Source organism: uncultured Methanobrevibacter sp., from assembly GCF_902764455.1.
In the GTDB taxonomy this organism is placed as follows: domain Archaea; phylum Methanobacteriota; class Methanobacteria; order Methanobacteriales; family Methanobacteriaceae; genus Methanocatella.
Genome location: NZ_CACWVY010000010.1, coordinates 2,239 through 59,909 on the forward strand (window position 1 = coordinate 2,239; position 57,671 = coordinate 59,909).

Below are 57,671 nucleotides of genomic sequence, written 5' to 3' on the forward strand. Positions count from 1 at the left end.
CGACATTATTGATTTTAATGCTTCTGAAGGCACCATATATAATGAAACTACTGGTGTTTGGACTATTGGAAACTTGAATAATGGCACAAATGTTACTTTAGTCATTAAATCCATTGCAATAAATGATGGTGATGACATACTTCATAATGTCTCAGTATCCTGTAATGAAACTGAATGGAATTTCACAAACAATAAGGCTGATATTACCGTTGATGTTGTTATTCTTCCGTATCCGGTAAAAACTGTAAACAATAACACTCCGTATTACAATGATATTATTGAGTATAATTTAACCATTGTTAATATCGGCACTACAGATTATGCTGGTGCTTTGAATGTCACTGACACTTTGCCTGATGGTTTGAAATTTGTTCGTTATGTAGTTAATGGTGCTACTGAGTATGCTCAGTTTGTGAATGTTAATAATCAGACTGTTACATGGTTTATTACAGATATTGCTCGTAAGTCTAATGCTACTATTACTGTTTGGGTTAAAGTAGTTGGACTTGGTGATAATATTATCAGGGACAGTACTTTCATTTCTAATAATGTGACTAGTAATCCTGCTGTTAAGTATGTTGGTAATTTAACCAATAATTTGACTGTTACTGGCCCTAATGGTACTGCTAAGACAGTTAACTGTACTGTTTATCCGGTTCCTATTGTAGATATTTCTGTTAATATTACAAGCGACAAGGATGAGTACTTTATAGATGATATTGCTGTCTGGACAATAACTGTTTCAAATGCTGGTAATGCTTCTAATCTACTGGTGTTTGGACTATTGGAAACTTGAATAATGGCACAAATGTTACTTTGGTGATTAATTCCGTTGCTAAACATGAAGGAGATGACATTCCTCATATTGTATCTGTGTCCTGTAATGAAACTGAATGGAATTTCACTAACAATAAAGCAAACAAACTTGTTGACGTTATTCCTTATCCGGTAAAAACTGTTAATAATGATACTCCTTATTATCATGAAGAGATTGAGTATAATTTGACTGTTGTTAATACTGGTGCGGATAATTATACTGATGTTTTAACTGTTATTGATAGTTTACCTGCTGGTTTAGAGTTTGTCAAAACAGTAAATGTTATTGGTGCTGTTAAAGTTAGTGAAGATAAAAATGGTCAAGTCATTATCTGGAAATTAACTAATATTTCTACTAATAACGCTACTATTGTTGTTAGGGTTAAAGTTAACAGTTTAGGTAATTTAACTAATAATTTGACTGTTGTTGGTCCTAAAGGCAGTAGCAGAACTGTAAACTGTACAATTAATCCTATGCCTATTGTAGATTTATCAGTTAACATTACCAGCGACAAAGTTGAATACTTTGTTGATGATGTTGCTGTTTGGACAATAACTGTTCACAATGCTGCTAACGGTACAAATGCTTCAAATATTAAGTTGAATGAATTGATTCCTGATGAGTTTGAATATATGTACTGTGACCTTCCGGATGGTACTGTATATAATGAAACTACTGGAGTTTGGAGCATTCCTGAATTGGCTAACGGTACTGATATTACTTTGAAAATATATTCCCACGCTAAGATTCCTGCAGATGACATTGAAGTTAATGTTAATGTCACCTGTGATGAAACAGAGTGGAATATCACTAACAACAAGGATAATATGATTGTTGAGATTGTAGCATTCCATAAACCTGTTAAAACTGTTTCCAACAGTACTCCTTATTATCATGAATATGTGAATTTTACAATGACTGTTGAGAATTTAGGTAATTATACATATACCAGTAATTTCACTGTTATTGACACTTTGCCTGCTGGTTTAGAGTTTATTAGGACTCTCAGCATTAATGGTGCTAAGAATATCAGTGAGGTACATGATGGTCAGAATGTTACTTGGATTTTAACAAATATTCCTGCTAAGTCCAATGCTACTATCGTTATTCTGGTTAAGGTTAATGCTGTTGGTGATTTGACTAATAATTTAACTGTTATTGGTCCTCGTGGTGCTACTGACATGGTTAACTGTACTATTGCTCCTATGCCTATTGTTGATATTTCTGTTAACATTACTAGTGATAAGGATGAGTACTTTGTTGACGATATAGCTGTTTGGACAGTCACAGTTCACAATGCCGAAAACGGTACCAATGCGACTAATGTTACTTTGAAGGATTTATTCCCATCTGATTATTTCGAATTCATTAATTGCACTTTACCGGACGGCACAGTATATAATGAAACAACCGGTGTTTGGACAATCGGAAACTTGGCAAACGGTACTAACGTTACTTTGGTAATCAATTCTCATGTTATACAAAGTGGAGATGATATTCCTCATAATGTTTCAGCAACATGTAATGAAACAGACTGGAATATGACAAACAATAAAGCTGGTATTACAGTTGATGTTTATGATCTCCCATATCCTGTAAAATCCGTTAATAATAATACTCCGTATTACAATGATGTAATTAAGTATAATTTGACTATTGTTAATGATGGTGCTATTGAATATACTGATGTCTTGAACGTCACTGACACTTTACCTGATGGTTTAAAATTTGTTGGTTATGTAGTTAAAGATGCTAATGAGGCTGCTAAATATGTAAATGTTAATAATCAGACTGTAACCTGGTTTATAACAAATATTGCAGGTAAATCTAAAGCTACAATTACTGTTTGGGTTAAAGTTGTTGGTCTTGGTGATAATATTATCAGCGACAGTACTTTCATTACTAATAATGTGACTAGAGATCCTGCAGTTAAGTATGTTGGCAATTTAACCAATAATGTGACTGTTACTGGTCCTAATGGAATTAACAATACTGACAATTGTACTGTATATCCTATTCCTATTGTTGATATTTCAGTTAATATTACTAGTGATAAGGATGAGTACTTTGTTGATGATGTTGCTGTTTGGACTATAACTGTTTCAAATGCTGCTAATGCTACTAATGCCACAAATATTAAATTGAATGAATTGATTCCTGATGAATTTGAGTTCATGTACTCTTCCGATGATGTTGCTTATAACAATGAAACAGGAGTTTGGACCATTCCTGAATTGGCAAATGGTACTGATGTTACTTTAGTGATTTATACTCATGCTAAAGTTCCTGCAAGTGATATTGAAAATAAAGTTAATGTTACCTGTGATGAAAAAGAGTGGAATTACACTAACAACAAGGATAATATAATTGTTGAGATTGTAGCGTTCCATAAACCTGTTAAAACTGTTTCCAACAGTACTCCGTATTATCATGAATATGTAAACTATACATTAACTGTTGAGAATTTAGGTAATAATATGTATGCCAGCAATTTCACTGTTATTGACAGTTTACCTGCTGGTTTAGAGTTTATTAGGACTCTCAGCATTTCAGGTGCTAAGAATATTAGTGAGGTTCATAATGGTCAGAATGTTACTTGGATTTTAACCAATATTCCTGCTAAGTCCAATGCTACTATCGTTATCTTGGTTAAAGTTAATGCTGTTGGTGATTTGACTAATAATTTAACTGTTGTTGGTCCTCGTAACTCTACAGAAGTAGTTAACTGTACTATTACTGCTGTGCCTATTGTTGATATTTCTGTTAACATTACCAGTGATAAGGATGAGTACTTTGTTGATGATGTTGCTGTCTGGACTATTACTGTAACTAATGCTGCTAACGGTACTAATGCTTCAAGTATCAACTTAAGCGAATTGCTTCCAGATGAGTTTGAGTATATGTACTGTGATGCTCCTGATGGTACTGTATATAATGAGACTACTGGTGTTTGGAGTATTCCTGACTTGGCTAATGGTACAAATGTTACTTTGGTGATTTACGCTCATGCTAAAAATCCTGCTAATGATATTACTAACAAAGTTAATGTGTCCTGTGATGAAAAAGAATGGGATTACGATAACAATGATGATAAAAAGACTGTTGATATTATTTCATTTCACAGGCCTGAGAAGACTGTTTCCAACAGTACTCCGTATTATCATGAATATGTGAATTATACATTGACACTTGAGAATTTAGGAAATAACATGTACACTAGCAATTTCACTGTTATTGACAGTTTACCTGATGGTTTAGAGTTTATTAAGACTCTCAGTATTAGTAATGCTAAGAATATCAGTGAAGTTCGTGAAGGTCAAGTAATTACTTGGATTTTAACTGATATTCCTGCTAAGTCTAATGCAACTATCGTTATCTTGGTTAAAGTTAATGCTGTTGGTGATTTGACTAACAATTTAACTGTCAAAGGTCCTCGTAACTCTACTGACATGGCCAACTGTACTATTGCTCCTATGCCTATTGTTGATATTTCTGTTAACATTACCAGTGATAAGGATGAGTACTTTGTTGATGATGTTGCTGTTTGGACTATTACTGTTTCAAATGCCGCTAACGGTACAAATGCAACTAATATTAACTTAAAAGATCTGTTCTCACCTGAAAACTTCAAATTGATTAACTGTACTGACAGTAACGGTAAATCTTATGATGTAACCGATGATGTATGGATTATTCCTGTAATCGCCAATGGTACAAATATTACATTTACAGTAGAAGCTCTTGCAGTTACTCCTGGAAATAATATTATTGGCACTGCTGAAGTTAATTGTACTGAAGATGAATGGAATTATGATAACAATAAAGCAATTAAACCAGTTAATATAGTTCCTCTTCCTAAACCTGTAAAAGATGTATCCAACGATACCCCATATTACCATGAAGAGATTGAATATAATTTAACTGTTGTTAATGTTGGTAGTGATAATTATATGGATAATTTAACTCTTATTGACAGTTTGCCTGATGGTTTAGAGTTTATCAAAACCGTTAATGTTATTGGTGCTGTTAAAGTCAGTGAAAATCAAAATGGTCAAGTAATTACCTGGATGTTAACTAATATTACTAAAGGTAGTGCTACTATTACTATTTTGGTTAAAGTTAATGCTGTTGGTGATTTAACTAATAATTTAACTGTTGTTGGACCTAAAGGCAATAGCACTACTGTAAACTGTACTATTACTGCTGTGCCTATTGTTGATATTTCTGTTAATATTACTAGTGATAAGGATGAGTACTTTGTTGATGATGTTGCTGTTTGGACTATTACTGTTTCAAATGCTGCTAACGCTACAAATGCTTCTGATGTTAAATTAAGCGAATTGATTCCAGATGAGTTTGAATATATGTACTGTGATCTTCCAGATGGTACTTCATATAATGAAACTACTGGTGTTTGGACAATCGGAAACTTGACTAATGGTACTGATGTTACTTTAGTGATTTATGCTCATGCTAAAGACCCAGCAAATGATATTGTTAATGAAGTAAATGCAACCTGTGCTGAAAAAGAATGGAATTACACTAACAACGATGATAAAAAGATTGTTGACATTGTTTCATTCCATAGGCCTGAGAAAACTGTTTCAAATAGTACTCCTTATTATCATGAGTTTGTTGAGTATACTTTGACTGTTGAGAATTTAGGTAATAATAAGTATATTAGTGAGTTTGATGTTATTGACTCCTTGCCTGTTGGTTTAGAGTTTAATGGAACTCTTAGTATTGTTGGTGCTGATTTGATTAAGGAAAGTGTTGATGGTCAAGTTGTTAAATGGGCTATTACTAATATTTCTGCTAAGTCTAATGCTACTATTGTTATTAGGGTTAAGGTTAATGCTGTTGGTGATTTGACTAATAATTTAACTGTTGTTGGTCCTCGTGGTGCTACTGATATGGTTAACTGTACTATTACTCCTGTTCCTTTAGTTGATATTTCTGTTAATATTACTAGTGATAAGGATGAGTATTTCGTTGATGATGTTGCTGTTTGGACCATTACTGTTTCAAATGCTGCTAACGGTACTAACGCTTCTAACATTAAGTTGAGTGAATTGCTTCCTGATGAGTTTGAATTTATCAACTGTACTGTTACTGGCGGTACTTATGATGATGAAACTGGTGTTTGGAGTATTCCTGAATTGGCTAATGGAACTAATGTGACTTTAGTCATTAATTCTCGTGCTAAGACTCCTGCTGATGATATTACTAACAAAGTTAATGCTTCATGTGATGAGAAAGAATGGGATTACTATAATAATGATGCAGTTAAATCTGTAGGTATTGTTCCTCTTCCACAGCCTGTTAAAACTGTTAATAATGATACTCCTTATTATCATGATGTGATTGAGTGTGAAAATCAAAATGGTCAAGTGATTACCTGGGTTTTAACTAATATTGCTAAAGGTAGTGCTGCTATCGTTGTTAAGGTTAAAGTTAATGCTGTTGGTGATTTGACTAATAATTTAACTGTTGTTGGTCCTAATGGTACTAGTAAGACTGTTAATGAGACTGTTTATCCTGTTCCTTTAGTGGATATTTCTGTTAATATTACTAGTGATAAGGATGAGTATTTCGTTGATGATGTTGCTGTTTGGACTGTAATTGTATCCAATGCAGGCAATGGTACTAACGCTTCAAATATCAAGTTGAGTGAATTGCTTCCTGATGAGTTTGAATTTATCAACTGTACTGTTACTGGTGGTACTTATGATGATGAAACTGGTGTTTGGAGTATTCCTGAATTGGCTAATGGAACTAATGTGACTTTAGTCATTAATTCCCGTGCTGTAACTCCTGCAAATAACATTGTAAATGAAGTTAATGCTTCATGTGATGAGAAAGAGTGGGAGTACAATAATAATGATGCAGTTAAATCTGTAGGTATTGTTCCTCTTCCACAGCCTGTTAAAACTGTTAATAATGATACTCCTTATTATCATGATGTGATTGAGTGGTCAAGTGATTACCTGGGTTTTAACTAATATTGCTAAAGGTAGTGCTACTATCGTTGTTAAAGTTAAAGTTAATGCTGTTGGTGATTTAACCAATAATTTAACTATTGTAGGTCCTCATGGCACTGATGCTACAGTCAACTGTACAATAAAACCAATTCCTATCGTTGATATTTCAGTAAACATTACTACTGATAAAGAGGAGTATTTCATCGATGACATTGCAGTTGTCAACATTACTGTATCCAACAGTCCTGACAGTAACAATGCAACCCAAGTTTCATTAAGCGATTTCATTCCTGATGAATTTGAATTCGTTGATTGTAATCTATCCAGCGGTACTTTTGATCCTGTCAGTAAGGTTTGGTTTATTGGTGACTTGGAAAACGGCACTCAAGTATCTTTAGTATTGTTCTTACGTGCTAAATCTGTTGGAATAGATATCGATAATGCTGTTGAAGTAAGATGTGGTGAAAAAGAGATAAACTACACTAACAATAGGGATCATAAGCCTGTTGTGATTGTTCCTCTTCCAGAAATTCAAAAGTCAGTAAACACTACAAGAACCTATAACCACAGGTTCGTAGAATATTACTTGACAGTCAACAATACAGGTAATAACAATTACACTAAAAACTTGACAGTTATTGATAATTTGCCTGTTGGTTTGATATTCAGCGGAACCATAAGCATTGAAGGTGCTGACTTGGTAGTGGAAAATGTAAACGGTCAAAACATTAGTTGGATAATAAATAATATTCCTGCAAAATCCATTGCAGTAATAACCTTGAAGGTCTTTGTAAATGGTACTGGTGATTTGGTTAACAATTTAACCATTATTGACATTAACGGCAAAAATGACACAGTTAACTGTACAATCACTTCAGATCCAGTAGCAGATTTAGAAATTATAAAATTCGTTTCATCTACAATCCCACATAAAAACGATAAAATCATTTGGACAATCATTGTTACTAATAAAGGGCCAAACACTGCTGTAAACACAAAAGTAACAGATAAATTGCCTTCTGGCTTAATTTATGTCTCAGATGATTCCCTAAATAATTATAATTCTAAATCAGGAATCTGGACTATTGGAGATCTTGCAAATGGAGAATCTGCAAAAATCAACATTGTCACTTTGGTTGCAACCACCAACAGGACAATCGTCAATCTTGCAGATGTAACTTCAGACACATATGACCCTAACGATACAAACAATCACTGCAACAGTTCAACTACTGTTCCTCCTGAAGCTGATTTGGTTATCACTGTTGAACCTGAAGTTGAAGAGGTCATTGTCGGTGATAAAGTTGTCATCAAAGTTATAGTCGTAAACAATGGTCCTGATACTGCAGAAAACACTCGTGCATCCATTAAGTTGCCTAAAGGATTGGAACTTTTAGGAGAAGAAGTATCTAAAGGTACTTATGATCCTGAAACTGGAATCTGGACAATCGGGGATTTAGCTCCTGGAGAAGAGGTTACTCTCATACTTAATACCAGAGCGTTGGTAAGCGGCAAAGTCATTGTTGAAGCAAGTGTCATCAGTGATACCTTTGACAGCGACCTTTCAAACAACAACGACTCTGCTGAAGTTGAAGTATTGCCTCCTCAAGAGCAAAATAAAGTTTCAGTAAGTGAAACTCCTAAAATGTATGCTACAGGCAATCCAATCGTAATGGTTCTATTGGCGTTACTTGCAATTGCAGGCGTAAGTCTAAGAAGAAAAGATTAAACACGAAATGGGAAAATTAATTTTCCCATACTTTTTATTTTTTTCATTAACATTCATTTAATGCAATTTTCATTCGATAATTTTGCATGTTGACATTAAAATCATTTATTTAAGCGGACTTCTTTTTCATAATTATCATCTTGTCATGTTATTTCCATAACTTTCACCACTTAATCTACATATCAACACTCAAATCCTAACTTTTCATATAATTCAAACATTTTAAAAGTTATGAATTAAATAAATATTTATGATTAAATTATATGTGTGATTAAATGAAAAGTGATAGTATTAAAAAAGGAATTCAAAGAGCTCCCCACAGATCTCTTTTAAGAGCATGCGGACTTGAAGATGATGACTTTAAAAAACCGTTTATTGGTATAGCAAACAGTTATACAGATATTGTACCTGGTCACATTCACCTTAAAGCCCTTGTTGAATTTGTAAAAGAAGGAATCATCGCTGCCGGCGGTATTCCATTTGAATTTGATACAATGGCAGTTTGTGACGGAATCAGTATGAACCATGAAGGTATGAAATATTCCCTGCCTTCAAGGGAAATCATCGCAGCAACAGTTGAAAGTATGACCAAAGGACATGCATTTGACGGACTGGTATTGATTCCAAGCTGTGATAAAGTAGTTCCTGGAATGATTATGGGTGCAGCAAGAGTTAATGTACCATCAATTGTCGTTACTGGAGGACCTATGGCATCAGGTTCTTATAAGGGCAAACCTGCAGATTTAATCACTGTATTTGAAGCAGTTGGAGCATATTCTGCTGGAAAAATGACTGAAGAAGAAGTAAATGAACTTGAAAAATGTGCATGTCCTGGTGCCGGAAGCTGTTCAGGATTATTTACAGCAAACACAATGGCATGTATTACCGAAACATTAGGATTATCACTTCCGACCTGTGCAACCACTCATGCTTTAACAGAAGAAAACAACCAGGTTGCATTCGAGTCAGGCAGACAGATTATCAAACTGGTTGAAGATGACATTAAACCGTCTGATATTATGACTCAGGAAGCTTTCAACAATGCAATAGCAGTTGATATGGCACTTGGAGGTTCATCCAATACAGCATTACATATTCCTGCTTTGGCAAGTGAAGTTGAAGGTGTTGATGTTGATTTGGAACTCTTTGATGAAATATCAAGAAAAGTACCTCATATCGCATTGATATCTCCTGCAGGTGAAGATTCAATGATGGATTTACATTTGGCCGGTGGTATTCAGGCAGTTCTTAAAACATTAGGAGACAAAATTGATACAAATCAGTTAACTGTTACCGGAAAGACTATTGCTGAAAATCTTGAAAATGTTGAAAACAAAAACACTGATGTTATTCGTACATTGGATAATCCTGTACATGAAGATGGTGGAATTGCAATTCTTAAAGGTAATCTTGCTCCAAACGGAAGTGTTGTTAAAAAAGGTGCAGTTGCAGATCATTTAATGCATCTTAAAGGTCCGGCTAAAGTATATAATTCAGAAGAGGATGTAACAAAAGCAATATTTGACCATGAAATCGATGAAGGAGACATTGTTGTAATCAGATATGAAGGACCTAAAGGTGGACCTGGTATGCGTGAAATGCTCAATCCAACCTCTGCTCTTGCAGGAATGAACATTAAGGATGTCGGATTAATCACTGACGGAAGGTTCTCCGGAGGAACACGTGGGCCTTGTATAGGACATGTATCTCCTGAAGCCAGAGAAGATGGTCCGATTGCCGCAATAAAAGATGGGGACATTATTGAGATTGACATTAACAACAGATTAATTAATGTTGAACTTTCAGATGAAGAAATCGAAGCAAGACTTAAAGATGTCAAACACCCTGAAAGTGATGTTGCAGGATGGTTGGCATTGTATCAGAAACTGGTTCACTCAGCAGATACTGGTGCTATATTAAGGTAGTGTTTAAATGGAAATACTTAATTATTCAGAGATTGATTTAACTGAAACTATCAAAAGATCAGAAGAAGATGTAAACAAGGTATTAGACATTGTTTCTGACATTTTAAACAATGTTAGAGTAAATAAAGATAATGCTATTAGAGAATATACTGAGAAGTTTGATGGTGTTACAATAGAAAATTTGAAAGTATCCAAAGATGAAATTGAAGAGGCTTATGAAACTTTGGATGATGAATTGCTTGTGGCTTTAAAGCAAGCGGCAGATAATATTGAAAAATTTCATAAAAGGCAAATTCCATCTGAGTGGGAAATGGAAGTAAATCCAGGTATTGTTGCAGGTCAAATTGTAAGGCCAATTAACTCTGCCGGATGTTATATCCCTGGAGGTCGTGCGGCTTACCCTTCATCAATATTGATGACAGTAATTCCAGCAAAAATTGCCGGTGTTAAAAAAGTCGTTTGTGTGACACCTCCACAAAAGGACGGAAAAATTTTAGATGCCATTTTGGTTGCAGCAGATATTGCAGGTGCAGATGAGATATATAAAGTCGGTGGAGCACAGGCAATTGCAGGTCTTGCATATGGTACCGAGTCAATACCTCGTGTAGAAAAAATTGTCGGTCCGGGTAATATATTCGTTACAGCTGCAAAAAAATTAGTATATGGTCAAGTAGATATTGAGTTTCCTGCAGGTCCTTCAGAAGTGCTTATATTGGCGGATTCTACTGCAAACCCTGAATTTTTAGCAACTGACATATTAGCACAGGCAGAACATGACCCTAATGCTTCATGTTTTTTAGTAACTGATGATGAGGACCTGGCTATTAAGACAGATGAATTTGTCAGGCAGTTAACCGAGACTGCACCAAGGCGTGAAATTATAGAAGAATCATTATCAAAAAGTGGAAAAATCATTGTCACTAACACTTTTGAGGAAGCAATTTATGTTACAAATGAATATGCTCCCGAACATTTAATCATATCCACAGCTGATGATGATGAAACATTATCACACATTAAAAATGCCGGTTCAATCTTTTTAGGTGCATACTCACCTGTTGCAGCAGGAGATTACGGATCCGGAACAAACCACGTTTTGCCTACAGGAGGCGGTGCTAAAATGTATTCCGGCCTTTCAACTGAAGCATTTATTAAAAAGCCTACAGTTCAAAGACTTACTAAAGAGGGTCTTAAGGAGCTTTCAAAAACTTCTGTACCGATTGCGGAATATGAAGGTTTTTTTGCACATGCAAATTCATTTAAAACAAGATTAAGAGATTAAATAAGGATTTGATTTTTAATCCTTACATTTTTTTTTTAAACGATTTTTTTTGATAAGTTTTACTAGAATTATTTCTTAATATTTGATTTTAAAAGACATTTTCAATATTTTAACATATATTTATTAAACATTAAAAATAAACTAAAATTATAATGAAAATTTATCATTATTATTAATTTTTACAAACCTAGAGGTGAATAATTTGCAAGGTTTATTAAACGATTGGAGAAGAACTAACTACGCTAACCAATGCAATTCCGAAATTGCAGGCAGTGATGTTACTGTAATGGGTTGGGTACATGAAATCCGTGATTTCGGTGGAATCATGTTCGTTATCCTCCGTGATGTGACCGGTAGAGTTCAAATAACTGCTCCAAGCAAAAAAGTTGACGAAAAAATTATGGAAGAATTAAGAGAATTAAGAAAAGAATCAGTTGTTGCAATTAAAGGTATGGCTCAGGAAGCTCCTAAAGCTCCAAATGGTGTTGAAATTTTACCAAAAGAAGTTAAAGTTCTAAACTTAGCTAACCAACCTTTACCAATGGATCCAACTGAAAAAGTTAAAGCTGGAATTGATACAAGATTAGATTCAAGATTCTTGGATATCAGAAAAGAAAATGTTTCAGCTATTTTCAAAATTAAAGGTCAAATGTTCCATACCATAAGAGATTTCTTCTATGATAATGGATTTTTTGAAATTAACACTCCTAAACTTGTAGCATCCGCTACTGAAGGAGGAACAGAATTATTCCCGATTATCTACTTTGAAAAAGAAGCATTTTTAGGCCAATCTCCACAATTGTACAAACAGATGATGATGGCTAGTGGAATGGATAAAGTATTTGAAATCGGTCAAATTTTCAGAGCAGAAGAGCATGATACCTTAAGACACTTAAATGAAGCTGTTTCCATCGATGCTGAAGCTTCATTCATGGATGATGAAGATGTAATGAACATCTTAAATGACATGCTCGTTAATGTAATTACCGATATCAACAATAACTGTGCCGATGAATTGGAAATCTTAGGTCATGAAATTGAAGTTCCGCAAAAAAGATTCCCACACGTAACTTACGATGAAGCTTTAGAAATCGTAAATGCCGGTGATGTTGAAATGGAATGGGGAGAAGACTTATCCCGTGAAGCTGAAAAAGTTTTAGGAGATGCTATGGGCGGATTTTATTTCTTAACTGAATGGCCATCTGAAATCAAACCGTTCTATGTAATGCCTAAGGAAGGAGACGAAAAATACTCTCACGCTTTCGATTTAATGTACAATAACCTTGAATTGTCTTCAGGTGCTACCCGTGTACACCAGCACGATTTACTTGTAAAACAAATCGAAGAAAGAGGATTAAACCCGGACGGATTTGGAAGCTATCTTAAAGCATTTGAATACGGTATGCCTCCTCATGCAGGTTGGGGTGTAGGTGCTGACAGGTTAACCATGGTACTTACCGGCGCTGAAAACATCCGTGAATGTGTACTCTTCCCAAGAGACAGACACAGACTAACCCCTTAATACTTTCTTTTTTGGATTATTATGGATGAATATGAGATAGCTGTTATTGGCGGAGGTCCTGCAGGAATCATGGCGGCTATTGCTGCCAGTCAAAATTCCTCAAATGTGATATTGCTTGAGAAAAACTCCTCTTTGGGACGAAAGCTTCTTATGAGCGGAGGTGGAAGATGCAATATTACAAACCAAAAACCAATTAAAAAGCTATTGAATGTTTATCCTCAAAAAAACTTTTTAAAACACTCTTTTTTTACATTTACAAATGAAATGTTACTCTCAATTTTTGAAGATAAGGGATTGAATTTCATTGAAGAAGATGATAACAGAATATTTCCCGAAAGTGAAAAATCCAAAGATGTCTTAAATATTTTAACTGATTATCTTGATAGTGTTGTTATAAGTTATAACTTAGAAGTTAAAAGTATCGAAAGGGGATTTATTATAAATGATAATATAAAGGCAGATAAGGTTATTGTCGCAACTGGAGGAATTACCTATCCTCAGACCGGCTGCAGTCCTGACAACTATTTTTTAACCTCACAGCCTGTAACCGATATAAAATATGGTCTTGCTCCATTAATCACTAAAAAAGATCTCTCATCCATTGCGGGAATTACTCTTTTTGATGTGGTTGTAAGTTATAAGAAACATAAAGTGAAAGGCAATGTTTTGTTTTCTCATGTTGGCCTGACCGGTCCGGCAATCATAAATTTAAGCAATGAAATTTCAGAAGTTTTAACTTATAACTTATTAGAAAACGAACCAAAACTAGACTTTGAAATAGCTATTGATTTGTGCCCGAATTTATCACGTGATGATTTGCACGAAAAGTTTAACAGCGATTTTCAGCTTAAGGGAAAAACAATGCTTAAAAATTATCTGAAGATGTTTCTGACAAACAGTTTCATTGAATTCTTTTTAAACGAGATAAATTTGGATGGTGAACTGCAGCTGTCAAGAGTCAACAAAAAAAGTAAAAATCGTCTGATTGAAAATTTAAAAAGGTTTACATTTGAAATAACAGATTTCAATAAGGATTTGGCAAAAGTTACAATTGGCGGTGTTGATTTGGATAATATTAATCCAAAAACAATGGAGTCAACATTAATCCCCAACCTATATTTTGCAGGGGAAGTTTTGGATTTGCACGGTCCTACCGGTGGCTATAACTTAAAAATCGCTTTTTCAACAGGTTATCTTGCGGGAATGTCTGCCAGTGAAAAATAATTTTTGAAGTTATCTATTAATTTTAACATTTACTTTCAAAATATCAAAATATTTAACATATATTTAATTCAAAAATTAAATCATGACAGACAAAATGTTCATGGGTGCATCAACTAAACAAGGTCTCGATATTGCCAACAAAAGTAGAGAGATTATCCGTGGCCTTATTGGTGATGATGTCAAAGATTTGAAACCTATAGAAAGAGACATCGTTGAAAGGATTGTTCATTCAACTGCAGATCCTGAATATGCAAAATTAGTGAAAATGAGTCCTGATTTTGTAGATGCAGCTATGGCGTCCCTTAAAAATAAAGAAACTATTTTAACTGATATTAACATGGTTAAATATGGTATTACAAGGTATGAGGGTGAAGTTGAATGTTATATCAAAAACGAAGAAGTTGTTAAAATAGCTAAAGAGCATCAGATTACAAGAGCTGCCGCTGCCATGAGATATGCTGCACAGAATGACTTTGAAGGTATTGTAGTTTCAGGTAATGCTCCGACTGCTGTTTTTGAAGCTATGGATTTATACCAGAAAGGTGAAATGAATCTTAAAGCTATTGTAGGAGTTCCTGTTGGTTTTGTAGGAGCCGCTGATTCTAAAGAGGCACTGCATAATTCAAATATTCCAAATATTATTGTTGAGGGACCAAAAGGCGGAACACCAATTGCTGTAGCTTGTGTAAATTCCTTAATTCAACATTTGTAGAGTGATAAAATGTATTCCGAAGAATTGTTTAATGAATCCAGAAAGTATTTCCCGGGAGGAGTAAATTCTCCAGTCCGTGCTTTTAAGCCTTATCCGTTTTTCGTTAAAAGTGCTGGAGGATCTAAACTCACTGATGTGGATGGAAAAACTTATATTGACCACTGTTTAGCTTATGGTCCTTTAATTTTAGGTCATGCAGACCCTAAAGTTGTAAGAGAAGTTTCCAATCAATTGACTATTGGAACTGCATACGGTACTCCTACTGAAAATGAAATAACTCTTGCAAAAGAGGTAGTTGACAGAATTCCTTCTGCTGAAATGGTAAGATTTGCAAATAGTGGAACTGAAGCTACCATGAGTGCAATCAGGCTTGCAAGAGGTTTTACAGGCAGGGATAAAATTGTCAAGTTTGAAGGAGCTTATCACGGAGCTCATGATTATGTGCTTGTGAAAGGCGGTTCCGGAGCAGCTACACTTCCTGACTCTCCCGGAATTCCTGAAGACACTACAAAAAATACTTTATCCGTTCCGTTCAATGATGAAGAAGCTTTAACAGAGTTAATTGAAAAAGAAGGTGAAAACATTGCTTGTATAATCATGGAGGTTGTAATGGGCAATGTTGGTTGTATTGAACCAAAACCTGGATTTTTAGATTTCATTAGAAAAATAACTGAAGAAAATGGAATTGTATTAATATTTGATGAAGTAATCACAGGTTTTAGAGCATCACGCGGTGGGGCTCAGGAGTATTATGGTGTCACTCCCGATTTAACAACTCTCGGTAAGATTGTTGGAGGAGGGCTTCCGATGGGTGCCTTTTGTGGTAAGGCGGAAATTATGGAACTGATTGCACCTCAAGGTCCGGTGTATCAGGCAGGTACATTTTCAGGTAATCCTGTATCTGTACAGGCAGGTATTTCCACATTAACACAACTCGATGATGCATTTTACAAAGAGCTTGAGCGAAAAGGTAATTACCTGAGAGGAAATATCAAATCCATAATCGAAGATGAAGAATACAACATTCAACCTGTCGGTCTTGCATCTATGTTTCAAATTTATTTCAATCCTGCACCTGTATATAATTATGCTGATGCTCAGGAATCAGACAGAAAGAAATTCCTGAGATACTTCAAGGCATTGTTAAAAGAAGGTGTATTCATTCCACCATCTCAATTTGAATGTAATTTTATTTCAAATGCTCATACAATGGAGGATTTACAGAAAACCTCAGATGCAATTGAAATTGCTTTAGAGATGGCATTTAAAAAATCAAGAAGGTAATACAATGGATATAGACTTTAAAGAAATAGCATCTTATGCAATTATTCTTATTATAGTGTTGATTGCCGCTCAGCACTTGAATGTAGTAGTTTCTGGCAGTATGGAACCTGCGTTTTACAGAGGAGATATTGTTCTAGTTCAAAAAGCGGATTTTCTAGGCCTTCATGAATTCGATCCTAAGGATGTTAAAGTAGGTGATGTGGTTGTTTATGATGCGGCATGGTATAACCAGCCTGTTATTCACAGGGTAATAAACATTACAAATATCAACGGAACTACGATGTATATGATTAAGGGGGACAATAACAATGCTCCCGATCCCTATTATGTAAAGGCAGATCAGATTAATGAGAAGGTAGTCACACTTGGAGATAATTTGATTGTCATTCCAAAAGTTGGTTATCTTTCCCTATGGTTAAGAGGTTTATGATTATTAAGGTGAGTTAATGTATTTTGAAATTGAAAAACAAGCTATTGACGCTATTAACAAGGCATTAGATAAATATGATGAAGAAATTGACAGGAATTTTAGATTAGATTTCCCACCAAACCCTGAATTGGGGGATTTGGCAAGTACCATAGCTTTTGCTTTAACTAAAAAATTAAAAACTTCTCCTCCGGAAGTTGCAAAGGATTTAGTTGACAAAATAGAAGTTCCTGAAATTTTCTCCAAAGTCCAGAACTTTGGTCCTTATGTAAATTTCTTCATTGACTATTCAAAATTCTCTAAATTGTTATTGGAAAAAGTTGATGAAAATTATGGTCAGCTTCCAGCTTATGATGAAAAAATTGTATTGGAACATACTTCAGCAAATCCTAATGGTCCTCTTCACATAGGACACATCAGGAACTCAATTTTTGGAGATTCACTTACAAGACTATTAAGATTAGCAGGAAGAGATGTCATAACTCAATATTATGTTAATGATATGGGAAGACAGATTGCTATTATCGTATGCGGTATAACTGAATGCGGCCTGAAAATTGAAGACTACGAAGGCGATAAGATTGACCATAAAATCGGAAAACTCTACTTCGATGCAAATAAGGCCGTTGAAGAAGATGAAACATTGAATGCTAAAGTGGATGAATTAATCCAAAAATATGAGGAAGGTTCTGATGAAGAATTAAATAAAGTCTTTGAAGACGTTGTGTCCAAATGTATTTCAGGAATGAAAGAATCACTTTTAAGAATGAATATTGTGCACGATGACTTTGTCTGGGAAGGTCAGTTTGTCAGAAACGGTGAAGTCGATGAACTTGTACATTTCATCCAAAGAGAAGGTTTCACCCGTGAAAATGATGTATTATACATTGATTTGACTGACTTTAACATTGAAAAAGAGTTTGTTTTACGCCGTTCCAATGGAACATCACTTTATTCCACTCGTGATTTGGCTTATCATAAATACAAAGCTACTTTAGGCGATACTGTTCTTGATATTTTAGGTTCAGACCATAAATTGGCTGCAAAACAAATCAAAATTATTTTTGAAGAAATCTTAAGACAGGAAGCTCCTGAAGTAATCTTTTATGAATTCATTACACTTCCTGAAGGTTCAATGTCAACCAGAAAAGGAAAATTTGTATCTGTTGATGAATTGATAGATGAAGCAGTTTTAAGGGCACATGATGAAATCAAATCAAGAAATCCTGATTTGTCTGAAGAAGAAATTGCACCAATGGCTGAAGAAATTGGTGTGGGTGCTATAAGATTCTTCATTGCAAAATTATCTCCTGAAAAACACTTGACATTCAAATGGGATGAAGCTTTAAGCTTTGAGAGAGGCTGTGCTTCAATTCAATATGCACATGCAAGAGCATGCAAATTACTTGAAAAATCAGGTAAAGACATTGCCAGTCTGAAAGTTGCTGATGACTGGATTCCTAATGATGCAGAACAGGATTTAATCAGACAAATAGCTAAATTCCCACAGGTAGTTGAGGATTGTGCCAACAAGAAAAGAGTTCACAATATCACACAGTACTGTCAAGATTTAGCCGGTTCATTCAACAAGTTCTACAAATCAGAACAAGTAATCGGATCTGAAATAGAAGATACAAGATTAATTTTAGTTGACAGGGCTAAAACTACTATAAAAAATGCTTTAGATATTTTAGGTGTCTCTGCACCTCAAAAAATGTAGATGAGTATAACTCATCTTTTTATTTCTTTTTTTAAATTCTAATTTTTCTGCAAATATATTAATATTCAACTGTATTAACACAAAAAATTAAAAAAAATAAAGATTTAATCCACATAGTGGATGTAGTCTTCTTTTCTTGGTAATGGTTCAGGTGCTTCCATATCCGGATATCCTAAAACAACGTGGCCGATTCCTTCATAACTTTCAGGAATTCCACATTCTTTCAGCAATCCTTTTCCTTTCTCGGATGCAAATTCCTCACGTGCTCTGTGAATCCAGCAGCTGCCAACACCGATTGCATGAGCTGCATTAACTAAAACAGTCAAAACGCTTGAGCCGTCTTCAACATATGTTGGAATTTCACTGTCTGCAAGAACAATCAGCAGTGTTTTTGCACCATAGAACGGATCCATATCTTCAGGCATTTCCATTGGGAAATAACTTCTGTTCCATTCTGAAAACTCCTTGATGGTTTCAGGATTTTGAATAACTACAATTTTAGGAGATTGAAGGCCTCTTGCAGTTGGGGCATATGTTCCTGTTTCTAGAATTATTTTTAACTCTTCGTCGGTTATCTGTTCGTCTTTAAATTTACGTATGCTTCTTCTTGTTTTTAAATCTTCTATTGTTTTGTTCATATTAAATCCTCGCAGATTTTTAATTATTGTCTTTTACGGTAAAGCTGAAAGCAGATGTTGGAATGAGCTATCAAACTTCATTTTTCTGATTTTTTATTAATTTATTGATGTAGAGTTCAATACATGCATAACATATTAGAGAACCGATTCCGCCGCCTAAAAGCATTCCGCAGTAAATTCCGAATTCGCCCATATTGAATGTAAATCCTAAAAGGTATGCAAAAATTAACACAAGTATGAATTCTCTGAATGCTGTTAGGAAAAATGATATTGTTCCTTTTCCAACACCCTGGAACACATTTCCCGCACTTGCTCCAAAAGGAACGTATAATATGAATAAGCACATTATCTGCAGGAAATTAGCAATTAATGGGGCCAGTTGTGAACTGGACTCGGAATATGAAAATGCAAGTGCAATCTGATTTGAAAAGACATATAATATTATGCAAACGATTATTGAAGCTATCAGAGCTACTTTAACTGCATATCTTGCTACTATTCTTAAGTTTTCGTATTTTTTTGCTCCGAATGCAACTCCTGAAACTGAAATTGCTGCAGTTCCAACCCCTATTGCCGGAACCATTCCAATGTTAATTATTCTCCAGCCGGCTGTATAGACGGCCACTGATACCGGTCCTGACACTATTGTAAGCATGTAGTTTACAAATATTGTTAAAACTGAAAGCACTAACTGTTCTAAGCTTGCCGGAATACCTACAACTAAAATATCCTTATACATTCCAAGGTCATTGTGGAAATCTTTACGGTTATAGGAAAGGTATGTGTCCTTTTTGACAAATATCCAGTAAAGCATTACAAGTAAACTTATAAGAGGTCCCAGTACTGTTGCCAATGCTGCTCCCTTTATTCCCATTCCTAAAAGATAGATGAATATTGGGTCTAGAATCATGTTGATTATTGCAGCCAGAGCTATTGGTATTGTTGCTCTTTTGATGTCTCCCTCTGCTCTGAATGCTCCTCCTACGATTGGGGGCATTAAAAGTCCAAATGTTCCAACAAATATGATAAATCCATAGTCCATTGCATAGTTAATTACACTGCTTGCACCCATCATAATGAGCATAGGCTTCATAAATGCCAGAAAGATTGCTGAGACGACTAATGAAAATATTAAGCTTAAAATGAGGTTGTGGATTGCGGCATTATTTGCTGAGGCCTTATCTTCTGCACCGATGTATCGTGAAATTAGGGAGTTGCCTCCTGCTCCTATTCCATTTCCAAATCCGACTAAAATCATAAAAAGTGGAGTAATGTATCCCAGAGCGGCCAAAGGGTCTGCACCTAGTCCTGCTACCCAAATACTGTCAATGATATTATTTACTAAAATTAAAAACATACTTCCAATGATTGGAAATGACAGTTTGTTGATGGCTTTTTTAGGATCTCCTGTTATCATTTCAATATTTTCAGTTTTTCCCATATTATGCCTCTCTTGTATAAATTCAAGTGTTAATATAATGTTTTTGAAAAATCAGTTAAAAAAATAAAAAATAGGATTAATTGAATATCAATTAATCATTCTAAATTGCCGTCAACTACATTTGGCTGGTTATTTTTAATGTAATCGTAACTCAAACCGTCATTTTGTCCGCCAACTATTACTCCATCCGAATCGTAATTGACATTTAATTCGCTGTCATAACTTAAACCTGAAGAAGATGAAGATGAGGATGCGGATGATGATGAATCACTTGCTGTATTGGAGCCTGAATTTTGATAACTGGCAGTATTATTAGCGTTTTGTGATGTGCCCTCAATAAGGTTAATTGTTTTGTCAGCTGAACAGCTGTTATATTTGTCGTCCCCGTTAAAACTTACAGTTATGTTGTATTGGCCTGCAGTTTCATTTTTCACAACCAAACTGCCTCTTCCTTGACTGTCTGTTTTAATTGTGTATTTTTCGGTTCCGTGAGGACTTTCAAATTTGATGCTGACATCTTTACCTGATAACGCTTTGCCTTGTGCATCTGTAAGTTCAAAATTCACTGAATCTCCACTTTTTATGGTATTATTTCCTAAAAACTTAATTTGAGTATCAGATTTGACATTATTATGGGAAAATACCATTAATCCGCCAAGTATAATTAAAACAATAATTATAAGTGCTATGAGAATATTCTTATTCATAAAATCACCAATGCTTTTTACTTTATACGAAATAGTATATAAATTTCTATACTTATACAAATTTCTATATAATTTTAAATATTTCTAGGTACATATTATTTAATAAGGTGAATTTATTATGAAGGTTTTAGTTGTTGGAACTGGTGCCCGTGAACATGCTATTGCTGATGGTTTAAAGGATGATGTTGAATTATACTGTTATATGAGTAAAATCAATCCGGGAATGTCTAAAATAGCTGATTTTAAGCAAGGTGATGAAGGGGAAGTTGAAAAAGTTGCAGAATATGCTGTTGAAAATGATATTGACATAGCATTTATTGGTCCTGAAGCTCCTCTTGGAAAAGGAATCGTAGATGAACTTCAAAAAAATGGAATAAAATGTGTTGGACCAACCCAAAGTGCAGCAAGAATTGAAACTGACAAATCCTTTATGAGAAAACTCTTTGAAGACTATGAAATTGAAGGGTCACTTGTTTATAAGGTATTTGATAACTCTGAAGATGTTTCTAAATTTTTAGATGAATTTGACAGGGATGTTGTAGTAAAACCTGTTGGATTGACAGGAGGAAAAGGAGTTAAAATCGTCGGTGACCATTTAAAAGATAATGAAGAAGCAAAAGAATACTCCTGTGAAGTAATTGATAATGAAATGGGAGGATTTGCTCAAGTTATCATCGAAGAAAGATTAATTGGTGAAGAATTTACCATCCAGGCATTTTGTGACGGTGAACACTTGGCACCTATGCCTGCAGCTCAAGACCATCCTCATGCTTTTGAAGGTGATGTTGGTGCAATTACTGGTGGAATGGGTTCTTACTCTGATGTTGGAGGATTATTACCATTTTTAAGCCAAGATGATTATGATAAAGCTGTAGAAATCATGCAAGAAACTATTAAAGCTATTGCCGAAGAAGCAGAACCATACAAAGGAATTTTATATGGTCAGTTCATGCTGACAGCTGACGGACCTAAACTCATTGAATACAATGCAAGATTCGGAGATCCTGAAGCAATGAATGTTTTACCTCTGCTTAAAACTCCGTTGGTTGATGTGTGCCAAGCTATTGTTGACGGTAACTTAGATAAAGTGGAATTTGAAGACAAAGCAAGCGTATGTAAATATATTGTACCAGACGGATATCCTGAAACAGAATATGCCGGAGAACTCATTGAAGTGGATGAAGAAGCTATTGAAGATATGGGTGCAAAAGTATTTTATGCTGCTGTAAGCAAAGAAGACGATGGAATTCACCTGTCCGGTTCAAGGGCATTAGGTATTGTAGCCAGCGGTGAATCTATCGAAGATGCTGAAAAAATAGCTGAAAAAGCATGTGAGTTTGTTAAAGGTAATGTTTACCACAGAAGAGATGTCGGTACAACTGAACTTGTTAACAAACGTGTAGAACATATGAAAGAAATTTTAAACTAACTTTCTTTTATTCTTTTTTTTATCCGGTGATTTAAATTAAAAAGCATGTTCTGAAGATATTGATGAATTAAAAAGAAATATTAATGAAAAAATTGAAAATATTAAAGAAAATACTGATGATGAAAAAACTCTTAAAGAGTTGGATGATATTACTTCTTTTCTTGATGACGATTCAAAAATTCGAAATGGGAAAAAAGCCGGAAAATATAATAAATTAAGCTTTTTTGACAGATTCAAAAGGAGTCTGGAAAGCGATATTGACATTGATCCTGGTCGGTTAATGGGTTTGACTGATGGTATTTTTGGAATGGTAATGACATTGCTTGTATTTGGTATCGGTCTTCCGGAATTTCTAATTACCGATTATTCTGATTTTATTTCTTATATCTTCTCATTAAGACCAACTATTGGCCTTACAATAGTAAGTTTTGTTTTAATCAGTTCATTTTGGATTTATCACCATGAATTTATAAAAATCAAAAAATTAAATATTCCATATCTGTGGATTAACATATTGTTTTTGATTAGTATTTCATTCATCCCCTTTACAACTTCATTAATTGGTAAGTATCATTATTTCTTCCTATCCGAAGTATTATTTGGTTTGAATATATTTTTAACAATTGTATTCTTTTTGTTAATGTATTATTATGCATATCAACGAGATTTTCTTAAAAACATGCCATCTCATGATGAAAGACATTATATTTATCATACCTTTTACATATTAATGGGTTTTACAGTCATGGTAAATCTCCTGGACTTTAATGTATCAGGTAATTTCGTATATTTGTTTTTACTGATGCCTGTGATTTCAACAATCAGAGATATAAGATATAAAATGAAATTATAGAAACATTTAATATATATCTTTTACAAATATGATTTTTTATACTGTTTAATGGGGATTATAATGGATAGTTTATTGTCAATTACAGACATCAAAGATGATGTAAAATACATTTTAGATTTGGCTAGCAAAATAAAAGCGGGGGAAATTGAAGACAAACCTCTAAAAGGTAAAACATTAGCAATGATATTCCAAAAGTCATCAACAAGAACCAGAGTTTCATTTGATGTTGGAATGTATCAGTTAGGCGGAAGAGCAATCTTTTTATCTTCCAATGATTTGCAGATGGGTAGGGGAGAACCAATTTCAGATACCGCAAAGGTTTTAAGCCGGTTCGTTGATGGAATAATGATTCGTGCAATAAAACATTCAGATGTTGAAGAGCTGGCTAAACATTCTGATGTTCCTGTTATTAATGGTTTGACTGATTATGAACATCCTTGTCAGGCACTGGCTGACGTGCTGACAATCAAAGAACATTTAGGTGATTGGGAAGGTAAAAAAATCTGTTTTGTCGGTGATGGAAATAATGTATCCAATTCCCTTTTATTAATAGCTCCATTACTTGGTATGGACATGTCTCTTGCATGTCCTAAAGGATATGAACCTTCAGAAAAAATAGTAAAAACAGCTAAAGAATATGCAGAAGAAAACAATACCGAAATTATCATTACTGATGATATAGGTGTTGCATTAGAGAATGTCGATGCAGTATTTACAGATGTTTGGGTAAGTATGGGTGATGAAAAAGAAACTGCCCAAAGAAAAACTGATTTTGCACCATTCCAGGTTAATCAAGACTTAATGAGCTTGGCAAATGACGGAGCTATATTTCTGCACTGTTTACCTGCTGTAAGGGGTCAGGAAGTTACAGCAGATGTAATTGACGGACCTCAATCTGTAGTTTATGATGAGGCCGAAAACAGAATGCACGCCCAAAAAGCTGTTTTATATTATTATATGAAAGATTAGAATCTGCTGAATAATGCAGATATGATAAATATTACAATTATACCTAAACAACAGCATATAATCCAGCTATTGCCATCACTTTTTGATGAAGTAGTGGTTGTTGTAGTCTGCTGTCTGTTCTGATAGTTATTCTGCTGGTAATTTGTTGGAGTTTCAATCACTTCTACTTTTTTTGCAACTTCTTCTTCTTTTAAGGGTGCTCCACAATTTCTACAAAATTTAGCTTCGTCCGGGTTGTCTTCACCACATTTGTAACAAAACATTTAAAATCCCTCTGATTATGATTCTTAAAAATATTATTAATCCAATTCCACCAATAAAACCTGTGATGAAACGCAGTGTATTTGTACTTTCTCTAGGTCCGAAATATTGTGTTAAACCATCAATTGCCACTGGAGTCATTAGAATCATTGATATTATCAATGTGTTAATGTCATAATTGTGAATATAAAACCGATTCCAAACTAAAAATACAATTAAACCAGTATAAAAGCCGGTACATCTCGCACAGACTGGAAACTGATGACCTTTAATAAAAAAACTTCTTTCAGGTATTCTGTGACAAATTAATTTTGGCAGTTCCATATTATCAACACAAGTTTTCTACATTAATTATTTTTCAATAATTATATATATTTTTGTATTCATATGTAATTGTATAATATATAAAAAGGTTTTAATATGAGAGGCGGAGAAGCGATAATTGAATCCCTTAAAAATATGGGAGTAAATACAATATTTGGTTATCCTGGTGGACAGACCATACCATTCTATGACATGTTATATGATATGGATATGGATCATATATTAGTTAGACACGAACAATGCGCAGCTCATGCAGCAGACGGTTATGCAAGAGCTTCAGGCAAAGTTGGTGTGTGTTTGGCTACTTCAGGTCCTGGTGCAACTAACCTTGTAACAGGTATTGCAACAGCTTATATGGATTCTTCTCCAATTATTGCTATTACTGGACAAGTTCCCACTCATTTAATTGGAAATGATGCTTTTCAGGAAGCAGATATAGTTGGAATTACAATGCCAATTGTTAAGCATAGTTATCAGCCAAAAAACCCAGATTTAATACCTTCCATGATTAAATCCAGTTTCGAAATAGCTGCAAGTGGAAGGCCAGGTCCGGTTTTGATTGATGTTCCAAAAGAAGTTCAGGAAGGAGAATTGTCAGAATTTGTAGATACATTAATAGATACACCTGGTTACAATCCGACCACTAAAGGAAATATCAGACAAATTAAAAAAGCACGTGATTTAATTAAAGAGTCAAAAAGGCCATTAATCCTTGCTGGTGCAGGTGTAATTATATCCAATGCATGCGATGAATTAACTCAACTTGCAAATACCATTAACGCTCCGGTAATGACTTCACTTTTAGGTAAGGGTGCATTTGATGAAACTGATGATTTGGCATTAGGAATGCTTGGTATGCATGGAAGAAAAGTATCCAATGATTCAATTAATGAGGCCGATTTATTAATAGCTATTGGTATAAGATTTTCAGATAGGACTACCGGTAGATTAGATAGTTTTGCTCCTGATACAAAAATTATTCACATTGATATTGATCCTGCCGAAATTGGCAAAAATGTTGAAGTTGATTTGCCGATTGTAGGTGATGCTAAAAATATTCTATCTTCATTAAATAAAGTTTTAAAAGAATATAAAGTGTCTGATGATGTTAACAAATGGACAGATATGATTAAACAAAGAAAACTGGATTTACTTCCAAGAGTTACATATGATGATGTTCCATTAAAGCCACAAACTGTTATAAAAGAAATTTCAGAAGTATTGACTCCTGAATCTATTTTAACAACTGATGTAGGTCAAAACCAGATGTGGGCGGCTCATTTCTATGACACCCAAAGACCTCGTAAATTCATTTCATCAGGAGGTCTTGGAACAATGGGATTCGGATTCCCGTCAGCTATTGGAGCAAAAGTGGCTTGTCCTGATGATCCGGTTGTATCCATCAACGGTGATGGAGGATTTTTAATGGTTTGCCAGGAACTGGCTACAGTCCGTGAATATGATATACCGGTTATTGCAGTTGTTTTAGAAAACAGAACTTTAGGAATGGTATATCAATGGCAAAGCTTATTGTATAATAAAAGACATTCACAGACTTTATTGGGCAATAGTCCGGACTTTGTTAAGTTAGCTGAAAGTTTTGGTGTTAATGGAGTTAGAATTACAAAACCTGGTGAAACTAAAGAAGCTTTAAGCAGTGCAATTAAGGATAATGAACCAATTTTATTGGATGTTGTAATCGATTCACAAGAAGCTCTACCTATGCTCCCTCCGGGAGCCGGAATAAACGAGATGATTGGTGAGTATAAACTTGAAAAGGATGTGATTTAAATGCCATTAGGGTATCATATTATTTCCACATTAGTTGAGGATAAACCAGGGGTTTTACAAAAAGTAGCTGGAATGTTTAATAGAAGAGGTTTCAACATTGACAGCATAACCGTTGGAAATTCTGAAGTAGAAGGATTATCTCGTATGGTAATTACAGTCCATGCGGATGAAAATGGATTGGAACAAGTTACAAAACAATTAAATAAATTAATTGATGTTATCAAGATTAAAGATATTACTAAAAATGCTGTTAAAAGGGAATTATGCCTTGTTAAAGTTTATGTCCCTGATGCTCAGGCAAAAGCAGAGATCATGCAATACTCAAATATTTTCAGAGCACATATATTGGACGTTTCAGAAGAAACACTAATGGTTGAGCTAACTGGGGATAAAGAGAAAGTTAATGCATTTATATCTTTAGTAGAACCTTTTGGAATTAAAAAAATTGCTCGTACTGGTCTTACAGCAATGTCAAGGGGAGTATAAAAAATGACTATATTAGAAAACGTATTAGAAGATAATAAAAAGTTTGTTGAAAATTTTGAAGGCAAAGAAATGTCTCACCACGCACAAAAGAAGTTAGCTATCCTAACCTGTATGGACTGCAGATTAATCGACTTTTTCGAACCTGCATTAGGTCTTGAAAGAGGGGATGCAAAAATCGTTAGAAACGCAGGTAACTCTATTGTCGGTGAAGATGCAATCAGATCTATAGGTGCAGCTCTTTACAATTTAGGTTGTGAAGAAGTATTAGTTGTAGGTCACACTGAATGTGGTATGGCTGGTGCAGATGCTGATGCTTTAAAAGAAAAAATGCTCGCTCGTGGCATTGCAGAAGAAGATATTGCAAAATATGATTTGGCTGAATGGATTGGTGGATTTGAAGACGAAGAAGAAAACGTCAAAGATGTTGTAGAAAAAATCAAAAACCACCCATTAATCCCAGATGTACCAGTACACGGTCTTATAATCGATATTGTAACTGGTGAGTTAAAAGTTTTAGTAGATGGTTACTAATCATCTATTTTCTTATTTTTTTTTACATTAACGATTTAAGTTAATGTAAACATTCAGTAGTTTACATTAACATTGCTATTTTTGGATTGTAATCATGCTTTTTGCTGAAATCAGATAATTGCTGTTTTTGGATGAAATTACAACATTATGTTTTCCTGTTTTTAATTTATTGGTGTTTATTTTAGCTATTCCTTTCTTGTTTGTTTTAACAGTATAGGTTTTATATTTTTTTCCACTATAAACTTTAATTTTAACTTTAACATTTGAAATAATCTTTTTGGTTGCTTTATTTTTCAAAGTGATTTTAAAGTATTGTGATTTTTTAAACTTGTTTGTTACTTTTGGGGCTTTAACGATTGTTTTTGCTTTTGCTATTTTTATGGTCAGTGTCTTTTTGATTTTGGTGTTTAACAGTCTAACTTCTATTTTATGTTTGCCTGCTGTAAGAGTATTCGGCAGTTTAAATGTAGTTTTTCCCTTAAAGTTGGTTTTTGAGTAATATGTTTTTGTTTTACCGTTTGTGTATATTTTATAAGCAAATTTAATGTCTTTTAAATTGGAACTGATTTTTGAAACAGTTTTTATTTCCAGACGGGCATTAATTTTTGAATATACATTTTTGTTGAAATTAACTTTGTTTATCTTAATATCGGATATTGTTGGTTTAACTGTCAGATTCAGTATTATTCCATAGTCAGTATTATGATATCCGATTGTTCGGGTCATATAATAGATTTTTAGACTAACATTGCCAAGCATGTTGAGATTATATTTAGCAATTCCGTTTTTGTCTGTTTTAACTGAAGGTACAGGGTACTGATATTCATCATTTAAATTCTCTATAAATATCTCTTGGCCTATAACAGGTTCTCCCATATAATTTTCAAGCTTAATTATCAATATATCATTGAAATAATAGATACTTGTTTTATTAATTATTATTTTATGAGTGGTGTCTTTATTAATATCTTCTGAGTTTATCAGATATTTTCCGGTGCTGTTTACAAAGTATAATTCATCACAGACATAATTGGTTTTTACCTGACATTCCACTTTCTTTGCTGTGCGGGTTCCGTCCTCATCAAATGTATGCTCTTCGTTGTAATTTCTGGTTTTTATGGTGTCCTCGATATTTCCGTCATTGGCAAATGTGGAATTTGTAATATTTGCATCTGCAAAGAAAAATTCGATTGAGGATTTATTGAAAAGTGAATTATTTATTGACACATCTGAATATTCTGTGTAAAGTGTGGAATTATTTACAATTGAATCTTTGATTTTTAAGCTTCCTTTTCTAGATCCGAAAGTTATTGAACCGTCCATTGTGCAATTGCTTAAAAGAACATTGTCCATTATTATTTTACATCCGTCGGAAAAATAACCTGCTGTGAAATAAAGTTGGGGATTGGTTAAATTTGAGTTGTAAAGTGATATTTTTGAGTAGCTTGCTTCGATTTTTTGATTGTTGAAGTTGCTTTTGGAAATGTTGTAAATGCTTGAACTGCTTAAAATATTTGAATCATTAAAGTTTGAATTATCTATAGTGATATTATAACGGTATAATGTGATATTTGATTTGCATAAATTTGAATTTTTTATATCTAAGCTATTTGTAATGCGGAACTGGTCTCCTCCAATAATTTCGATATAGTTTGGAGTATTTTCTCTTTTGAATGTGATTAGTGATTCATATAAGTTACAGCTAATAATTTTTGAATAATCTTTGTATATGTCACCATATCCATAAAAGAGTACTATTTCAATTTCAGATTTATTAAAAATGGAATTTTTAAATGTATTCTGATATTCATAACTTGTAAATGTCGAATTTATGAATTTGCAGTTCTCAAAAGTCATTTCATGCCAGGTGGTGATTTTCACATCTTTAAATGTAATATTTTTAAATGTAACATTTTTTCCCAGATATTTGAAGCTATATCCCTCACGTAAATAGCTTATTATAGGTTTGCCGTCATTAATTTTGCTTTTTGTCTGATTGACATCTAAAATTAATGATGTGCCCTTTCCATCAATGATTGTTTTATCCACAACGCCTTCAACAGTAACAGATTTGTTTAAGACAATACTGGTTTTATCTCCGCTGAGATAATATGTTTTTTCATCAAGAGTTACAATTCCATTGTCTTCACAATCATCTATCAAATCTTTAATATTCTGATTGTCTTCGCTATATATTGTATTATTTTCATGAGCAGAGACTATTCCGGCGCATAAAAATAAAATAAACAATAATATTGCTAATTTTAAAAATTTCTTTTTAATAATATCACCTTTAATTTATATATGGTGTATTGATTTAAACATTTTTTGTAAGTTACTTTTATTAATATTAAAAGTCAAATCTATTAAATGATATTTTATTAGATATCTTGATTTTTATCAAAATTTAAAAGAGATGATTTTAAATGAAAATGTATTACGACGATGATGTAAATACAGATGCTCTTGAAGGAAAAACCATTGCTGTAATCGGTTATGGTTCTCAAGGAAGAGCACAATCTAGAAATATGGCTGATAGTGGAGCTAACGTTATTGTTGGTTTAAGAGAAAATGGTAGCTCATGGAATTTAGCTAAAGAAGACGGTATGACTGTAAAAACTATTGAAGATGCATCAAAAGAAGCTGATATAATTCATATTTTACTGCCTGATGAAATTCAGGAAAAAGTATACAATAATCAGATTGCTGAATATGTTGAAGCCGGAAATACTATTTCATTCTCTCACGGTTATAACATCCACTTTGAACTAATCAAACCTGGTGAAGATGTAAACGTTGTAATGTTTGCACCTAAAGGACCTGGATCCATGGTAAGAAGAACTTACGAAGAAGGATTCGGTATTCCTGGTTTAGTAGCAGTTCAACAAGATGCAACCGGTGATGCTTTACAACTTGCATTAGGTATGGCAAAAGCATGTGGTTTAACCAAAGCTGGTGTTTTAGAAACTACTTTCAAAGAAGAAACTGAAACTGACTTGTTCGGTGAACAAACAGTTTTATGTGGAGGTATCACTGAATTAATCAATGCAGGATTTACTACTTTGGTTGAAGCAGGTTACCAACCTGAAATCGCTTACTTTGAAACCTGTCACGAAGTAAAACTTATTGTAGATTTAATCTATGAAAAAGGTTTCGCTGGAATGTGGCATGATGTAAGTAACACTGCAGAATATGGTGGATTAACCAGAGGAAAAAGAATCATCGGTGATGAAGCTAAAGATGCTATGAAAGCAACTTTAAAAGAAATCCAAGATGGAACCTTCAAAAAACAATGGGCTGAAGAAAACGCTACCGACGGAGCTAACTTAAAAGAAATGAGAGCAGCTGAAGAACAATTAGATATTGAAATTGTCGGTGAAAGACTTAGAAAAGCCTGTGGATTACAAAAAGACGATTAAACGTCTTTTCTTTTTTTCTTTTTTTGTGATAATAATGGTATTTATTGGAATGGACCATGGAACTACCGGAATCTCTTTTTGCATAATGTCTGACGAAGGAGATGTTGTCGATGTTTTCAAGATAGGAAGAGAGGAAAGTAAAAACGGTTTGGTTTCAGCAACTGACGAATTGGCTAAACGTGTCGATTTTGATTCTGTAAAATTAATGGCAATCACTTATGCAATGGGTGACGGCATTAATAAGATTTTACCGACTGATAAAGTTAAGGACAGAGGAATTTTATCCATTAACGGCGCCGGTAAAGTTACAGGAGGAGGAACTTCAGTATTTTCAGAACTTCAGGAATTAAATTTAAATTCAATAATGATTCCAGGTCTCCATAAAGATTCTACTTCTTTAAATGAATTATTCAGAGCGGCTTATTCCCATCAGGCAAGTCCCGAAAAGGTCAGCATATCATATAATGCTATTTTGGAAACCGGCTGGTCAAATTTTATCGTAGCTGACATTTCCTCAAACAGTGTGGATATACTTATTGAGGATGGTAAAATTAAGGGAGCAATGGATGCCTGTGTAGGCGCTATGGGTGTTGTTCACGGACCTATTGATTTAGAAATGATTAGAGATATTGATGAAAACGGTGCTTCTGCAAATGAATGCTTTTCACATGCAGGTGCTATAAAAATAGCCGGCATTGACGGTAAAGTAGCTAATATGAAAGATCAGCTTTTAAAAAATTACCAAGCTGGTGATGAAAAAGCTAAATTGGCTATTGATACATTAATAATGACTGTTGCTATGGAAATTGCCGGATTGGATCTTGTATGTGAAAATGATATAGAAGGTATTGTTTTAACAGGTTCTATTGGCAGTGCAACAGAACCGTTTAACTTTGAAAATGAAATCAATAAATATTTCAAAAATAAATATGACTTGAAGGTCATTTCTAAAGATTCTGGAGCTATTGGTGCAGCTCAAATAGCGATGGATGTTTATAATGGTAAAAAAGAGATTTTAGGAATTGAAGTGGAAATTTAAATTCCTATTTTTTATCTTCTTTTAAGCTGACGAATACTACATTTCCGCCTTTTATTGTTTCTAAACCTTTTTCATTTTCAAGGACGATATTTAAATAGTTATCAATTGCAATAACTTTTCCTTCGCTTTGATTATTATCTCTTAAATCGACACTAACATACTTATTTTTAAATTGTGCAAAAAGTTTGTTTACATTATCTTTTTCAAAACTCATTTTTTCAAATCCTTGAATTATTATATATTTAATATTGATGTTCCAACTTTATATAGTTTAAGATTAATAATATATATTATGGCAATAAATCAATTAGAAAGTAATTTAGAAGCTATTACTCGTACAATAGCTCAATTAAAAAAAGATGGATGTACTGATGAAAAAATTTTAAATCAGCTTAGAGAAGAAAGGGAAAAAATACTTAAAGACTTGAACTTATAAGCATTTTAAATTAACCATTCTTTCAATAAACTCATATCGCCAGTTAAATCGATTTTAAGTGGTGTTACTGTAGTTTTTTGGGCTTTACGTAATTCATAACCATCAGTACCTGGTGAATCTGATTCATATGGTTCACCGCCAATCCAGTAATATGGTTTCCCGCGCGGATCCATTCGTGTATCAATTACTGGTAAATACATTCTTTTTCCAAGTTTAACAACTTCAAATTCTTCATTTATAGGGTTTGCTGGAATATTCACATTCAACAAATCAATTCCGTCAGGTAAACCTTTTTTTAATATTATTTTAGCTATTTTATTAAGCATTTTTCCTGCAAAATCAAAATCGATTTCAACGGCGCCATTTTCAAATTTAACATCGTCTCTTGTTACTTCCAGGGAGATGGCTATTGTGGGAATGTTAAAACTTGCCGCTTCAAGTGCAGCACCTAAAGTTCCTGATGTTGTAAGCTCGGCCTGACCGATATTGTATCCGGTATTTATTCCGGAAATCATTATATCCGGTTTTTCATCAAGTATTTCAAACAGGCCTATGGTTACTGCATCGGTCGGTGTTCCGCTCACTCCATAGCCTTTACTGCCATCTTTTAAAGTATACTCATTTACTCTTAATGGTTCATATAATGTTAATGCATGGCCTATTCCGCTTTGTTGAGTTTCAGGAGCGACTACATAAGTGTCACACAAATCATCAACTGCTTTTTTTGCAGCCAATATTCCTGAAGCGGTTATTCCATCATCATTACATATTAATGCTTTCATATATTTAATTAGGGCAGTTTATTTTTAAATAATTTTAGGTTTTCAACCAAATATAAAAAACTTTAATAATAGTTTTAATTATAAAATATAATATTATAATATTCTATGAAAAAACACATGCGGGTGGAAACTTGGAAAAACCACAATTGATTAATTTTGTAGCAAAGGTAATGGAGGACTCTGGTTTCAAGGTTTATAAGAATTTTAAAACCTCACAGAAAGTCATAGATATTTATGCAATACTCCCAACAACAATAGGGGACTTTGGAGTAGTTGTTGCATGTAAAAATTATGACAAAGACTTTGAAATCGGGGTTGATGTTTTAAAAGAAATGGAAGATGTTCAGGAAAGTATTAAAGCGTCTAAGGTAACTATTGTGTCTTCTTCCTATTTTTCCAATCAGGCTAAAAACTATGCTTTAAGGAAAAATATCAAATTGGTTGATAGGGATAATTTGCTTGAAATGGCTAAGCGTTATCAGGACAGGACTTCCCAAACTACTTTGGATAATACTCCTTATGATGGAGGAGCTTCCGCTTATATTGATGAAGAATATCCCGAATATGAATATGATGCATCAGATGTTGAATATTTAATGCAGCGAAGAGAAGCACATCCAAACGTTTATAAAAGTTCATTATACAGACAGAATGATGAACCAAGTCACCGGGGAGGAATTTCATCTTTGTTGCATAGAAACAAATCCGGCGGAATGACTTCTGGTCAGTCCAATTTATACAACTATAATTCAATGCAAAACTCATATCGAGAACCTCTTCTCTTAAAATTATTAAATAATCCTATAGTTTTGGTTATTTTTGTTGTAGTTGCTGCCTATGTGATTGCTTACCTCTTAGGCAATATTTTACATATAGATGCAGGTTTTGTCGGAATTATTGAAATGGTCGTAGCATTACTCTTATCCTATGGTATATCATTATACACAGTAAGAAACAGTGATTTTATTGTAAAAGGATCATTTGTATTCTTCATTTCATTAATCATTTTAATTATATTAATTTTTGTTTAATTTAATATAATTAAAATTCATTATTATTAAAATTAATCCGATTAGGTACAAAAACCATATCATAATGTCTGTTGGTCCGGTTTCTATCCAAATTAATGTGTGTGTTAAAATCATTGAATAAATCCCAGCACCAACTCCTTTTTTTAATTTATGGACCAGTCCCAAGAAAACTCCCATAAATGCCATTTGTACTGTAAGGCCGATTATGCCGAAATCAAGATAAACAGGTCCGAACAATGTTGATGTTAAACAAACATCGTATGAAAGTACATACTGGCCAATAAATGTTCTCGGACTTCCTGATGAAAAAATCATGCTTAATATATGGCCATGTGTTGTTCCGCCTAACGGCAGTATTTTTTCAAAGACTTCTAAAGTAAATGCCGCTCTATAGAATATCAGTTCCAATGGATTCAGTGTCCAGTGCTGGTTTGCTATTGATTGTGAAGCAATATAACCAACGGCCATAATTCCAATTACTATTATTGCAATAAAAGCAATTCCAACTTTTCTTGAGATTTTTTTCAAATAATATAGTGTAATAAATGAGCTTGCCAAAATTCCTAGAACTGAGGTTCTGTATCCGTTTAATCCGAAAATCAGTGCTCCCAAAATTACAAAAAGAAGGTATTTTCTGTTATAGTATTTTGCAAGCAGTATGTTCATCATTATTAAAAATAGAGGATAGGCAACTCTCCAGATATTTGTAGTGGCATTCGATTTCAATACGCTATTGAAAAGAGGAATTCCGCCCATTAATATTAAATTTAGAGTTTGCAGGCCCAAAGCGATTATAACCAGAATTACCAGGAGCTTTTCAGATAAAAAATCAGTTTCTTTTGTATCTTCCACCTTAATTTTATATTTTACAATAACGGCACCGATTGCAAAGATTGCACATGCAAAGATGACTGTTAAAATAACTTCCAAATCAAGCGGATCATCAAATCTGTAGTTAAATGATCCGATATATCCCATTATGAGAAAAGCAAGGATAGCTACTACCAGTATATTTGGTTGAAAGAAATCAATTTTTTTTAAATTCATGTTATCCTCCAAGTTCCAGTGAAGAAATTGCAAGGTTTCCACCGAAGTTAGGCATTGCAGCAACATGGGTGTGGACATAACTTGCAAGTGTATTTTTTTCCATAAATCCGTCCTGCAGATTATATGAGCCTTTGCCTCTTAGTATATTGAATGCAAGGTCATGTTTTATATTATTATCATCGACAAGGACTTTTGAATAATGGAATTCATGTCCATTGAATTTTTCACCTTTTTTTGCAATAATGTTGTCCTGTGTAACTTCAGCTATTGTGTATTTTAATGCCTGTACACGATCTGTTAAAACTGCCTTGTAAGGATATACATCTACCATTTTATCTTCGTGGATAGAATTCATAAGATACATTAAACCACCACATTCGGCAAATATGGGCCTACTTTCAAGGTGGAAGTGTTTGATATCTTTAAGCATATTTTCATTTTCTGATAACTGTTTTGAAAATAGCTCAGGGTATCCTCCGCCGATATATAATCCGTCGACATCTGGCAATCCTTCATCCTTTAATGGTGAAAAGTAAACTACTTTGGCATTGTTTGCCTCCAGAGATTCAATATTTTCCTTATAATAAAAATTAAATACTTCATCAAAAGCCACACCAATCTTTACAGGCTGTTTATTTAGTTTATTCCAAATTGGAACAATGTCTGAAGTAATTTTAGGTGCACTTTTTGCAATTTCAACCAGTCTGTCCAAATCGATTGAATTTTTGATGACCTCCGCCCAGATATCGATAAATTTTAGAGAATTTTCCCTTTCTACAGCAGGAACAAGACCCAAATGCCTTTGTTCAATTGAAATGTTATCGTCTCTTATAATTCCTCCGATAACTTCTGTTTTTGTTATTTCTTCAATTGAACGTTTTGTTTTTTCATAGTGTGCTTTGTTTTTCACTTTATTTAGAATAACGCCGGCAATATTGATTTCGGGATCCAATGCCTTAAACCCTAAAACGAGTGCTGCAGCACTTTTGACAAGACTTCTTGAGTTAATTATTAGAATAACGGGAGCATTTAATGATTTTGCAACTGACGCTGTACTTCCAATATCATTAATGGAATCGATTCCTTCGTATAATCCGCGCACACCTTCAATAACGGCTATCTGCTTACCTTCCATCCCTTTAAGAAATGAATCCCTTACCTGTCCTTCTTTCATAAAAAAGGAATCCAGGTTTCTTGAAGTGTTTCCGGTTGCTAATGTATGATACGATGGGTCAATATAGTCAGGTCCAACTTTAAAAGGTTGAACATTGTATTTTTCGCTTAATGCTTTCATTATTCCTGTAGCTATTGTTGTTTTTCCAACTGCACTGCCGGTACCTGCTAAAATAATTCTCATAAATATTAATCTGAATCTTTTTATATAACAATTTTTGTATAATTAAATCATTTTATATAATATTAACAATAAAATTTAAATCATAATATATGGTGGTATAATGAGAATTTTATTAATCCATTCTGATTATTTAAATTATAATGTAAAGAATAAGACACCTGTAGCCGAAGAAATCGAGGATGCTAAAAAAGAAGGCACCTTTGATGATTCCTTAGTAGTATTTACAAGTGTTGAAAAAGATGATGAAAATAATCCAGAAGGTATTGTTAAAAATTTAGTAAGCGAAATAATTAAAACCAATGAACAAGTAAAAGCAGAAAATATTGTATTGTATCCATATGCACATTTATCTTCTTCATTAGGTTCTCCAAAAATAGCTATTCAAATTTTAAAAGATACAGAAGAAGCTTTGCTTGCTGAAAACTTATCTGTAAAAAGAGTACCTTTCGGATGGTATAAAGCATTTGAAATTTCCTGTAAAGGTCATCCATTAAGTGAACTTTCAAGAACAATCACTGCTGACGAAGAGGAAGAAAAAGTTGAAAGAAAACCTTCAACCTGGCAAATTCTTGAAGGAGATAAAATAACTCAAATTGAAGACTTTAATTTTGACAACAGAGCTTTCAAACAACTCGTTGACTATGAACTGGGTCAGGGAGCATCTGATGAAGGCGAACCTCCACACGTTAAATTAATGAGAGAAAAGGAAATTTGTGATTATGAACCTGCTTCAGATGCCGGAAATCTCAGATGGTATCCAAAAGGAAAATTAATCAGAGATTTACTTTCCGATTATGTTTATGACTTGACTGTTGAGCGTGGAGCAATGCCTGTTGAAACTCCGATTTTCTATGATTTGGACAATCAAGCAATTTATGAGCATGCTTATAAATTTGGTGAAAGACAGTACAGGACAGACACCAAAAAGAATTTAATGCTTAGATTTGCGGCCTGTTTCGGTGCATTCAGGTTAATGTCTGATTCATATTTGACATGGAAAAATTTCCCTGCCAAAATCTTTGAATTAACCAGATACAGTTTCCGTTATGAGAAAAAAGGTGAAGTAGTCGGTCTTAAAAGGTTAAGAGCATTTACCATGCCTGATTGCCACTCATTCTGTTGTGATGTACCGTCATCCTTGGATGAGTTTTCCGCTCAAACTGATATGTGTATGCAAACCGGTGTGGATTTGAATTTAGACTTTGAAGTAATTTTCAGAGCAACTCAGGACTTCTTTGATGAAAATGAAGAATGGATGTATGAAATTGCACGTAAATTCAATAAACCTATTCTTTTAGAAATATTGCCTGAAAGACACCATTACTGGGTATGTAAAATCGATTTGGCAAACATTGACGCTTTAGGTCGTCCGATTGAAAACCCGACTGTACAAATCGATGTTGAAAGTGGTAAAAGATTTGACATTACCTATTTAGGTGAAGACGGCAAACAGCACAATCCTACAATCCTGCACACTTCACCGACAGGCAGTATTGAAAGAGTTTTATGCGCAATGCTTGAAAAAACAGCTATTGAAATCAATGAGAAAGCACCAATGTTGCCTACATGGTTAAGTCCTATTCAAGCTAGAATTTTAACTGTTAGCGAAGCTCACGAAGAATTTGCAGAAGAATTGTACCAGAAAATCAATGCAGCAAATATTCGTGTAGATGTTGATGACAGGGATGAAAGTATCGGTAAAAAAATCAGAAATGCTGCTAAAGAATGGATTCCTTACATTTTCGTTGTCGGTGACAAAGAAATGGAATCCGGTAAATTCCAAGTAACCGTACGTGAAACCGGTGAAAAAGTTGACATGACTGCTGATGAATTAATAGCTGAAATTAATGAAAAATGTGAAGGAAAACCTTTCAGAAAATTACCTTTGCCTAAGGATATTTCAAAAAGGATTAACTTCCAATAATTATATTTATCAATAAAAATATATTATAAAATGTTATATTATAACGGAGGAAATTTAATGGACCCAATGTATAAAATAGGAGAAGCTCTTATTGGAGACGGCCCTGAATTAGCACACATCGATTTATTAATAGGCGATAAATTTGGCCCTGTTGGTCAAGCTTTTGCTAATGGTTTATCTAATCTTTCTGTAGGCCACACTCCATTAACAAGTGTAATCAGACCTAACTTAATGACCAAACCGGCTACTTTAATTATTCCTAAAGTAACTGTTGGTGATTTAGATGATGCTAGTAAAATATTTGGACCTGCACAAACTGCCGTTGCAAGAGCAGTAGCTGATGCAGTCGAAGATGGATACATTCCTAAAGATATTGTAGAAGATATTGTTATTAATGTAAGTGTATTCATTGATCCATCTGCTAAAGATTTCAGAAAAATTTATCAATACAACTATGGAGCAACTAAATTAGCTATTAGAAGAGCAATGGACGGATACCCATCTATTGATAAAGTACTTGCAGAAAAAGACCGTGGAACTCACCCTATTATGGGATTCAAAGTCAAAAAACTTTGGTCACCACCATACTTACAAGTTGCTCTTGACTTAGATAATGAATCTGCAATGGAAAGAATCATTGCTGAATTACCTGACAATGACAGAATTCTTCTCGAAGCAGGAACTCCTCTTGTTAAAAAATTCGGTGTTGGAATTATCGGAAAAATCAGAGCTTTACGTCCGGATGCATTCATCATTGCTGATTTAAAAACTTTAGACGTAGGTCGTGTAGAAGTTAAAATGGCCGCTGATGAAACTGCAGATGCTGTAGCTATTTCTGGTTTAGGTACTATTGAATCAATTGCAAAAGCTATTCATGAAACTCAAAAACAAGGTATTTATTCCATCCTTGATATGATGAATGTTAAAGGCTTTGCAGATAAATTAGCTTTACTTCCAGATGATTTAAAACCAGATATTGTTTTATTACACAGAAATGTGGACATGGAATCATATAAAGCTGAACATGGTGAAGACACTGGTGACATGACTGAATGGGGTAACATTAAAGATATTAAAGAAATACTCGGAGATAAAGGTCTTATTGCTGTTGCTGGTGGTATTAAACCTACAAATGTTGAAGAAGCTATCAACAAAGGTGCAAACATTATCATTGCAGGTAGGTACATCATTGGTTCTAGAGATGTAAGAAGAGCTGCACAAGACTTCTTAGAACATTTCGATCCAGATCCAGACAACATGAGACTTGCTATGGATGAAGATGAAAACATTCAAGTAAAAGAAGACTAGTAAATTAGATTTATTCTAATTTACAACTATTTTTTTTTAAAAAGGAGTTTTTATTATGGGATTTTGTAATTCATGCGGCAGACCAATTGTAAAAGAAGATTACGGTACTAATAAAGACGGAAGCTTAAATGATGAATTTTGCATTGACTGCTATCAAAATGGTGAATATACTGAGCCGGATATAACTCTAAATGAAATGATTGTTAGAAAAACATTGGAAATGATGGAAAAAAATCCAAGATTGCCTGAAACTCAAGCTACAGGTATTACAGCAATGTTTATCCCTGGATTAAAAAGATGGAATCCTGAGTTTCAAGATGATTATAAAGATTTTAAAGATCTTTAACTTCTTCCTTTTAACATAAATTCTTTAACTTTATTGGCTATATACTCGTCACGACTGCGGGTATTTTTGATATTGTATAATTCTTCTTCTAAAGCATTGTATTTGTCAACAAGTTCATTGTATTCCAGACGAAGTGAGTCGTAATCTTTTTCTAAATCTTCATTAAGTTCATACATTTCAGCATAACTGGTTTTAGTATTGAGATTTTCCTGTTTTAACTGATCATATTTTGAACTAACTTGATTATAGCTTTCTTTTATTGAGATGTGTTCTTCTTTTAAAGTGGAACATTTGGTTTTGAGGTTTTTATTTTCTTCCTTAATGCTGGTGTATTTGGTTTTGAGGTTTTCGTTTTCGGTTTTAATATTAACGAATTTGGTTTTAAGGTTTTCATTTTCAATAATCAGTTTGGAATGTTTGTCCCTGATTAAATTATTTTCATGTTTCAAGTCATTGATATTATCTTGACGCAAGGATTTAAATTTATTTTCCATTTCAGCCAAATCATCATTTTTTTGATCAATTTCGGCTTTTAAACTTTCAATTTCATTTTGAAATCCTAAAGTGGAGGGATTAATGTTTTCTTCAAGTTGCTGTTCCAATTCTTTCACTTCCTCAACATGCAAATAATTTGCTATTTTTAATGCTTTATTTTCTTCCTCTATGCTTTTAAAGTTTTCAATTTCTCCTTGAGGAATAATTAACACTTCTTCTTTGTTTTGGTAAATGTCTTCATGTTTTGGCACAGTGATTTGGATTTGTTCTGTTGTGTATTTTTTCCTCTCACCGTTTTTTAATGTTCTATTATATTCCCTGGAATATTTTTTTACAATACCTTTACCAACTTTCATAGTTAAATCCTCATTAAATGTTATGTTTGTTTTTAATTATATATGTTACCTATATCCTGATTTTATTCAGTTATTTTTTTAATTTTTCAAATCAAATGTATTACATATATTAAGTTAAAAATGCAAAGTTATAATTGACGATTCTGCTGCAGCATAATTTTGGCAGATGTCATTTTAAAGATTTTCATTTATTGATTGGGGGTAAAAACTATTAGGAAAGTATTGGCTTCACTTGTAATTTGCATTGTTTTAATGCTGACTTTAAGTGGAGTTTCAGCAGAAGAAATTGGCGCTGATTCATCAGTCGGAAATGGAGATTCTGTTTCAGTTGAACCAACATACACTCTTGTTTATGCCATCTTTGGCATTTTATTTGTTTGTGTTTTGTTTTACAGATCATATATACAAAATTGACTTTCAATCTTCAACTTATTTTAAAGTATTTAAGAAGTGCATTACAAAGTATTCTTATGAAAATTTTTGGTATTTGCGCTAGCCCTAGAAATAATACGACTGCATATGTTTTAAAAACTGCTTTAAGTCAGCTTGAACAAGAAGGTTTTGAGTGTGAAATGTTTACCTGTCAGGCTAAAAGCATTAAACCATGCATGCATTGCGATTATTGCTTAGAGAATAAGAAATGTATCATTGAGGATGACATGCTTGAAGTTTACAATAATCTTCAGGAAGCTGATGGTATTATTTTAGCCACTCCAGTTCAAAGTGGAGGCATAAGCAGTAATTTATCAGCGATAATGGATAGGACAAGGGCATTGGAAGCCATTGATTATAATCTGCTTCGCGGAAAAATTGGAATGAGCATTGCAGTTGGAGGGGACAGGACAGGCGGTCAGGATTTCGCCCATCTGAAAAATGTAACATATTTCATGATTCATGGAATTATCCCCGTAAGCGGCGGACCTTTTGGTTCTAATTTAGGCGCATCATTCTGGTCAAATGATTCCATTGAGGATATTAAACAAGACAGTTATGGAATGGAGTCTTTGAACAGGACTTTATATGAATTTAAAAATTTTCTAAATAAATATATTTAAATATTAAAATCAATTTATATTAATAATAACTAATTTTTAAAGGTATATCATGGCAAATAAGTTAGTAAGGGGCAGTTTGATAATTTTCATTGGAAATATAATTTTCCGTATTGGTGGTTATCTGTATCGTTTTTTAATGGCTACATTATTAGGGCCGGCTAACAATGGTATTTTAGGAACCACTATGTCCGTTCAGGGAATTTTTCAAACTTTAGCTTCTGGAGGTCTTCCTCCTGCAATATCAAAATATATTGCGGAATATGAGGCTGTAGAAGACCATAACATGGCCAGGCAGACTATTTATACGGCATTAAAGATTATGGTTTTCCTGGGTTTGGTTTTAGGATTCTTAATGATTTTTGTTATTGCTCCGCTTTTGGCTAATAATTTCATGGGTAAGCCTGAAGTTCAAGTTCCGCTGCAAATCATTGGTTTGATTACTCCGTTCAGTGTTGTTTTGGGTGCATTCAGAGGTGCATTTCAGGGAGTATACAAGATGGAATATATTGTTTATACTCGTGCAATTGAACAGTTGGCAATGATTTTATTTGCAACCGCATTTGTTTTAATTGGATTTTCAGTTATTGGAGCTCTATGGGGTACCGTTATTGGTTATGCCCTTGCAGCGCTTTCTTCAGTTGTAATATTCAAATTTTATATGCCGAAATATATTCCTAAGCCTACCGGTGATTTTAAATTCCCATTTCGCGAAGAGCTTAAATTGGCTGGAATGCTTGTAAAATTCTCTATTCCAGTTATCATTACAGCTATTGCTGAAATGCTTATTTATAATATTTGTACTCTTATTATGGGAAGATTTTTATCATTGGAAAGCATCGGATTTTTCACAGCGGCCGATCCTATTGCAAGATTGCCTTTGATGATTTCTATTTCTGTGGCAACTACAATCCTGCCTGCTTCTTCTGAGGCATTTAAACTTAAGGATATATCTGCACTTCAAAAATATGTCGGTGAATCTTATAAGCTTTCATTATTGTTTGTAGTTCCAATGTGTATAGGTCTTGCTTTATTTTCCGTACCGATTTTAAGATTGCTTTACTTTCAAATTCCCGCTTATGCAGCCGGGGCTCCTGCTTTGGCAATACTGTCTGTTGGTATGACATTTTATTCCATATTTGCAATATCAACCAGTATTATTCAAGGTATCGGAAACCCTAGAATTCCTATGTATATTTTAATATTCGGTTCCATTGTTACTGCTGTTCTCTGCTGGATATTCGCTCCAATTTTAGGAATTGCAGGAGGTGCGGCCGCAACAACTATTGCATGCTTCCTGATGATGATTCCATGCATTTACTTTGTATTTAAACTCACTAAAACAAAGCCGCCGACAAAATCTGTTGTTAAAATATTGTCTGCTACTGCAATCATGGGAATTGTTGGACTTTTGATTCCTAAAAATACAATATTGCTATTCCCTGGAATAATAATATGTATGATTGTTTATTTCTTTGCATTGATTCTTGTTAGATTTTTCACAAAAGAAGATATCGAAACTTTAAGAGGCTATTCTTCTAAATTAGGACCTCTATCCAAATTTGTAAATAAATTATTAAGCTTTGTTGAAAAAATTGAATTTAGAAATAAATAATTAAAAAGTTATTTAAATTATAAAAAATAAAACTTTCATTATATATAATTGGGGGATTATATAATGGCTGATGTTAGTGCAGGTGTTGAGTATAAAATCAATGTAGACGGGAATTCCTTTTTACTTGATAGTAAAAAATATCAACTGTTGGAATCCATTTTGGATACAGGTTCTTTAACAGATGCGGCAAAATATGTAAATGTTTCATACAGGACTGCATTGAATTACATTGAAAAAATCGAGTCAACACTTAATGTTAAAATTGTTAGTACCACAAAAGGTGGAAAAGGCGGGGGTGGAGGCACTACCCTTACTGAAGAAGGATATTCAATATTAAAAGAATGTAAAAAGATTAATGCAATTATGGAACTCCACAAGGATGTCAATGAAATTGAAGCAGTTATTGTTGACATTGATGATACGAAAGGTGTAATGACTATTAAAATGGAAGAATTCCAAATTAATGCTCCATTAAATAGGAATTATGAAATTGGAGATAAAATATTAGCTTTGATTAGCTATGATAATATATTTTTAATGTTGGAACCTCAAACTTCAAGCATCCGTAATATTCTCAAAGGTCAAATCGTTGAAATGAGACTTAAGGGCGAGATTATTCGTGTTAAAGTCGATGTCGGCGGTGTGGAGCTATGCTGTGATATTACAGTTTCTGCTGAAAAAGAATTGAATTTAAATATTGGAAAAGAGGTTTTTATTGGATTTAAAGCTATGTCAGTAGCTACTTTAAAATTATAAGGGTGATTTTATGTTGCAAATTTTAGTTGATGAAGATAAATGTATTGCTTGTGGTAAGTGTGAAGAGATTTGTCCAAAAGCTGCTAAAATTTGGAAAGTTACTAACGTTGCACATATATTGGACTTAAGATATTGTCATGTTTGTACTCTATGTGCAATGGAATGCCCTACAAACTGTATTAAAATTATACGTCCTGGTCAAGAAGGGTAAATGCTTGAAGGTAAAATCAATTTAAAGATAGGTTATATTATGACTAGAATTTCGAATGTTTCAAGAAAAACTTCAGAAACTGACATTAACATTAAAATGAATTTGGACGGCAGCGGTAAATATAATATTTCTACTGGCGTGAACTTTTTTAATCACATGCTGGAGTCATTTTCAAAACATAGCATGATTGATTTGGATGTTCAGGCTACCGGAGATATTGAAATCGATGACCACCACACTATCGAAGACGTTGGAATATTGTTGGGTCAGGCTTTCAGTGAAGCTATCGGAGATAAGAAAGGAATCAAAAGAATGGCACATGCTATTGTTCCTATGGATGAATCCGTAGCTACTGTTGCTATTGATATAAGCGGACGCAGCTATTGCAATATGAATCTCAAATTCAAAAATGAAAAAATTGGTGATATGACCTCAGGTATAGTAATTCACTTTTTTGAGTCATTTGCATCAAGTGCTAAAATTAATATTTACGGTACTGTTGAAGGTGTAAATGATCATCACAAAGCTGAAGCTATCTTTAAAGCATTTGCAAAGTCTTTAAAAGAAGCAGTTAAAGTGGAACATGACCAGATTCCATCTACAAAAGGAGTATTATAGTCCAATACTCTTTTTTATTTTATTGTTATTCTAATTTTTTTACTTATTGTGTTGTAGTTTGAATTTCCAGCATATTTGAAAACTGCACTGTATTTTCCTTTTTTGGTTAACTTAACATTAAAAGCGGCAATTCCTTTTGAATTGGTTCGGGCTTTGTATGTCTTTTTGTTTACTGTCAATTTGATAATGCTGTTTTTAATGACTTTGTTTTTGTTGCTCTTGAATGTCACAGTTACCTTTTTGGTTTTTGATTTAGCCTTAAATGTTTTGGAAGATGCAGTAAGCTTTGGAGTTGCCTTTTTAACTGTTACTTTGGTGGTTTTTGCTGATGATTTATAGATGTTGCTTCCTGCAAATGTTATTTTTACAGAATATTGTTTGGCAGGCAGATTTATAGATAGTTTAACCTGTCCGTTTGCATCTGTAGTTTTATTGTAGATTTCACTGTTTAACCTAACAATAACGTTTTGTTCTGCTAAAACATTACCTTTAACGTCTTTAAGTGTAACGGCAAGATTTTTGGCTACGTTATATGTGGTGCTAATGCTGGGAGCTATTATTTGTGAGTCCATCTGATTAATGATAATTCCGACATTTTTGGATGAAGATAAATAACCCTCATCTCCGTAAAATAGTATTTCTGCAGTATAATTGCCTGGAATCAAGTCAATTGTTAATGTGGCTTTTCCGTCAGCATCGGTAGTTAGAGTATGATTTGTTCCGTTCAATTCAATTTTAATCTCCTTTCCTTTTACTGCATTACCTTTTATGTCTTTTAAAGTGACGACTAATTTTTCATTTGAATTATAAGTGGTAGTCATGTTAGTTGTTTCAATGACTGTTTTTGAACCTACATTAACTGTAAATGTATTGGAATATGCCTCTCCTTCCAGTTTCCCCTCATTGTATTTCAGTGAAATTTCATGATAACCTGTTGGGAGGTCTGAAATCGCTGCTGTGAATTCACCGTTTTCTATTTTATAGTAATCAGGCAGGTTTTCATCTATTGAAATGGATAAGGAGTTAAATTGACTGTTAGGAGCTTTGAAGGTAATATTTACATTAGACCCTGTTTCAACTTCAGTTGGAACGTCGGCGGTTATATTTTGTGAGTTTTCAATTACATAAACTCCTTCAATCAGGTGATATTCTCCGCCGGAAGTGTCGAAATCCAAATAAAATTTATTTAAACCTGTGATTTTGCTTGAAAGGCGAACTGATGATTTTCCATTTGTTATTGTATCTGAAGCCAATAATATTCCTTTTTCATCATTGTTATAGTCATATACATTGAAAATACCTTTGACCCAGTTATTTACCTGTATTGAAATTGTGAATTTTTCATCAACGCTCACATAATCCGGTGAAGTTACAGCTGGTGGTGTTAAACTACTTAATATTTCATCCTCATCATGGCCGATAATTTTATTGTCTCTGCGAACCTGCAGTCCTGCCCAGACAAAAACCTCTTTGAATTTATTTTCTAGTGCATCGTCCATTGATTTATTTATTAGTTTCCAGTATTTGTCTGCATCTTTAGGATTTTGGACAAATCCTCCGAAGTAATGCAGTCTGTCTTCACTGAATCCCAACTCCTGACCAATTGCATATGCTTCTTTGTGATGCGGATTTTCATATATGACCCAATCGTAATCCTCAATTTCAAGAATGTCAAGTTTGGAAGGTGAATATGCATCAACAAGGTAATTTACATCTCTTATCATTGGAGGAACTCTATCGCTATCAGTAACACTTGGCGGGAAGAAGAGTGCCATATATGACCCGTTACTGTACCTGTCCCCCTTGACGACTTCACGAAGGGCATCACTGTATTGTACCAGCTGCTGATTCAGCCAGTGCATGACTGCTTTGTCATATTCACGGTTCCATGCATTATCATATTCAGGTATGGCAGTGCCGTGTTCAGCCAGGTATTTTGCTTTTGTTGAATTGTCATAGAAGCATGGGGGCTGGTTTGGCCATTGATTTTCATTCCACCACCACCAGGCTTCACCCATCTGCAGAATAGGTTTAAATCCATTACTTACAATAATGTCCAGACAGCATTCACTCACGTGCTGCATATATGGAATTACATCCTCATGGCATGGGCTGTATATGAATGTTGACGGGCTCCATCCGGTCATGGCAAAATTGCCGCTGATATCCATTTGCCTCCAGCTTTGAGGGCATTGTAAATTCTCCATGGAAAGACTAATGATGAGGTTTTCAACACCATTCTTTTTAAGTTCACGTGAATAACAATCCAACCAGGCTCTAAATGCAGCGTTTAATGGTACATTTTTATTCAAAACCATTTTTTCAGTTCTGTTGTGGTTGAAACCCATATCGGTAATCACATCTCCGGCAATGCCGCTTTTTTCATAGAAATATGAGGCGCCAACGTATAGGTCAACCCACTCAACATAGCCTAATTTTCTCATTTCTTTGCTAATTCTCATCGGATTAAGATTATAAATGTCGTCATATCCTTCACAAAGTCTGTACTGATGAGAAGGCAATGGCAATTGTTCGTTATGGATTTCTCCATTGACGACAGTTATGTTAAATATTTTACAGGTAAAATTTTCATTTTCAGTAATTCTATATTGGGAGTTGTTTTCAACAAAATTTTCAGGTAGCAATGAAAGCATGATATATTTCAGGTTACTTACATCCAGTTTTGTTTCTTTATCAACAATCACGCTTTGTCCGGTCCTGTCCAGATATGAATTTCCAGGCAGCAATGTTAAATTATTGAAATCGATGATGACATGACGGTTTTCAATAAAACGGTTCATTTTGAGGAAATATGTTTCACCGGTATTGGCCGCAATAATAATGTTTATTCTGTTGTTTGAAAAATCCATACATCTGCTCATCTCATAATCAAATTCCAGTGTCACGTCAGTATAATTGCTTCGATTTCCGTAGCTGATATAGGGATGCTGTATGGGGTCTTTTGAATTCCAGTATAATCCGACAATGTCGTTTTCGGTACGGAAAGTTCCGGTAACGATCAAATCACGGGGTGTTTCGCTAGTGACAGATGCACTTGATTCAAAATTGTTGTTTGTAATCCAGCAGTCACCACGGAAAAGATAGTATTTGTTGTCATAAGGGTTTTCCTCATAATTTTCAATGCTGTTTGGATTCAATGCGTTTTCATCTCTTGTATAGTTTTCAGGTGAAGTTATATAAAAATCATCTCCATTATGGGAGGTACTGGCCAATTCATAAGAAGAATCGCCAATGATTTCAGTGTTATTTTTAACTGCATTGTCAGCTGCATTTACAGCGCTAATCATCATTATTAGCAGAATGCAAAGCATTAAAATTTTATTAATTTTCAAAATAACACCCCAATATTTAAGATTGATACTATTTATTTAAGTTAATATTTATTAAAGTATTCTAAGTCTTAAATTCACAGTGGGTGCAATATTATTAAAAATCAGTTGATGGAATGGTCTCTTTTTGGATGGTCGGTTTTAAAAAATAAAAAAATAAAAGTAGCAAAGGATGCTACTTATTCTGGTTTTGAAATTAAATCTGTTTTACAACCTGGGTTTCCTTCTTTCATGTGAGGGGTTCTTAAAACAGTATCATTTGCTTTTTCGATTTCTCTTGCTTCTTGTGCTAATTTAGCATGTCTAAGTTAGCAACGGATCCAGCCATTTCGTATGCAGCAATAGCTTTTGCTTTTGCGTATGGGTTAGCGAATCCACCAGCTTCTGCAGCTTTTTCAGCAGTAACTATGAGTTTAGGTAATTCAATTTCACCAGCTTCAGCTTGTGCAATTACATCGTCAATGGTTTTTTGGACTAATCTTAATGCTCCGGTTTCAGCTAATACTTTTAAGATGTCGGAGTTGAAGATAGCCATTTCAGTTGGGTCTAACCATTCTCTTTTTGCACCAATCATTGGGTCGGACATAACGATGATGTAACCTAAGCCTTGTTCATCCATTTCATCTTTTTTACCTTTACCAGGTGCGTCACCAATGATAATAGCAGGAACATCTTTTTCAGATAACATTTCTCTTGCTTTAGCAGGTCCAGGAGCTCCTGGGTTTGGGCTAATGAAAATTGCGAAATCAGGTTCGAAAGCGTCTATTTTAGGAACAACGTCTTCTACTTGTTCTGGGTTCATTTTTGCTCCAGATCCAAAGGTTCTTACATCGATGTTTGGTCTGTCTGCTCTTTCGTCTAACAATAAGTCAATAACCGGTGAAGTACCGATATTACCACTTTTAATAATAGCAATTTTAACTACCATATTTTAGTCTCCTTATTTGTAATTAAAACTTTAATGTAGAAACTATTTAAATTTTATTATTTAAAAATTTCAGCGACTAATTGTTATTTTTGTTTTATTATATTCGAACAATTTTTAACTTATTATTTGCTTAAAAGAGTGTTGTAAATTTAAAAAAATCAGGTTCAATCACAAATAGGAATATTATCCTAAAATTAATAATGCTTAAAAAATTTTTTAAAAATAGAAAAATCAGTGGTTCCGACGAGACTCGAACTCGTGATCCCCTCCTTGTAAGGGAGGTATCATACCACTAGACCACGGAACCAACAATCATTATTATGATTTTACTATTATATATATCTTTCTATTTTACCAAATTTTTACTATTAAAATTAATATATTAGTTTGAACATATTAACAAATATTAAATAAAATGAAGTGATAAAATGGCATGGGACGATAAAGAAACAAAAGTTTGGATGGACGGAGAATTTGTCGAATGGAAAGATGCAAACATTTCAGTACTTTCTCACGTTGTACATTATGGTACTAGCGTTTTTGAGGGTATTCGTGCATATGAAAATGAAAATGGTGTTGCAGTATTCCGTTTAAAAGAACATGTACAACGTTTATTTGATTCTGCAAAAATTTATAAAATCGATATTCCTTTCACACAAGAAGAAATTGAAGAGGCAATTTTAGAAACTCTTCGTGTCAATGATTTAGGGGCATGTTACATACGTCCAATTGTATTTAGAGGATACGGAGAATTAGGAGTAAACCCGTTAGGATGTCCTGTTAATGTAGCAATCGCTGCTTGGGAATGGGGATCATATTTAGGAGAAGAAGGAATGGCAAACGGTGTAGATATTGGTGTTTCATCATGGAGAAAACCTGCACCAGACACTTTCCCTGCACTTGCTAAATGTGGTGCTAATTACATGAACTCCCAATTAGCAAAACTTGAAGCTATTGAACACGGATATGATGAAGCTATCATGCTTGATTACGAAGGTCATGTTTCAGAAGGTAGCGGAGAAAACATTTTCCTTGTAGAAAACGGAAAATTATTCACTCCATCAATGTCCTCATCCAACCTCAAAGGTATTACAAGAGACTCAATCATGACTGTTGCCCGTGATTTAGGTTATGAAGTTGTTGAAGAAGTAATTTCCAGAGAAAGATTATACTCTGCCGATGAAGTATTCTTCACTGGAACTGCAGCTGAAGTAACTCCAATTCGTTCAATTGACCACAGACAAATTGGTATTGGAAGAAGAGGACCAGTAGCTGAAAAATTACAAAAAACATTCTTTGACATTGTAGAAGCTAAAATTGAAGATAAATTCGGTTGGTTAAGTTATATCTAAGCGGTGTGATTCATGGATATAATTCAAGCAATAATTATTGGTATTGTTCAGGGATTAACTGAATTTTTACCGGTCAGTAGTTCAGCTCATTTGGTTTTTATCCAAAATATTTTAGGTGTTGAAAGTTCTCTTGCTTTCGATACTTTTCTTCATTTGGGAACTTTGATTGCAGTAATGTGGTTCTTTAGGTATGACATTATAAAAATGATCAAATCTTGGATTTTAAGCATTGAAGACCTTATTCAGGGTAGATTTCAGGAAGGTTTTTACAAAGATCCTTATAAAAGACTTGCCTGGTATGTAATTTTAGCTACAATTCCTGTTGGTATTGTCGGAGTATTATTTGAAGATTCTGTAGATGCTTTGTTTTCAGGTGCTTTATACGTTCCAGCATTTTTCCTGTTTGTAACAGGTACAATACTTTATCTGTCTCAAAGAATGGCCAGTGGAAATATTAATATGGATAATATCTCCAAAAGACAAGCTTTATTGATGGGATTAGGTCAGGCATGTGCAATTTTACCTGGTCTTTCACGTTCAGGTACTACAATTGCTGCAGGTCTTGTTGCAGGTCTTGATAAGGAATTTGCTGCAAAATTCAGTTTTATATTGTCTATTCCTGCTATTTTGGGAGCTTTCCTCTTACAGGCTAAGGATATCGGTTCAGCAATGGATGCAAACTTTTTGCCTATAATTTTAGGATTCATAGCATCAATTATTGCTGGATATATGGCTATTAAGTGGATGTTGGATTTAATTAGAAACAGAAGCCTGGATATTTTTGCATACTACTGCTGGGTAGTGGGCATAGTTGTATTCATGGGTTCAATAGCACATATATTTTAGATGCGTTTAATTCAAAAAAAAATAAAATCAATTATCATATGATAATTGATTATTTAACTACTTTTATTTTTTTAGTTAATGTGGTTGTTCCATAAGTTGGTTGACTTGAAACCTACTTTAACGGTATATTTTTTATTTATTTTTAATAAGTTAACGTTAATTTTAGCCTGTCCTTTGCTGTCTGTTGTTTTGAAATAAGTTTTACCGTTAATTTTAAATTTGACTTTAACATGCTTTATTGCTTTTTTATTTGCGTCTTTAAAGCTAACAACAAATTTTCCATTTTTACGTATTGTAGTTTTTGAAGCCTTAATAATTGGTTTTACTACTTTTACTTTTATGGATTTGGAAGTTCCTGTATATTTGTTTCCTTTGTAAATGACATTTACATTGAAAGTTTTAGGAGTATCTTTAATTTTAAAGCTTGCTATTCCTTCATAGTTAGTAGTGGCAGTATAAGTTTTACCTGATATTTTAAGGGATACTTTTTCTCCTTTAATGCCCTCATTATAACAGTTCACTAATTTTACGGATAATTTTTTGCTGCTTTTATAATATTTTGTAAAGTCCTTTGCAATCAATGTTGAGTATTTTGAATTCACATCCAATTGCAGTATCTGATTGTCAAGTTCTGCATAAACCACATCGTCAATGTCTGTTGGTTTGATATTGAATGTTGCAATGCCATTCACCAATTTTTTTGTAATTTTTTGTGAATTGGTGTAAACTGTAACTTCCAACGGAAGATTAATACTTTTATTTAATTTATGAACCTCTTTTGTTTCATTGTCAAAGTAATTGTTTAAATCCACAATTAAAACATTATTTTTGTTTTTATAGACAATGCCGTTATTTGATGTAAATGTCATAATCAGCCATCTGGAAGCATTGATTTTTTCAGGATGGTGATCACCGCTATGCGGAGAGTAATAATATGGACTTATATTGTTTTGACCCCACCAGCAGTATAGTACACTTGCATTGTCGTCTAATGAAATATCTCCATAATATTTGTCTTTAATAATGTAGTTTCCGACAATTGCACAGTTTTCCATGATAAGCTCGGTATCCTTATAATTATTAGCTACTACTCCATGATATCCTGCATGATTTTGTTCGATAATACTATTATAAACTTTTGTTATAACATGCTGACCGCTTGGCGGTGCTAAAATTGCAGCTGCATAATATTTTACATCATTATATCCGAAATAACTATTGTTTATGACGGCATAATTATGATTACTTATGGCTCCGGCAGTATAGTTTGTAGTTAAATATTCGAATCTGCAGTTGTTGATTGTTGCATTTCCAAGGTTTAACAAGGCAGCTGCTGAGTAAACTACAAAATTATTTGAAAATATGCATCCGTCCAAATTTATTTTTCCGCCAGACGCAATACAGCATCCCACACTTTCTTTTGCAGTCATTATGTTTTTAGTAAAATTGGAATTTCTAATATTTGTTTCTCCCAGTGTGTAAATGACTCCTCCATATTGAAATGCAGTATTGTTTGTAAAACATGTATTTTCAATATTCAGTGTTCCGAAATTATTGTATATGGCGCCTCCATTTCTAAATCCTTGAGAATTGCTTAAAATACAATTTTTAATAGTAATTTGTCCGCCTTCATTATAAATTAGTCCACCATTGTCAGTTAAATTACCGTTTGTTAATGTAAGATTAATTAAAGTTAATTTGCTGTTTGAATTCATTGTAAATAATCTTCCGGATAACTCACAGTCGATTATTGTATTTTCTTTTGATTTACCGATAAGTGTAACAGATTTATTTAATGTAATATTTCTGTTGTTTTCACCTGCATATTTGCCTTCGTTTAAATATACTGTAGTGTCTTTCGAAGTGTAATCTATAGCATGTCTTAAGCTATTATAAGGATTTTCGGCACTTCCGTCTCCCGAATAATCATTGCCATTAGGTGAAATATATGCTTCAAATGTATCTGAACTGGTAATATTGGTATTCTGGTTGTCTGTTGCACTAACTACGTTTATTGTAGTTATTATTGATAAGATTACTAAAAGTAATAATATTTGTTTAAGTCGTCTATTCATTTTACCCTCCATGTATAAGAATGTTCTTATCGATAGTAGTTTTGTAAAATAGAATTAATAAAGATATCTAAATGAATTTAACATTGATTTGTGATGGTAAATTTTTGGTGATAGGGTAAAGTAGAAAAAGGTTTAGAGAATTAATCTCTATTTACATACTTTTTCTATTCTTTTTCTAAGTCTTTCAACGGAATTTCCTAAGACAAGTGCGGTATACATTGCTCCTCCGGCTCCGGCACCTTCCTTAACAAATCCTTTCAGGTAATTTTTAAGCCCTTCATGTTCTGATTTTTCAAATTCAGGGTCTACAACATTGACGGTAATGCTATCGTCAATCTGTTTTAATATTCCAAAGAGGTCTGCAGTTTCATCACCTGCAACAAAAACAGTTGTGGATAGGTTAATTCTTGAAAAATCAAAGTTAGGCTGAATTGATTTTACTATAGCACAAACTGCAGCCATTTGAGTCCCGCCGGCTAGAATAATTGGAATTTCTGATCCCAATACTATTCCTGACATTGCCGCAAGTGTAGGGTCTCCAACTGCTCCGATAGCCTGCATTGCATCGATGTCATCTGTTTCAGGGTCAAGGCCAGCATTTTTAAGTCCTTCATCAACACATTTTGTTTTCATGTCATGAGGATTATGAGGCATGCTGCCGCTCACTTTTTCATTTGCATCATAGCCAAGTGCTCTCAAAACTCCTAAAGCGGTGGTTGTTCCTGCTGCAATGCTTTCGCCAATAATCAGCATTTCGTGTCTTCTTGATAATTCGGCACCTAAATCCTTTGCATTTTCAAATATTTCAAGAGGATTCAAGACTCCTTTCCCGGTTCTTATGTCTCTTCCATAGTCTTTTCCAAGATTTACATATTCAACGTCAGGTTTTATTTTAGACCCTGCATCAACAATAACAAATGGGATATTTGCAAGTTGTAGTGCTGCTTTGGTAAGTCTTGCAGGGGTCGGTGCAGCAGCATCTCCAACTACTGTTTCAGCTGGAGCTTCACAGCATCTTACTTCACCTAAAATCATGAATTCCGCATCTGAAGCTGGGGTGTATTCAGTTAAGTCTGCTGAAGGACCTGCACCGGAAATTCCATCTATCAATGAAGTTTCTGTTGTACCGATTGTAAGTAAAAATACCGGATCATCACATTCCTGTAACCTTTTTGTGAGTTCATCTGATCCGTAAGTTTTAATTCCTTCAATCATTATTTTCACCCTGTTTTTTCAATAAGTCAATAATAATTTTATTCTGATTAATAATCTTTTTATTCTGAAGCATGATTTTCTTTAACATTTCCATTTCCGGAAGTTCATCATCCCTATAGAATTCCTTACCGTCCCTTGCTCTTGGAGGAATCTTGATTTGGTCTTTTGGAGGAAGTGCTGTTTCATCTTGCACAGGTTTTTCATCTGACCTTGGAGGTATAACTCCTCTTGAAGCGCTGTCCTCATTTGAAATAAAGTCAACATATCTGTGTGTTACCTTATTTTTTGACCTTTCATCAAGCAATTCCATCAGTCTGTCGTCTACTTCCTTAACACCGTGAAGTTCTTCCTGTTCTACCTCGTGGAGCAACCTTTTTTGAATATTGTATGCATTGTAAATTGGAATTCCACGGGTTTCACATTCATTTTTGAACATATCGTGGATGTTAATGTCTCCGGTTAATTTTTTTACTCGTTTCTGTTCTGGAGTATTTGCACTATAAAATCCCATATTTTCACTTATGTTTTTTAAATTAAAAAAATATTTTTATATTTTAATTATTAAATATTATGTATTAAATAAATTTTTTAGTTGATTGATTTGATAAGTTTAGGAATTGAAGGAACAGCAGAAAAAACCGGTGTGGGAATTGTAGATAGTGACGGTAATATATTAGCTATGGCTGGAAAACAGCTATTTCCAGAGGAAGGGGGAATTCACCCGAGATTGGCTGCAGAACACCATGCCGAATGGATTCCTAAATTAATACCTCAGGCTATTGAAGAGTCAGGTCTTTCTTATTCTGATATTGATTTGATTTCCTTTTCACAGGGTCCTGGTCTCGGTCCTGCTTTGAGAATCGTTGCAACATCTGCAAGAAGCCTGGCACTATCACTTAAAAAACCGATTATCGGAGTCAATCACTGTATAGGGCATGTTGAGGTTGGAAAACTTGATACTGGTGCTGTAAATCCCGTATCACTTTATGTAAGTGGAGGAAACAGTCAGGTCATTGCTTATGAAAGCGGAAGATATAGAATTTTCGGAGAAACCTTGGACATTGCCATAGGAAACTGTCTTGATCATTTCGGCCGTGAAACCGGTTTGGGCCATCCTGGAGGGCCAGTCATTGAAAAATTAGCTAAAAAGGGTTCATATATTGACTTGCCTTACATTGTTAAGGGAATGGACTTTTCATTTTCAGGATTGCTCTCAGCAGCTCTAAGGGAACATGAAAAGGGAACTCCTATGGAGGATATCTGTTTTTCACTTCAGGAAACAGCCTTTTCAATGCTTGTTGAAGTAACCGAACGTGCACTCTCACACACTCAAAAAGATGAAGTGATGCTTTGCGGCGGAGTTTCAGCAAATTCAAGACTCAGAGAAATGCTTAAAACAATGTCTGAAGAGCACGGCGCCAAGTTTTACATGCCTGAGATGAAGCTCTGCGGAGACAATGGGGTCATGATTGCATGGTTGGGTCTTTTGATGTGTAACGAATTCGGACCGATGGATTTGTCCGACACTGGAATAATACAGAAATTCAGAACAGATGAAGTTGACATTCCATGGATTGACAACTCCAAAAGCTATTTGACACTTCCTGACGAGTTAATTGCCAAAGGTGCAGAATCAAACATAGTCAAAAGTGAATATCTTGGTGAAAAAGCGGTTCTAAAAGACAGAATATCCAAAAAGTATAGGATTTCTGAAATTGACAATAAAATCAGAAAATCAAGATGCAAACTTGAAGCCAGGCTCTTGTCTGATGCTAAAAGAGCAGGTGTTGTTACTCCAGTTTTATATGACATTAATCTGGAGGATAAATCAATTCTGATGGAAGAGATTGAAGGAGTCATGGTCAAAGATATTATTGATGATGATCTGGCATTCAGAATAGGTGAAAATATTTCACGCCTTCATTCTGCCGACATTATCCACGGAGACATTACTACTTCAAATATAATGCTTAGAGATGACCAATTGGTTTTCATTGATTTCGGACTTGGAAGACACTCTCAGCTTGAAGAGGACAAGGCAGTTGATTTGCTTGTATTGA

The 57,671-nt window shown here is 34.0% G+C and carries 48 protein-coding genes, 1 tRNA gene and 1 pseudogene (1 of these 50 running past the window's edge); 33 read left to right on the forward strand and 17 right to left on the reverse strand.

The annotated features are described in order from the left end of the window. The 11 genes from QZU75_RS03430 to argS all read left to right on the forward strand — a co-directional run. A partial coding sequence (locus QZU75_RS03430; RefSeq protein ID WP_296881555.1) for a hypothetical protein occupies positions 1-796 on the forward strand: 796 nt, incomplete at its 5' end. A gap of 23 nt (positions 797-819) precedes the next feature. After that, the gene (locus tag QZU75_RS03435; protein ID WP_296881651.1) at positions 820-6,819 is read left to right on the forward strand and encodes a hypothetical protein; all 6,000 of its coding nucleotides are present in this window, start codon (positions 820-822) and stop codon (positions 6,817-6,819) included. Next, complete coding sequence (locus QZU75_RS03440) at positions 6,797-8,527, forward strand: hypothetical protein (RefSeq protein ID WP_296881556.1); 1,731 nt, start codon at positions 6,797-6,799, stop codon at positions 8,525-8,527. The genes QZU75_RS03435 and QZU75_RS03440 overlap by 23 nt, the downstream gene beginning before the upstream one ends. A 275-nt stretch (positions 8,528-8,802) precedes the next feature. Continuing rightward, entirely contained in the window at positions 8,803-10,452 is a 1,650-nt protein-coding gene (gene ilvD, locus QZU75_RS03445) for a dihydroxy-acid dehydratase (protein ID WP_296881557.1), read from the forward strand. A 7-nt stretch (positions 10,453-10,459) separates the two neighbouring features. Beyond that, entirely contained in the window at positions 10,460-11,734 is a 1,275-nt protein-coding gene (gene hisD / locus QZU75_RS03450; protein ID WP_296881558.1) for a histidinol dehydrogenase, read from the forward strand. Positions 11,735-11,936: 202 nt separating this feature from the next. Next, positions 11,937-13,256 (forward strand): aspartate--tRNA(Asn) ligase, encoded by a 1,320-nt coding sequence (gene aspS / locus QZU75_RS03455; RefSeq protein ID WP_296881559.1) that lies wholly within the window; start codon positions 11,937-11,939, stop codon positions 13,254-13,256. A 21-nt stretch (positions 13,257-13,277) separates the two neighbouring features. Beyond that, positions 13,278-14,480 carry an aminoacetone oxidase family FAD-binding enzyme gene (locus tag QZU75_RS03460; protein ID WP_296881560.1) on the forward strand — a complete coding sequence of 401 codons (1,203 nt, stop codon included), beginning with the start codon at positions 13,278-13,280 and terminating at the stop codon, positions 14,478-14,480. An 82-nt stretch (positions 14,481-14,562) separates the two neighbouring features. Then, positions 14,563-15,192, forward strand: a complete 630-nt coding sequence (locus tag QZU75_RS03465; RefSeq protein ID WP_296881561.1) for a cobalt-precorrin-8 methylmutase — start codon at positions 14,563-14,565, stop codon at positions 15,190-15,192. 9 nt (positions 15,193-15,201) lie between these two features. Beyond that, positions 15,202-16,476, forward strand: coding sequence for a glutamate-1-semialdehyde 2,1-aminomutase (hemL, locus tag QZU75_RS03470; RefSeq protein WP_296881562.1), 1,275 nt, complete (start codon positions 15,202-15,204; stop codon positions 16,474-16,476). 4 nt (positions 16,477-16,480) lie between these two features. Next, positions 16,481-16,906 (forward strand): signal peptidase I, encoded by a 426-nt coding sequence (locus QZU75_RS03475; protein ID WP_296881563.1) that lies wholly within the window; start codon positions 16,481-16,483, stop codon positions 16,904-16,906. 16 nt (positions 16,907-16,922) lie between these two features. Then, positions 16,923-18,623 (forward strand): arginine--tRNA ligase, encoded by a 1,701-nt coding sequence (gene argS / locus QZU75_RS03480; RefSeq protein WP_296881564.1) that lies wholly within the window; start codon positions 16,923-16,925, stop codon positions 18,621-18,623. A gap of 104 nt (positions 18,624-18,727) precedes the next feature. Here argS and QZU75_RS03485 read toward each other — a convergent pair whose 3' ends face one another. From QZU75_RS03485 to QZU75_RS03495, 3 genes are all read right to left on the reverse strand, one after another. Continuing rightward, a complete protein-coding gene (locus tag QZU75_RS03485; protein ID WP_296881565.1) occupies positions 18,728-19,261 on the reverse strand; it encodes a nitroreductase in 534 nt (177 codons plus the stop codon). 70 nt (positions 19,262-19,331) lie between these two features. Next, positions 19,332-20,702 carry an MATE family efflux transporter gene (locus tag QZU75_RS03490; RefSeq protein WP_296881566.1) on the reverse strand — a complete coding sequence of 457 codons (1,371 nt, stop codon included), beginning with the start codon at positions 20,700-20,702 and terminating at the stop codon, positions 19,332-19,334. Between the two features lie 95 nt (positions 20,703-20,797). Beyond that, positions 20,798-21,409, reverse strand: a complete 612-nt coding sequence (locus QZU75_RS03495) for an Ig-like domain-containing protein (RefSeq protein WP_296881567.1) — start codon at positions 21,407-21,409, stop codon at positions 20,798-20,800. Between the two features lie 118 nt (positions 21,410-21,527). Between QZU75_RS03495 and purD the strand changes: the two genes are divergently transcribed. The 3 genes from purD (at position 21,528) to argF (ending at position 24,660) form a co-directional block, all read left to right on the forward strand. Beyond that, complete coding sequence (gene purD / locus QZU75_RS03500) at positions 21,528-22,838, forward strand: phosphoribosylamine--glycine ligase (protein ID WP_296881568.1); 1,311 nt, start codon at positions 21,528-21,530, stop codon at positions 22,836-22,838. Positions 22,839-22,977: 139 nt separating this feature from the next. Next, the gene (locus QZU75_RS03505; protein ID WP_296881569.1) at positions 22,978-23,691 is read left to right on the forward strand and encodes a TMEM175 family protein; all 714 of its coding nucleotides are present in this window, start codon (positions 22,978-22,980) and stop codon (positions 23,689-23,691) included. Between the two features lie 60 nt (positions 23,692-23,751). Beyond that, positions 23,752-24,660, forward strand: a complete 909-nt coding sequence (gene argF / locus QZU75_RS03510) for an ornithine carbamoyltransferase (RefSeq protein ID WP_296881570.1) — start codon at positions 23,752-23,754, stop codon at positions 24,658-24,660. On the opposite strand, the gene QZU75_RS03515 is transcribed toward argF, so the two are convergent. Beyond that, positions 24,657-24,923 carry a zinc ribbon domain-containing protein gene (locus QZU75_RS03515; RefSeq protein WP_296881571.1) on the reverse strand — a complete coding sequence of 89 codons (267 nt, stop codon included), beginning with the start codon at positions 24,921-24,923 and terminating at the stop codon, positions 24,657-24,659. The genes argF and QZU75_RS03515 overlap by 4 nt on opposite strands. Further along, positions 24,901-25,245 (reverse strand): DUF2085 domain-containing protein, encoded by a 345-nt coding sequence (locus tag QZU75_RS03520; RefSeq protein ID WP_296881572.1) that lies wholly within the window; start codon positions 25,243-25,245, stop codon positions 24,901-24,903. The genes QZU75_RS03515 and QZU75_RS03520 overlap by 23 nt, the downstream gene beginning before the upstream one ends. A gap of 96 nt (positions 25,246-25,341) precedes the next feature. Here QZU75_RS03520 and QZU75_RS03525 point away from each other — a divergent pair, with 96 nt between their 5' ends. From QZU75_RS03525 to QZU75_RS03535, 3 genes are read left to right on the forward strand one after another with little or no spacing between them, the layout of a single operon-like run. Further along, on the forward strand, positions 25,342-27,036 hold the full coding sequence (locus QZU75_RS03525) for an acetolactate synthase large subunit (RefSeq protein ID WP_296881573.1): 1,695 nt from the start codon (positions 25,342-25,344) through the stop codon (positions 27,034-27,036). Further along, the gene (gene ilvN / locus QZU75_RS03530; protein ID WP_296881574.1) at positions 27,037-27,522 is read left to right on the forward strand and encodes an acetolactate synthase small subunit; all 486 of its coding nucleotides are present in this window, start codon (positions 27,037-27,039) and stop codon (positions 27,520-27,522) included. Positions 27,523-27,525: 3 nt separating this feature from the next. Then, a complete protein-coding gene (locus QZU75_RS03535; protein WP_296881575.1) occupies positions 27,526-28,053 on the forward strand; it encodes a carbonic anhydrase in 528 nt (175 codons plus the stop codon). Between the two features lie 75 nt (positions 28,054-28,128). Here QZU75_RS03535 and QZU75_RS03540 read toward each other — a convergent pair whose 3' ends face one another. After that, positions 28,129-30,303 (reverse strand): hypothetical protein, encoded by a 2,175-nt coding sequence (locus QZU75_RS03540; protein ID WP_296881576.1) that lies wholly within the window; start codon positions 30,301-30,303, stop codon positions 28,129-28,131. A 176-nt stretch (positions 30,304-30,479) separates the two neighbouring features. Here QZU75_RS03540 and ilvC point away from each other — a divergent pair, with 176 nt between their 5' ends. Both ilvC and QZU75_RS03550 read left to right on the forward strand, forming a co-directional pair. Further along, complete coding sequence (gene ilvC / locus QZU75_RS03545; RefSeq protein WP_296881577.1) at positions 30,480-31,472, forward strand: ketol-acid reductoisomerase; 993 nt, start codon at positions 30,480-30,482, stop codon at positions 31,470-31,472. A gap of 34 nt (positions 31,473-31,506) precedes the next feature. Continuing rightward, a complete protein-coding gene (locus tag QZU75_RS03550; RefSeq protein WP_296881578.1) occupies positions 31,507-32,511 on the forward strand; it encodes a methanogenesis marker 12 protein in 1,005 nt (334 codons plus the stop codon). 4 nt (positions 32,512-32,515) lie between these two features. Here QZU75_RS03550 and QZU75_RS03555 read toward each other — a convergent pair whose 3' ends face one another. Then, a complete protein-coding gene (locus QZU75_RS03555) occupies positions 32,516-32,725 on the reverse strand; it encodes an LSM domain-containing protein (protein ID WP_296881579.1) in 210 nt (69 codons plus the stop codon). 78 nt (positions 32,726-32,803) lie between these two features. On the opposite strand from QZU75_RS03555, the gene QZU75_RS03560 reads away from it, so the two are divergent. Beyond that, complete coding sequence (locus QZU75_RS03560) at positions 32,804-32,947, forward strand: hypothetical protein (RefSeq protein ID WP_296881580.1); 144 nt, start codon at positions 32,804-32,806, stop codon at positions 32,945-32,947. A 5-nt stretch (positions 32,948-32,952) separates the two neighbouring features. On the opposite strand, the gene surE is transcribed toward QZU75_RS03560, so the two are convergent. Further along, complete coding sequence (surE, locus tag QZU75_RS03565; RefSeq protein WP_296881581.1) at positions 32,953-33,729, reverse strand: 5'/3'-nucleotidase SurE; 777 nt, start codon at positions 33,727-33,729, stop codon at positions 32,953-32,955. A 131-nt stretch (positions 33,730-33,860) separates the two neighbouring features. Between surE and QZU75_RS03570 the strand changes: the two genes are divergently transcribed. Further along, positions 33,861-34,760: a restriction endonuclease gene (locus QZU75_RS03570; RefSeq protein WP_296881582.1), complete on the forward strand. Its 900-nt coding sequence runs from the start codon at positions 33,861-33,863 to the stop codon at positions 34,758-34,760. On the opposite strand, the gene QZU75_RS03575 is transcribed toward QZU75_RS03570, so the two are convergent. Beyond that, positions 34,746-35,807 carry an oligosaccharide repeat unit polymerase family protein gene (locus QZU75_RS03575; RefSeq protein ID WP_296881583.1) on the reverse strand — a complete coding sequence of 354 codons (1,062 nt, stop codon included), beginning with the start codon at positions 35,805-35,807 and terminating at the stop codon, positions 34,746-34,748. The genes QZU75_RS03570 and QZU75_RS03575 overlap by 15 nt on opposite strands. Before the next feature lies 1 nt (position 35,808). Continuing rightward, complete coding sequence (cfbB, locus tag QZU75_RS03580; RefSeq protein ID WP_296881584.1) at positions 35,809-37,164, reverse strand: Ni-sirohydrochlorin a,c-diamide synthase; 1,356 nt, start codon at positions 37,162-37,164, stop codon at positions 35,809-35,811. 100 nt (positions 37,165-37,264) lie between these two features. On the opposite strand from cfbB, the gene QZU75_RS03585 reads away from it, so the two are divergent. The 3 genes from QZU75_RS03585 (at position 37,265) to QZU75_RS03595 (ending at position 40,742) form a co-directional block, all read left to right on the forward strand. After that, on the forward strand, positions 37,265-39,088 hold the full coding sequence (locus QZU75_RS03585) for a threonine--tRNA ligase (RefSeq protein ID WP_296881585.1): 1,824 nt from the start codon (positions 37,265-37,267) through the stop codon (positions 39,086-39,088). A gap of 66 nt (positions 39,089-39,154) precedes the next feature. Continuing rightward, positions 39,155-40,396, forward strand: a complete 1,242-nt coding sequence (locus QZU75_RS03590; RefSeq protein ID WP_296881652.1) for a bifunctional 5,6,7,8-tetrahydromethanopterin hydro-lyase/3-hexulose-6-phosphate synthase — start codon at positions 39,155-39,157, stop codon at positions 40,394-40,396. A gap of 55 nt (positions 40,397-40,451) precedes the next feature. Next, entirely contained in the window at positions 40,452-40,742 is a 291-nt protein-coding gene (locus tag QZU75_RS03595) for a zinc ribbon domain-containing protein (protein WP_296881586.1), read from the forward strand. On the opposite strand, the gene QZU75_RS03600 is transcribed toward QZU75_RS03595, so the two are convergent. After that, the gene (locus tag QZU75_RS03600; protein ID WP_296881587.1) at positions 40,739-41,593 is read right to left on the reverse strand and encodes a phosphoserine phosphatase; all 855 of its coding nucleotides are present in this window, start codon (positions 41,591-41,593) and stop codon (positions 40,739-40,741) included. The genes QZU75_RS03595 and QZU75_RS03600 overlap by 4 nt on opposite strands. Positions 41,594-41,788: 195 nt before the next feature. Here QZU75_RS03600 and QZU75_RS03605 point away from each other — a divergent pair, with 195 nt between their 5' ends. From QZU75_RS03605 to hisB, 6 genes are all read left to right on the forward strand, one after another. After that, positions 41,789-42,007, forward strand: a complete 219-nt coding sequence (locus tag QZU75_RS03605) for a hypothetical protein (RefSeq protein ID WP_296881588.1) — start codon at positions 41,789-41,791, stop codon at positions 42,005-42,007. Positions 42,008-42,063: 56 nt separating this feature from the next. Continuing rightward, on the forward strand, positions 42,064-42,648 hold the full coding sequence (locus QZU75_RS03610; protein ID WP_296881589.1) for a flavodoxin family protein: 585 nt from the start codon (positions 42,064-42,066) through the stop codon (positions 42,646-42,648). A 49-nt stretch (positions 42,649-42,697) separates the two neighbouring features. Next, positions 42,698-44,260: a flippase gene (locus tag QZU75_RS03615; RefSeq protein ID WP_296881590.1), complete on the forward strand. Its 1,563-nt coding sequence runs from the start codon at positions 42,698-42,700 to the stop codon at positions 44,258-44,260. A gap of 63 nt (positions 44,261-44,323) precedes the next feature. Further along, complete coding sequence (locus QZU75_RS03620; RefSeq protein WP_296881591.1) at positions 44,324-45,016, forward strand: TOBE domain-containing protein; 693 nt, start codon at positions 44,324-44,326, stop codon at positions 45,014-45,016. Between the two features lie 10 nt (positions 45,017-45,026). Continuing rightward, positions 45,027-45,227, forward strand: coding sequence for a 4Fe-4S binding protein (locus QZU75_RS03625; protein WP_296881592.1), 201 nt, complete (start codon positions 45,027-45,029; stop codon positions 45,225-45,227). 39 nt (positions 45,228-45,266) lie between these two features. Further along, positions 45,267-45,845: an imidazoleglycerol-phosphate dehydratase HisB gene (hisB, locus tag QZU75_RS03630; RefSeq protein WP_296881593.1), complete on the forward strand. Its 579-nt coding sequence runs from the start codon at positions 45,267-45,269 to the stop codon at positions 45,843-45,845. Positions 45,846-45,859: 14 nt separating this feature from the next. Here hisB and QZU75_RS03635 read toward each other — a convergent pair whose 3' ends face one another. The 3 genes and pseudogenes from QZU75_RS03635 to QZU75_RS03645 form a co-directional block, all read right to left on the reverse strand. Continuing rightward, complete coding sequence (locus QZU75_RS03635; RefSeq protein WP_296881594.1) at positions 45,860-49,198, reverse strand: collagen binding domain-containing protein; 3,339 nt, start codon at positions 49,196-49,198, stop codon at positions 45,860-45,862. 176 nt (positions 49,199-49,374) lie between these two features. After that, positions 49,375-50,123, reverse strand: a pseudogene (locus tag QZU75_RS03640) (F420-dependent methylenetetrahydromethanopterin dehydrogenase). A 235-nt stretch (positions 50,124-50,358) separates the two neighbouring features. Further along, positions 50,359-50,430: transfer RNA gene (locus tag QZU75_RS03645), tRNA-Val, on the reverse strand. 121 nt (positions 50,431-50,551) lie between these two features. Here QZU75_RS03645 and ilvE point away from each other — a divergent pair. Continuing rightward, a complete protein-coding gene (gene ilvE / locus QZU75_RS03650; protein WP_296881595.1) occupies positions 50,552-51,475 on the forward strand; it encodes a branched-chain-amino-acid transaminase in 924 nt (307 codons plus the stop codon). Between the two features lie 12 nt (positions 51,476-51,487). Next, entirely contained in the window at positions 51,488-52,321 is an 834-nt protein-coding gene (gene uppP / locus QZU75_RS03655) for an undecaprenyl-diphosphatase UppP (protein ID WP_296881596.1), read from the forward strand. Positions 52,322-52,392: 71 nt separating this feature from the next. Here uppP and QZU75_RS03660 read toward each other — a convergent pair whose 3' ends face one another. The 3 genes from QZU75_RS03660 to QZU75_RS03670 form a co-directional block, all read right to left on the reverse strand. Further along, on the reverse strand, positions 52,393-54,396 hold the full coding sequence (locus QZU75_RS03660) for a hypothetical protein (RefSeq protein ID WP_296881597.1): 2,004 nt from the start codon (positions 54,394-54,396) through the stop codon (positions 52,393-52,395). A 147-nt stretch (positions 54,397-54,543) separates the two neighbouring features. Next, complete coding sequence (gene cobT / locus QZU75_RS03665; protein WP_296881598.1) at positions 54,544-55,611, reverse strand: nicotinate mononucleotide-dependent phosphoribosyltransferase CobT; 1,068 nt, start codon at positions 55,609-55,611, stop codon at positions 54,544-54,546. Continuing rightward, positions 55,604-56,122 carry a hypothetical protein gene (locus QZU75_RS03670; RefSeq protein WP_296881599.1) on the reverse strand — a complete coding sequence of 173 codons (519 nt, stop codon included), beginning with the start codon at positions 56,120-56,122 and terminating at the stop codon, positions 55,604-55,606. The genes cobT and QZU75_RS03670 overlap by 8 nt, the downstream gene beginning before the upstream one ends. Positions 56,123-56,203: 81 nt before the next feature. On the opposite strand from QZU75_RS03670, the gene QZU75_RS03675 reads away from it, so the two are divergent. After that, positions 56,204-57,671 carry the 5' portion of a bifunctional N(6)-L-threonylcarbamoyladenine synthase/serine/threonine protein kinase gene (locus QZU75_RS03675; RefSeq protein ID WP_296881600.1) on the forward strand. The gene runs 131 nt beyond the window's last position, so 1,468 of the gene's 1,599 nt are visible here — the first part of the coding sequence; its start codon is at positions 56,204-56,206; its stop codon lies beyond the right edge, outside the window.

What these genes read in the sequence shown, in the direction of transcription:
- ilvC (WP_296881577.1), top strand. Translation starts at nt 30,480, where the DNA reads ATGAAAATGTATTACGACGATGATGTAAATACAGATGCTCTTGAAGGA.
- uppP (WP_296881596.1), top strand. Translation starts at nt 51,488, where the DNA reads ATGGATATAATTCAAGCAATAATTATTGGTATTGTTCAGGGATTAACT.
- QZU75_RS03610 (WP_296881589.1), top strand. Translation starts at nt 42,064, where the DNA reads ATGAAAATTTTTGGTATTTGCGCTAGCCCTAGAAATAATACGACTGCA.
- QZU75_RS03535 (WP_296881575.1), top strand. Translation starts at nt 27,526, where the DNA reads ATGACTATATTAGAAAACGTATTAGAAGATAATAAAAAGTTTGTTGAA.
- QZU75_RS03550 (WP_296881578.1), top strand. Translation starts at nt 31,507, where the DNA reads ATGGTATTTATTGGAATGGACCATGGAACTACCGGAATCTCTTTTTGC.
- surE (WP_296881581.1), bottom strand. Translation starts at nt 33,729, where the DNA reads ATGAAAGCATTAATATGTAATGATGATGGAATAACCGCTTCAGGAATA.
- QZU75_RS03615 (WP_296881590.1), top strand. Translation starts at nt 42,698, where the DNA reads ATGGCAAATAAGTTAGTAAGGGGCAGTTTGATAATTTTCATTGGAAAT.
- cobT (WP_296881598.1), bottom strand. Translation starts at nt 55,611, where the DNA reads ATGATTGAAGGAATTAAAACTTACGGATCAGATGAACTCACAAAAAGG.
- cfbB (WP_296881584.1), bottom strand. Translation starts at nt 37,164, where the DNA reads ATGAGAATTATTTTAGCAGGTACCGGCAGTGCAGTTGGAAAAACAACA.
- QZU75_RS03625 (WP_296881592.1), top strand. Translation starts at nt 45,027, where the DNA reads ATGTTGCAAATTTTAGTTGATGAAGATAAATGTATTGCTTGTGGTAAG.
- QZU75_RS03515 (WP_296881571.1), bottom strand. Translation starts at nt 24,923, where the DNA reads ATGTTTTGTTACAAATGTGGTGAAGACAACCCGGACGAAGCTAAATTT.
- ilvD (WP_296881557.1), top strand. Translation starts at nt 8,803, where the DNA reads ATGAAAAGTGATAGTATTAAAAAAGGAATTCAAAGAGCTCCCCACAGA.
- QZU75_RS03495 (WP_296881567.1), bottom strand. Translation starts at nt 21,409, where the DNA reads ATGAATAAGAATATTCTCATAGCACTTATAATTATTGTTTTAATTATA.
- QZU75_RS03595 (WP_296881586.1), top strand. Translation starts at nt 40,452, where the DNA reads ATGGGATTTTGTAATTCATGCGGCAGACCAATTGTAAAAGAAGATTAC.
- hisD (WP_296881558.1), top strand. Translation starts at nt 10,460, where the DNA reads ATGGAAATACTTAATTATTCAGAGATTGATTTAACTGAAACTATCAAA.
- QZU75_RS03525 (WP_296881573.1), top strand. Translation starts at nt 25,342, where the DNA reads ATGAGAGGCGGAGAAGCGATAATTGAATCCCTTAAAAATATGGGAGTA.
- QZU75_RS03475 (WP_296881563.1), top strand. Translation starts at nt 16,481, where the DNA reads ATGGATATAGACTTTAAAGAAATAGCATCTTATGCAATTATTCTTATT.
- QZU75_RS03555 (WP_296881579.1), bottom strand. Translation starts at nt 32,725, where the DNA reads ATGAGTTTTGAAAAAGATAATGTAAACAAACTTTTTGCACAATTTAAA.
- ilvE (WP_296881595.1), top strand. Translation starts at nt 50,552, where the DNA reads ATGGCATGGGACGATAAAGAAACAAAAGTTTGGATGGACGGAGAATTT.
- hisB (WP_296881593.1), top strand. Translation starts at nt 45,267, where the DNA reads ATGACTAGAATTTCGAATGTTTCAAGAAAAACTTCAGAAACTGACATT.
- hemL (WP_296881562.1), top strand. Translation starts at nt 15,202, where the DNA reads ATGTATTCCGAAGAATTGTTTAATGAATCCAGAAAGTATTTCCCGGGA.
- QZU75_RS03585 (WP_296881585.1), top strand. Translation starts at nt 37,265, where the DNA reads ATGAGAATTTTATTAATCCATTCTGATTATTTAAATTATAATGTAAAG.
- QZU75_RS03590 (WP_296881652.1), top strand. Translation starts at nt 39,155, where the DNA reads ATGTATAAAATAGGAGAAGCTCTTATTGGAGACGGCCCTGAATTAGCA.
- ilvN (WP_296881574.1), top strand. Translation starts at nt 27,037, where the DNA reads ATGCCATTAGGGTATCATATTATTTCCACATTAGTTGAGGATAAACCA.
- QZU75_RS03490 (WP_296881566.1), bottom strand. Translation starts at nt 20,702, where the DNA reads ATGGGAAAAACTGAAAATATTGAAATGATAACAGGAGATCCTAAAAAA.
- QZU75_RS03575 (WP_296881583.1), bottom strand. Translation starts at nt 35,807, where the DNA reads ATGAATTTAAAAAAAATTGATTTCTTTCAACCAAATATACTGGTAGTA.
- QZU75_RS03620 (WP_296881591.1), top strand. Translation starts at nt 44,324, where the DNA reads ATGGCTGATGTTAGTGCAGGTGTTGAGTATAAAATCAATGTAGACGGG.
- QZU75_RS03600 (WP_296881587.1), bottom strand. Translation starts at nt 41,593, where the DNA reads ATGAAAGTTGGTAAAGGTATTGTAAAAAAATATTCCAGGGAATATAAT.
- purD (WP_296881568.1), top strand. Translation starts at nt 21,528, where the DNA reads ATGAAGGTTTTAGTTGTTGGAACTGGTGCCCGTGAACATGCTATTGCT.
- QZU75_RS03465 (WP_296881561.1), top strand. Translation starts at nt 14,563, where the DNA reads ATGACAGACAAAATGTTCATGGGTGCATCAACTAAACAAGGTCTCGAT.
- QZU75_RS03560 (WP_296881580.1), top strand. Translation starts at nt 32,804, where the DNA reads ATGGCAATAAATCAATTAGAAAGTAATTTAGAAGCTATTACTCGTACA.
- argF (WP_296881570.1), top strand. Translation starts at nt 23,752, where the DNA reads ATGGATAGTTTATTGTCAATTACAGACATCAAAGATGATGTAAAATAC.
- QZU75_RS03520 (WP_296881572.1), bottom strand. Translation starts at nt 25,245, where the DNA reads ATGGAACTGCCAAAATTAATTTGTCACAGAATACCTGAAAGAAGTTTT.
- QZU75_RS03670 (WP_296881599.1), bottom strand. Translation starts at nt 56,122, where the DNA reads ATGGGATTTTATAGTGCAAATACTCCAGAACAGAAACGAGTAAAAAAA.
- QZU75_RS03460 (WP_296881560.1), top strand. Translation starts at nt 13,278, where the DNA reads ATGGATGAATATGAGATAGCTGTTATTGGCGGAGGTCCTGCAGGAATC.
- QZU75_RS03660 (WP_296881597.1), bottom strand. Translation starts at nt 54,396, where the DNA reads ATGAATAGACGACTTAAACAAATATTATTACTTTTAGTAATCTTATCA.
- argS (WP_296881564.1), top strand. Translation starts at nt 16,923, where the DNA reads ATGTATTTTGAAATTGAAAAACAAGCTATTGACGCTATTAACAAGGCA.
- QZU75_RS03485 (WP_296881565.1), bottom strand. Translation starts at nt 19,261, where the DNA reads ATGAACAAAACAATAGAAGATTTAAAAACAAGAAGAAGCATACGTAAA.